General features: G+C 64.5%; 47 protein-coding genes, 2 tRNA genes and 1 riboswitch (2 of these 50 cut by a window edge). Of the genes, 26 read left to right on the forward strand and 23 right to left on the reverse strand.

Going from position 1 to position 57126, the window contains the following annotated elements:
• The 5 genes from P5W98_RS05655 to P5W98_RS05675 form a co-directional block, all read left to right on the forward strand.
• Positions 1-103, forward strand: partial view of a MerR family transcriptional regulator gene (locus P5W98_RS05655; protein WP_421043997.1) — the end only. It extends 296 nt beyond the left edge of the window; only the last 103 of its 399 coding nucleotides appear in the window; its start codon lies off the left edge, out of view; it ends in the stop codon at positions 101-103.
• A gap of 81 nt (positions 104-184) precedes the next feature.
• Positions 185-261, forward strand: a tRNA-Pro gene (locus tag P5W98_RS05660).
• 332 nt (positions 262-593) lie between these two features.
• A complete protein-coding gene (locus P5W98_RS05665) occupies positions 594-1535 on the forward strand; it encodes a DMT family transporter (protein ID WP_434718450.1) in 942 nt (313 codons plus the stop codon).
• 576 nt (positions 1536-2111) lie between these two features.
• Entirely contained in the window at positions 2112-2645 is a 534-nt protein-coding gene (locus P5W98_RS05670) for an acyloxyacyl hydrolase (RefSeq protein ID WP_434718513.1), read from the forward strand.
• A 173-nt stretch (positions 2646-2818) separates the two neighbouring features.
• Positions 2819-3679, forward strand: a complete 861-nt coding sequence (locus P5W98_RS05675) for a 3-hydroxybutyryl-CoA dehydrogenase (protein ID WP_434718451.1) — start codon at positions 2819-2821, stop codon at positions 3677-3679.
• A 167-nt stretch (positions 3680-3846) separates the two neighbouring features.
• On the opposite strand, the gene P5W98_RS05680 is transcribed toward P5W98_RS05675, so the two are convergent.
• Positions 3847-6138, reverse strand: a complete 2292-nt coding sequence (locus P5W98_RS05680) for an ATP-dependent DNA helicase (RefSeq protein WP_434718452.1) — start codon at positions 6136-6138, stop codon at positions 3847-3849.
• Positions 6135-7904: a VRR-NUC domain-containing protein gene (locus tag P5W98_RS05685; protein WP_434718453.1), complete on the reverse strand. Its 1770-nt coding sequence runs from the start codon at positions 7902-7904 to the stop codon at positions 6135-6137. The genes P5W98_RS05680 and P5W98_RS05685 overlap by 4 nt, the downstream gene beginning before the upstream one ends.
• 170 nt (positions 7905-8074) lie before the next feature.
• On the opposite strand from P5W98_RS05685, the gene P5W98_RS05690 reads away from it, so the two are divergent.
• Entirely contained in the window at positions 8075-8734 is a 660-nt protein-coding gene (locus P5W98_RS05690) for a hypothetical protein (RefSeq protein WP_434718454.1), read from the forward strand.
• 22 nt (positions 8735-8756) lie between these two features.
• On the opposite strand, the gene P5W98_RS05695 is transcribed toward P5W98_RS05690, so the two are convergent.
• Positions 8757-10091, reverse strand: coding sequence for a DUF3443 domain-containing protein (locus P5W98_RS05695; protein ID WP_434718455.1), 1335 nt, complete (start codon positions 10089-10091; stop codon positions 8757-8759).
• A 44-nt stretch (positions 10092-10135) separates the two neighbouring features.
• Positions 10136-10576, reverse strand: a complete 441-nt coding sequence (locus P5W98_RS05700; protein WP_434718456.1) for a DUF2844 domain-containing protein — start codon at positions 10574-10576, stop codon at positions 10136-10138.
• Between the two features lie 393 nt (positions 10577-10969).
• Between P5W98_RS05700 and bamC the strand changes: the two genes are divergently transcribed.
• A complete protein-coding gene (gene bamC / locus P5W98_RS05705) occupies positions 10970-12205 on the forward strand; it encodes an outer membrane protein assembly factor BamC (RefSeq protein WP_434718457.1) in 1236 nt (411 codons plus the stop codon).
• Positions 12206-12316: 111 nt separating this feature from the next.
• Here bamC and P5W98_RS05710 read toward each other — a convergent pair whose 3' ends face one another.
• The 5 genes from P5W98_RS05710 to P5W98_RS05730 form a co-directional block, all read right to left on the reverse strand.
• Positions 12317-13918: an L-lactate permease gene (locus P5W98_RS05710; RefSeq protein WP_434718458.1), complete on the reverse strand. Its 1602-nt coding sequence runs from the start codon at positions 13916-13918 to the stop codon at positions 12317-12319.
• A 237-nt stretch (positions 13919-14155) separates the two neighbouring features.
• Positions 14156-14533: a hypothetical protein gene (locus tag P5W98_RS05715; protein WP_421023662.1), complete on the reverse strand. Its 378-nt coding sequence runs from the start codon at positions 14531-14533 to the stop codon at positions 14156-14158.
• Positions 14534-14939: 406 nt separating this feature from the next.
• Entirely contained in the window at positions 14940-15161 is a 222-nt protein-coding gene (locus tag P5W98_RS05720; RefSeq protein ID WP_421023663.1) for a glycine zipper 2TM domain-containing protein, read from the reverse strand.
• A gap of 172 nt (positions 15162-15333) precedes the next feature.
• Positions 15334-17265 (reverse strand): phosphomethylpyrimidine synthase ThiC, encoded by a 1932-nt coding sequence (gene thiC / locus P5W98_RS05725; RefSeq protein WP_421023664.1) that lies wholly within the window; start codon positions 17263-17265, stop codon positions 15334-15336.
• A 96-nt stretch (positions 17266-17361) separates the two neighbouring features.
• A riboswitch (TPP riboswitch) is annotated at positions 17362-17501 on the reverse strand.
• A gap of 84 nt (positions 17502-17585) precedes the next feature.
• A complete protein-coding gene (locus tag P5W98_RS05730) occupies positions 17586-17993 on the reverse strand; it encodes a GreA/GreB family elongation factor (RefSeq protein WP_434718459.1) in 408 nt (135 codons plus the stop codon).
• A gap of 702 nt (positions 17994-18695) precedes the next feature.
• Between P5W98_RS05730 and P5W98_RS05735 the strand changes: the two genes are divergently transcribed.
• Positions 18696-19685 (forward strand): EamA family transporter, encoded by a 990-nt coding sequence (locus P5W98_RS05735; RefSeq protein WP_434718460.1) that lies wholly within the window; start codon positions 18696-18698, stop codon positions 19683-19685.
• A 106-nt stretch (positions 19686-19791) separates the two neighbouring features.
• On the opposite strand, the gene P5W98_RS05740 is transcribed toward P5W98_RS05735, so the two are convergent.
• From P5W98_RS05740 to P5W98_RS05760, 5 genes are all read right to left on the reverse strand, one after another.
• Entirely contained in the window at positions 19792-19929 is a 138-nt protein-coding gene (locus tag P5W98_RS05740) for an entericidin A/B family lipoprotein (RefSeq protein ID WP_421023667.1), read from the reverse strand.
• A gap of 119 nt (positions 19930-20048) precedes the next feature.
• Positions 20049-21251 carry an MFS transporter gene (locus P5W98_RS05745; protein ID WP_421023668.1) on the reverse strand — a complete coding sequence of 401 codons (1203 nt, stop codon included), beginning with the start codon at positions 21249-21251 and terminating at the stop codon, positions 20049-20051.
• 780 nt (positions 21252-22031) lie between these two features.
• Positions 22032-22226 (reverse strand): hypothetical protein, encoded by a 195-nt coding sequence (locus tag P5W98_RS05750; protein ID WP_434662200.1) that lies wholly within the window; start codon positions 22224-22226, stop codon positions 22032-22034.
• Between the two features lie 75 nt (positions 22227-22301).
• The gene (locus tag P5W98_RS05755; protein ID WP_421079336.1) at positions 22302-22598 is read right to left on the reverse strand and encodes a hypothetical protein; all 297 of its coding nucleotides are present in this window, start codon (positions 22596-22598) and stop codon (positions 22302-22304) included.
• 360 nt (positions 22599-22958) lie between these two features.
• On the reverse strand, positions 22959-23207 hold the full coding sequence (locus P5W98_RS05760; protein WP_035530985.1) for a hypothetical protein: 249 nt from the start codon (positions 23205-23207) through the stop codon (positions 22959-22961).
• A gap of 529 nt (positions 23208-23736) precedes the next feature.
• Between P5W98_RS05760 and P5W98_RS05765 the strand changes: the two genes are divergently transcribed.
• The 5 genes from P5W98_RS05765 to P5W98_RS05785 all read left to right on the forward strand — a co-directional run bounded on the left by P5W98_RS05765 (position 23737) and on the right by P5W98_RS05785 (position 27418).
• A complete protein-coding gene (locus P5W98_RS05765; RefSeq protein ID WP_421043979.1) occupies positions 23737-24351 on the forward strand; it encodes a glutathione S-transferase family protein in 615 nt (204 codons plus the stop codon).
• A gap of 192 nt (positions 24352-24543) precedes the next feature.
• Positions 24544-24753, forward strand: coding sequence for a hypothetical protein (locus P5W98_RS05770; RefSeq protein WP_421023672.1), 210 nt, complete (start codon positions 24544-24546; stop codon positions 24751-24753).
• A gap of 252 nt (positions 24754-25005) precedes the next feature.
• A complete protein-coding gene (locus tag P5W98_RS05775) occupies positions 25006-26430 on the forward strand; it encodes an FAD-containing oxidoreductase (protein WP_434718461.1) in 1425 nt (474 codons plus the stop codon).
• Positions 26427-26831, forward strand: a complete 405-nt coding sequence (locus P5W98_RS05780; protein WP_434718462.1) for a cupin domain-containing protein — start codon at positions 26427-26429, stop codon at positions 26829-26831. The genes P5W98_RS05775 and P5W98_RS05780 overlap by 4 nt, the downstream gene beginning before the upstream one ends.
• A gap of 98 nt (positions 26832-26929) precedes the next feature.
• A complete protein-coding gene (locus P5W98_RS05785; RefSeq protein WP_434718514.1) occupies positions 26930-27418 on the forward strand; it encodes a metallophosphoesterase family protein in 489 nt (162 codons plus the stop codon).
• 133 nt (positions 27419-27551) lie between these two features.
• Here the strand turns inward: P5W98_RS05785 and proP are convergent, their stop codons facing one another.
• The 3 genes from proP to argA form a co-directional block, all read right to left on the reverse strand.
• Positions 27552-29021, reverse strand: a complete 1470-nt coding sequence (gene proP, locus P5W98_RS05790) for a glycine betaine/L-proline transporter ProP (RefSeq protein ID WP_421079340.1) — start codon at positions 29019-29021, stop codon at positions 27552-27554.
• 606 nt (positions 29022-29627) lie between these two features.
• A complete protein-coding gene (locus P5W98_RS05795) occupies positions 29628-29903 on the reverse strand; it encodes an oxidative damage protection protein (protein WP_421023677.1) in 276 nt (91 codons plus the stop codon).
• 66 nt (positions 29904-29969) lie between these two features.
• Positions 29970-31370, reverse strand: a complete 1401-nt coding sequence (argA, locus tag P5W98_RS05800; protein ID WP_035530996.1) for an amino-acid N-acetyltransferase — start codon at positions 31368-31370, stop codon at positions 29970-29972.
• Between the two features lie 23 nt (positions 31371-31393).
• On the opposite strand from argA, the gene hrpA reads away from it, so the two are divergent.
• The 5 genes from hrpA to P5W98_RS05825 all read left to right on the forward strand — a co-directional run bounded on the left by hrpA (position 31394) and on the right by P5W98_RS05825 (position 40203).
• Complete coding sequence (gene hrpA / locus P5W98_RS05805; protein WP_434718463.1) at positions 31394-36061, forward strand: ATP-dependent RNA helicase HrpA; 4668 nt, start codon at positions 31394-31396, stop codon at positions 36059-36061.
• A 101-nt stretch (positions 36062-36162) separates the two neighbouring features.
• Positions 36163-37194: a beta-propeller fold lactonase family protein gene (locus P5W98_RS05810; RefSeq protein ID WP_421079342.1), complete on the forward strand. Its 1032-nt coding sequence runs from the start codon at positions 36163-36165 to the stop codon at positions 37192-37194.
• A 70-nt stretch (positions 37195-37264) separates the two neighbouring features.
• Positions 37265-38293: a sterol desaturase family protein gene (locus P5W98_RS05815; protein ID WP_434718464.1), complete on the forward strand. Its 1029-nt coding sequence runs from the start codon at positions 37265-37267 to the stop codon at positions 38291-38293.
• Between the two features lie 140 nt (positions 38294-38433).
• Positions 38434-39267, forward strand: a complete 834-nt coding sequence (locus P5W98_RS05820; protein WP_434718465.1) for an EI24 domain-containing protein — start codon at positions 38434-38436, stop codon at positions 39265-39267.
• Between the two features lie 99 nt (positions 39268-39366).
• A complete protein-coding gene (locus tag P5W98_RS05825) occupies positions 39367-40203 on the forward strand; it encodes a competence/damage-inducible protein A (RefSeq protein WP_434662211.1) in 837 nt (278 codons plus the stop codon).
• 179 nt (positions 40204-40382) lie between these two features.
• Here the strand turns inward: P5W98_RS05825 and P5W98_RS05830 are convergent, their stop codons facing one another.
• Positions 40383-40847 (reverse strand): rhodanese-like domain-containing protein, encoded by a 465-nt coding sequence (locus P5W98_RS05830; RefSeq protein ID WP_434662213.1) that lies wholly within the window; start codon positions 40845-40847, stop codon positions 40383-40385.
• Positions 40848-41313: 466 nt separating this feature from the next.
• On the opposite strand from P5W98_RS05830, the gene glnA reads away from it, so the two are divergent.
• The 4 genes from glnA to P5W98_RS05850 all read left to right on the forward strand — a co-directional run bounded on the left by glnA (position 41314) and on the right by P5W98_RS05850 (position 47873).
• Positions 41314-42729, forward strand: a complete 1416-nt coding sequence (glnA, locus tag P5W98_RS05835) for a type I glutamate--ammonia ligase (protein ID WP_421023684.1) — start codon at positions 41314-41316, stop codon at positions 42727-42729.
• A gap of 141 nt (positions 42730-42870) precedes the next feature.
• On the forward strand, positions 42871-44013 hold the full coding sequence (glnL, locus tag P5W98_RS05840) for a nitrogen regulation protein NR(II) (protein ID WP_421043968.1): 1143 nt from the start codon (positions 42871-42873) through the stop codon (positions 44011-44013).
• A 50-nt stretch (positions 44014-44063) separates the two neighbouring features.
• Positions 44064-45647, forward strand: a complete 1584-nt coding sequence (gene ntrC, locus P5W98_RS05845) for a nitrogen regulation protein NR(I) (RefSeq protein WP_434718466.1) — start codon at positions 44064-44066, stop codon at positions 45645-45647.
• A 132-nt stretch (positions 45648-45779) separates the two neighbouring features.
• On the forward strand, positions 45780-47873 hold the full coding sequence (locus P5W98_RS05850; protein WP_434718467.1) for a prolyl oligopeptidase family serine peptidase: 2094 nt from the start codon (positions 45780-45782) through the stop codon (positions 47871-47873).
• Positions 47874-47919: 46 nt separating this feature from the next.
• Here P5W98_RS05850 and xth read toward each other — a convergent pair whose 3' ends face one another.
• Positions 47920-48705 carry an exodeoxyribonuclease III gene (gene xth, locus P5W98_RS05855; protein ID WP_421043966.1) on the reverse strand — a complete coding sequence of 262 codons (786 nt, stop codon included), beginning with the start codon at positions 48703-48705 and terminating at the stop codon, positions 47920-47922.
• Positions 48706-49022: 317 nt separating this feature from the next.
• A complete protein-coding gene (locus P5W98_RS05860) occupies positions 49023-50009 on the reverse strand; it encodes an NAD(P)H-dependent flavin oxidoreductase (RefSeq protein WP_434718468.1) in 987 nt (328 codons plus the stop codon).
• A gap of 258 nt (positions 50010-50267) precedes the next feature.
• Here P5W98_RS05860 and P5W98_RS05865 point away from each other — a divergent pair, with 258 nt between their 5' ends.
• Both P5W98_RS05865 and P5W98_RS05870 read left to right on the forward strand, forming a co-directional pair.
• Positions 50268-50813 (forward strand): PadR family transcriptional regulator, encoded by a 546-nt coding sequence (locus P5W98_RS05865; RefSeq protein ID WP_434718469.1) that lies wholly within the window; start codon positions 50268-50270, stop codon positions 50811-50813.
• Positions 50814-50962: 149 nt separating this feature from the next.
• Positions 50963-51039 (forward strand) — tRNA-Met (locus P5W98_RS05870).
• Between the two features lie 91 nt (positions 51040-51130).
• Here the strand turns inward: P5W98_RS05870 and P5W98_RS05875 are convergent.
• On the reverse strand, positions 51131-51835 hold the full coding sequence (locus tag P5W98_RS05875) for an aspartate/glutamate racemase family protein (protein ID WP_434718470.1): 705 nt from the start codon (positions 51833-51835) through the stop codon (positions 51131-51133).
• A gap of 134 nt (positions 51836-51969) precedes the next feature.
• Here P5W98_RS05875 and dinB point away from each other — a divergent pair, with 134 nt between their 5' ends.
• Together dinB and P5W98_RS05885 are read left to right on the forward strand one after the other, a co-directional pair.
• The gene (dinB, locus tag P5W98_RS05880) at positions 51970-53127 is read left to right on the forward strand and encodes a DNA polymerase IV (protein ID WP_434718471.1); all 1158 of its coding nucleotides are present in this window, start codon (positions 51970-51972) and stop codon (positions 53125-53127) included.
• A gap of 85 nt (positions 53128-53212) precedes the next feature.
• The gene (locus P5W98_RS05885; protein WP_421079351.1) at positions 53213-54499 is read left to right on the forward strand and encodes an amidohydrolase family protein; all 1287 of its coding nucleotides are present in this window, start codon (positions 53213-53215) and stop codon (positions 54497-54499) included.
• 113 nt (positions 54500-54612) lie between these two features.
• On the opposite strand, the gene P5W98_RS05890 is transcribed toward P5W98_RS05885, so the two are convergent.
• Both P5W98_RS05890 and folD read right to left on the reverse strand, forming a co-directional pair.
• Entirely contained in the window at positions 54613-56712 is a 2100-nt protein-coding gene (locus tag P5W98_RS05890) for a M3 family metallopeptidase (protein ID WP_434718472.1), read from the reverse strand.
• A gap of 311 nt (positions 56713-57023) precedes the next feature.
• Positions 57024-57126: the end of a bifunctional methylenetetrahydrofolate dehydrogenase/methenyltetrahydrofolate cyclohydrolase FolD gene (gene folD, locus P5W98_RS05895; protein WP_434718473.1), read on the reverse strand. It continues 752 nt past the right edge of the window; only the last 103 of its 855 coding nucleotides appear in the window; its start codon lies beyond the right edge, outside the window; the stop codon is at positions 57024-57026.

Below are 57126 nucleotides of genomic sequence, written 5' to 3' on the forward strand. Positions count from 1 at the left end.
CGAGGCGGGTGAGGAGAGCGTTGCGCAGGGCAATATGGCGCTGGTCGACGTCGATCAACTGCGCAAGGAATTGCTGCATGTGATCGATCTGCTCGGTCAGTGAAGACCCTTCGGCAATCTTTGTAGCGAATTGCGATTTAGGTGGTTCTAATTAGAGAAGCGCTCTGTTATACTTTCTAGCTCTCGGGGCGTAGCGCAGCCTGGTAGCGTACCTGCATGGGGTGCAGGTGGTCGGAGGTTCAAATCCTCTCGCCCCGACCAGAAGTCAAAAAGGCCTTACGGTGAAAATCGTAAGGCCTTTTTCTTTTGCGCCAGAAATGTGGCTCGGCGCGATCACACGCGAAGCCGCCTCGTTGTGTTCCTCCGTGGGCTCTCACGCCTAAGCCCGTCTGAAACCCGGCACGGTCCGCCGGTCTACGTAAGCCCTTCAATTCAAAGCGTTGGCCGCCACCGGTCAGGAATAAGTGCGCAACAATCGGTGCTAATTTTTCTCACATATCGATGAGAATCATTCGCTATGAGGGTTGTGCCACGCCCATTACGATTAGCGCTTGACTGCCGGTGTTGTCCCTTTCGTACGCGCACTGTCGACCATGAATCCGCTCGAACTTGCTCAGCTCGTCTTTCTCGCCGCCCTGTGGGGCGGGTCATTTCTCTTTATTCGCGTCGGCGTGACCGATCTGGGCGTGGCGCCGCTGATGGCGCTGCGCGTTGGCATTGGCGCGCTGTTTCTGCTGATCGTGCTGTTTTCGCGGCGCTCGCCTCGCGAGGCGCTTGGCGCATTGCGCGAGCGCGCGTGGCCGCTCTTCGTGGTCGGCATTCTCAATTCGGCCGCGCCGTTCTGCCTCTTCGCGTGGGCTGAGCTCACGCTCTCCGCAGGCGTGACTTCGGTGATCAACGCGACTACGCCGTTGTTTGGCGCCGTGGTCGCGTATTTGTGGCTCAAGGACCGGCTGAGCGGCTTGCGCATCGCGGGCCTAGCGATTGGCTTTGCAGGGGTGCTCGCGCTGGTCTGGGATCAGATCGCCACGCGCGCCGGCGAAGGCGCGGGCACATCGGCCACCGTGCTCGCCGCCGGCGCTGCGCTTTGTGCGGCGGCGCTTTACGGCGTCGCGGCGAGTTTCACGAAGCGTCATCTGACCGGCGTCGATCCGCTCACCGTGGCTGCTGGCACCATGACGGCCGCCACCATCGTGCTGGCGCCTTTCGCACTCGCCACCCGGCCGCATGCCGCGGTTTCCTTGCATGCGTGGGGCGCGGCGCTCTGCCTGGGCGTCGCGTGCACGGGCGTTGCCTATCTGCTGTTCTTCCGCCTGATTGCCGCCATTGGCCCGGCGCGCACGATTACCGTGACGTTCGTGATCCCGGTGTTCGGCATCCTCTGGGGTGCGCTGTTTCTTGATGAGCATGTGTCGGTGGGCATGATCGAGGCCTGTGCTGCGATCCTCGTGGGCACGTCGCTTGCGACTGGCTTTATCAAGCGGCTTCCGGGCATGGGGGCGCGCAGGGAAGGCGCGGGCGCCAAACAACAGTAAGCGCTCCTGGCGGTACGTCAATTGACCTAGTTGCGTACGCAACGATAAGCCGTCGTGCGACGCGACGTCTCGCGCTGCCGTTTTTCCTCCCATTTTTTGCGCATCGCCACGCTTGATGAATGACATCAGTGCGTGGCGTTTGTGCGCCTGCGTGATTTGTCTGGATGCGGTTCTTCAGATTCACGTGATCGAACGCACGGGCGCGCTAATCCGCTTCGCTGAAAGTTCAGTGAATGCCAGCAGGTTCGCTTTAGTCCGATCGCTTCAGGTAAAAGCGATAAGGTTGATACTTTTTTGTAAAGTAAAACCTGCCGAATAATGCGTCATTCGATTTGATTGCAAGGTATTGCATATCGTAGTGAAAGCCTTGAGTCAGGGCGTTCAAGCGAGGTGCGCCTGGTTACAAGCAGAAAGTAGAGGTCGCTATTACACTGGATGCACACTGCGAGAAGAATTCGCAAATGACCGCAGATGAGCGCGCCAAAGGGGAACATCGAGCTTAAATATCGCGTCGTGAAATGTCGTTCGTTTCCAGGGATATTCATGACAGAAAAAAGATCAGAGTGGCCGCTTCGGATGGCACGTGGGGCATGCGCGGCGCTGTTGGCCTGTGGAGCGGCAGGTGCGCATGCTGACCAATTCGGCGTTCAGTTTGGAGCCGGCGTCGCGAGCTATGGAGTGAAGAAGCTCGACCTGGGCCTGGTCTGGGATCCAGGGCTTCAATGGTGGCATTTCGCGGGTTTTCATTTCACGGTGGTGGGCGAGGGGCACGTCGCGTACTGGGATCTCACCGAAGATGGCGCCTCGCATCCGAACATCTGGGAATTCGGCGTGACGCCGGTGTTTCGCATCATCAAGGACAGCGGCTGGTTCCGGCCGTTCTTCGAGGCCGGCGTAGGCGTGCGCCTGCTTTCGCACGTACAGCTCGCGGGCGACCGTACCATGTCGACGGCATTCCAGTTCGCGGACCTGGTGGGGGTGGGTGCGCAGTTCGGCGAGCACCAGAACTTTGAGGCTGGCATTCGTTTTCAACATGTCTCCAACGCGGACATCAAGACGCCTAACCCTGGTCTGAACTTCGGCCAGATCTACGTGCAGTACAACTTTTGAGCCAGACGTGTCCGGGGAGGGGGGATGGTTTAACCCCCCGACGCACCGGTTTCAGCCTGTCTTCATAAGCCTTACACTGTCGAGTCATGATGCGGTGCATCACGCGCACCGCATGGCCGGTTTTTTCCATCGGCGATGCACCGGCGTCGCAGACCAGTGAGTGAGGAGCAGGCATGGCAATCGAAACGGTTGGGATCGTGGGCGCGGGCACCATGGGCAATGGCATCGCGCAGGCGGTGGCCGTGGCGGGTCTCAAGGCAGTGATGATCGACGTGACGGAGGCGGCGCTCTCCAAAGGTGTGGCGACGCTCACGCACAGCCTCGATCGGCTCGTTTCGAAGGGCAAGCTCGATGCGGCCGTGCGCGGTGCAGCCCTCGCGCGCATCGAGTCCAGCACCGACTACCAGCGCCTTGGCAGCGCCGATCTCGTGATCGAAGCAGCCACGGAAAACGCCGAGCTCAAGACGCGCATTCTCAAGCAGATCGAAGCCGCTGCGCGTCCCGACGCGATCATCGCCTCGAACACCTCATCTATTTCGATCACGGCGCTCGCGACGACGCTTGCCGATCCAGCGCGTTTCATCGGCATGCACTTCTTCAATCCCGTGCCGATGATGCCGCTCGTCGAGGTCATTCGCGGCCTGCAGACGCGCCCGGCCGTGGTCGACGCGGTGCGCAATCTCGCACAGCGTCTGGACAAGACGCCCATCGCGGTCAAGAACGCGCCGGGTTTCGTCGTGAACCGCATTCTCGTGCCCATGATCAACGAGGCATTCTTCGTGCTCGCCGAAGGCGTTGCGAGTGCCGAAGAAATCGACGCCGGCATGAAGTTGGGCGCGAATCATCCGATTGGGCCGCTGGCGCTCGCGGACCTGATCGGCCTCGACGTGTGCCTCTCCGTGATGGATGTGTTCCTGAAGGACTTCGGCGATTCGAAGTATCGTGCGTGCCCGCTTTTGCGCGAGATGGTGGCGGCAGGGCAGCTCGGCCGCAAGACCGGTCGGGGCGTGTACCAGTACGACAAGACATCCTGAGGATTGCGGAGCATTAGGGCTCAGGCGTGCAGGCCGACCGTGTACTGCATGACCCCGCTATTCGGTTGCGACTGTGAGTTCGAGTTCACTGCGCAAAGCGTCTGGGTCATGCAAATTCACGTGGGGAGGATCGCATCCGTATGTTTCGGCCTGTTAATCAATGGCATTCAGCCAAGCTGCCACCATGCCGGCAGCAATGCACGCACGTCGGGCCGCGCGAAGCGGTCGTCGAGCAAATGCACGACGCCGTTGTCGCGTTCGGTGCGAATCACGCGGCCCGCGGCCTGTACGACCTTGCGCAATCCGGGAATCAGATAGGTGTAGTCGAACCCGGCGCCGTAGAGCGTTTCCATGCGCTCGCGCATCGCCTCGTTGACGGGATTTACCTGCGGCATGCCGAGCGTCGCAATGAAGGTGCCGATCAGGCGCGTGCCCGGCAAGTCGATGCCCTCGCCGAAAGCGCCGCCGAGCACCGCAAAGCCGATCCCGCAGCCGCCTTCCACGAAGCGCGCGACGAAAGCCTGTTGCTGGGTTTCGTCCATCGTGCGCGACTGCATCCATGTGCTCACATGTGGATGCCGCGCGACGAAGGTATCGGCGGCAAGCTGAAGATAATCGTAGCTGCTGAAGAAGCACAGGTAATTGCCGGGCCGCGCAGCATATTGCGCGGCGATCCGCGCGACCAGTATGTCGAGCGAGCGCTCCCGGTCCTTGTAGCGCGTCGAGATATCGCGTGCGATCCGCACCTCGAGTTGCTCGGTGCGAAATGGCGTGCCGATCTTGACGTTCACGGTGTTTTCCGGCAAGCCGAGCATGTCGGTGTAGTAGTGCGTGGGCGCGAGCGTGGCGGAGAAAAGCGTCACGCTGTGGGCCGCCGCCATGCGCGCGCGCAGCGCGCCCGCCGGCACGATGTTGCGGATGCAGAGCGTCGAGCGCGGACGCTTCGCTTCCCGTGCGCGCAGCGGCGTGACGTCGAAGATCGATTGCGCGTCGAAGCGCTCGGCCATGCGCACGAAGTGCAGCGCGTCGAAATAGAAGCGTTCGAGTTCGGCGTCGCGCATGAGCGCCGGTTGCGCAAGCTGGTCGCCAATCGCGGCAATCACATCGCCGAGCGCGGCGACAAAACCTTCGGGCAGTGTTTCGCTCGCGCGCCAGGCCTGGGGCTGCATGGCGGTTTGCGCGTTCCAGTGGCGCGCGAGACGCGTCAATGCGAGCTTCACCGGGGCGCTCGCGGCGCGTCGCACGGCGTCCATGCGAGTCTGCATGATCTCGGCGGAATACATCGCGCGGGCGCGTTCAGGCAGGTTGTGTGCTTCGTCGACGAGCACGCTCATGCGCCACTGATTGTGCGCACCGAGCATGAACAGCATGGCGCTCACATCGAAGTAGTAGTTGTAGTCGCCGACGATCACGTCGCTCCAGCGCGCGAGCTCCTGGCCGAGGTAGTACGGACACACCTCGTGCTCGCGCGCGACTTCGCGCAGTGTCGCGCGCTCGAGCCGCACGCGCTCGAGGGCGGCGGCGCGCGCGGCGGGCAGGCGGTCGTAGAAGCCACGCGCAAGCGGGCACGATTGTCCGTGGCAGGCGAGGTCGGGGTGCTCGCAGGCCTTCTCGCGCGCGACCAGTTCCAAAACGCGCAGCGGCAGCGCGGTCGTGCTGCTGCCCGCGCCGGCTTTGCCATCGGCCTGCGCATCGGCAAGCGTGTTGAGCGCATCGATGGCGAGTTGACGCCCCGAGCTTTTGGCGCTCAGGAACAGCACCTTGTCGATACCGGCGCGCGCGCAGGCCTTCAACTGCGGGAACAGCGTGCCGATGGTCTTGCCGATGCCGGTCGGCGCCTCCACGAGCAGGCAGCGGCCTTGCGTCGCGGCGCGCCATACGGCCTCGGCGAGATCGCGCTGGCCTTCGCGGAACGCAGCATGCGGCAGGCGCAATGCCGCGAGCGCACCGTCGCGCGCCGCGCGATGCGCGCTTTCCTGTTCCGCCCACGCGATGAAGCGCGCGCACCGCGATTCGAATTCCGCGCGTAATAGTTGTGCGCTCGCGTGCTCGACGAGCGCCGTCTCACGTCCCGAGCCAATCTCGTAGTAGACGAGCGCGAGTTCGAGCGCGTCGAGGCCGAGCTTTTCGCACATCAGCGCGCCGTAGACGCGCAACTGTGCCCAATGAAGCACACGCTGGTTCTCGCGCATCGCATCCAGATCGCCGCGATAGGTCTTGAATTCTTCGAGCCGTTGGCGTGCTGGATCGTAACCGTCGGCGCGGCCGCGCACGGTGAGCGTGCCGAATACGCTGGTGAGCGCGACTTCGGTTTCGTAGCCGGCGGGCCGGCGCGCTGCGATCGCAGCATGGCCGGCGCGGCCTTCGCTTGCATCGGGCGAGGGTGTGAAGCGCAAATCGAGATCGCCGCGTTTTGCGGTGAACTCACAGAGCGTACGGACCGCGACGGTGTAGCTCATGGCATTGACGCAGCGTTCGTGCTGGCCTGCACCGCCCAGCGCACTTGTAGCACGGTCACGGGCAGGCCGTGCGCGGCGCAATACGCGAGCCAGCGGCGCTGATTGTCCTGCAGCCGGTCGCCGGGGCCTTTCACTTCGATCAGTTCGTAGCGTCGCTCGCGGGGCCAGAAACGCACGAGGTCTGGCAGGCCCGAGCGGTTCGCGGCGGGTTCGCGCAGGAGCCGCTCGAACCATAGCCGCAGATGGGCAGCGGGAAAGCAGTCGAGCGCGAGCGTGAGGAGCGCGGCGTCGAGCGCGGGCCATGCGACGTAAGGCGACTGGATGCCGTGCTTCTCGTCAAAACGCTTTTCGATGGTCGCGCGGTACGTGCCGCTTTCGAGTTCGGCGAGGCAGGCGGCAAAGAGCCCGGCGCGCCGCTGGACGAAGTCGGCGGCGTGCAGATCGGCGGGGCCGCGCTGGAACGGATGGAAGAATGCGCCCGGCAGCGCTGCGAAAAGCGCGGGCCAGCAGAGCAGGCCAAACAGGCCGTTGATGAGCGTGTTCTCGACGTAGAAGACCGGTGCGTCCGCGCACTCGAGCGTCCGGCGCGCGGCTTCCTCCACGCGCAGGCCCGCGCAGGCGGCGGGCAGCGTGAGTTCGGCGCTGGTGAACGTCGGCGCATCGCTGGCTTCGATTACGCCAGTTGCCGCGATTTCTGCCCGCGTCGCTGCCTGTGTTGCCGCTGGTATCGGGCTCGTGCTGCGCCGCCGCGCGAGGCGCGCGAGCGTGCGTGTCGCGCGTTGTGCTTCCTCCTCGTTCGCGGGCGCGCCGGCAATCGCCTGCGCGAGCGCGAGGGCGTCGTCGCGGCGACCTAACTGCTCGAGCACGCGCACGCGCCGGTAGCGCGACTCGGGATGGCCGCAGTCGACATAGGCGCGCCAGGCGAGCGCCGGTTCGCCCAGCCGCTCTGCAGCCTGACCCGCTGCGTGGCGCACCCGGTCGTGACGCGAGCGCAGCCAGTCGTTGGACCGGGTGTGCGGCGCGAGCATGTCGAGCGTATCGAGCGCCGCGCTCACGGCGTTGACGGCGCTTGCGGCGTCGGGCGCGAGATCGAAGGTTTCGCGGCAGTCTCGCAGCGCGAGCCAGGCGTCGATGTCGGCGCGCTGCCGGAACGCGCGCGACGCGCTGTCGAGCGGGACGTACTCGTAGCGATAGACGCCCAGATCGGCGAGCACGAACTCGGACCAGTCTTGCCGCAGATTGCCGAAGAACATCAGCCTCAGTCGTTCGCACAGCGGCGCGGCGGCCAAATGGAAGACGGTATCGGCCGAGCCCGGAAACCACGCTGACCAACCGCGCGCCTCGGGCGCAGCGGCTTGCAGGGCTTCGAGCGTTTCGGCACGCGTGGCGCGCGCGCCGGGCGCAACGGCATCGGCCAGCAGGCGCGCGCTGAGCGCCTGCAATTCGGCTTTGGTGACGAGTGCCGCGAGGGCATCGAACGCAAGCACGGGCGCACTGTCCAGCCAGCCGGCATCGGCGAGGGGAGCGGCCGCGGCGCGCGGGCAGCCAATCTCGGCGTAGTCGAGTTTGCTTGCGCGAAAATTCGGGCCCTTACGCATCAGCATGCGTACGAACAGCGCGCGCGAGCCGCGCGGCAGAGCGCCGAAGCTTTGCATGAAGCGCCGCTCGGCTGTGTCGAACAAGTCGGCGCAGCGCGCATCGAGCGAGGCGAGCACGCGCTCGAAGTTCGCGAGGTAATAGAACGGATCGGGGGAGTCGGGAAGCACGCGCGGCACTGTATGAATATACAGCAGTGATGATAGCAGGCCGGCGCGGCCCGCGAGCCCCCGGTCGCGGCAGCGGCGCCAAAGTCCGGTGCGCCTCGGGTCCTTGCGGCCTGTACGCTACAATTGCCGCAGCCTGAAAACCGAACCGCGCGAGAAGCGCAACAAGAGCGATGAACAAACGGAAAGCTTGCCTCGTCGGCCTCGCCGCCGGGGCCACTCTGCTCGCGGGATGCGTCGCGCAGTACCAGAATCCCAGTGAGTGCGCGCGGGAAATGCGCACCCGGCTCGCCAGCGCTTCGCTGGGCGCACTGTCCGTCACGCATACCGCCGTGGCGTATCGCGGCAAACGCGTCGTGGTCGAGGGGCTGCTCGATCGCGGCGCATTGCCGGCATCGGGCGGGCTCAGCGCATCGGCCGCCGCCGCTCTGGCGGGCGCGCCCGTGGGTGCGGCAGCAAGCGCCTCCGATGCGAGTGCGGCGAGCGTTTCGGCCAGTTCCATGCCGACCTCGACGGCAACTTCAACGTCGACTGGCGCAGCGACTGCGCGTGGCGCGTCGGCGCCGCCGGCTGGGTCCATGGTGTCGGCGGCTTCCGGGGTCTCCGCGGCGTCCGCACCTGTTGCGGACCCACTCGCGGCTTCAGTCGCGGAGAGCAAGCCCACCACGCCGATCGCGGCGCTTGCCGTGAAGCTCGGTTTGCACAAGGCCCCGCGCCCGTCCACCGCTGCCGAGTGCACCTACGACAAGACGGGTAGCCTCACGTCGTTCCGCTGGCTTTCTCCGGGCGCGCTCGCCCGGACCACACCCGCACCGGACGTCGACGACGAGTGACCCGCGCGCTTGCGCGCGCCACTCAGAACGCGAAATACGGCCCCGTTCCCGCCGGCGTCACCTGAGCTTCGATTGCCGTATAGATGCGCCGCCCGAAGAAAAACGGCAATCCCCAGCCGAACATATTGCCGTTGTAGCCTGCAAGGTCGTTGAACGCCCAGTTGCTGCTGGCGAGGAGCGTTTGCGCGTTCGCGACCGAAACCGAGGCCGGTGCGCTGATGCCGTCCGTTCCCTTGATCGATGCGCCGATGCTTTGTGGCGTGCTCGGGCAGTACCACACGCCGCAGCGCGTGAGGGCGGAGTTCGCGAAGAAGAAGCCGTTCGATCCGCTGTCCAGATAGCTGAGCGGATAGATCGAACCGTCCGAGGTTGTGGTCGTCACGTAGCCCGTAACTGTATTCGCGCGCAGCACGGTAGCGCTGCCGAGCGCATTGTTCGGTTGCGAGCCGATGCCGAAGATCAGGGATCCGCTCACCGCGCTCTGGCCCGTATCGGGCACCGCGGGCAGATCGATCACGACGCCGTTGTTGTCGGTGGCAAACGACGCGACGGGGTTGCGCACCTGCTGCGCGAGTGGCTGCGCGCTCGCCGTGCAGTTGCCGGAAGGGCATGCGTAGTACCACGAACGATTGGGCTGATTGCCACAGGCTGCGCCACAGTCGGCATTGAACGTCCCGACGCCGAGGATGCCGTTCGAGCGCAGCGCGGTGGAGTTGATCATCGCGAACCCGAAGCCATGGCAGTAACTCGGCGTGGTTGGCACGGATGGGTCAGCGATCACCTGGATCGGCAATGAAGGGGCGAGTTCACCCGCGAGCCGCACGTCGGCGCTGCGCACCGCGCCCCACGTATAGCCGGTGCCGAAGGCCGCGCATTCACCAGCGGGTGACGAACTGGCGCCCGCATTGACGGCGGGCAGGGCGAATCCGGCGGGCAGCGCGGAGGCGAGCAGGCGCAGGCCTTGCGAGCCGGTGTCGACCTGCACGTTATCGACGGTTGCGCAGGTCGTCGTGCCCGGCACGCATACCGTCACGCTCGCCATGAGCATGTTGCGTGCGGCCTCAGGCGTGGCTGCGACACTGACCGCAAGGACATTCGGCGTGGTCGATTGCGGTACGGTGCCGGTCGTACTGGATGTGTCCGGACTGGTCGCAGACGGCGAACTCGCACTTGACGGCGCACTGGCGGCAGCGGGCGTGCTGGCGGGCGTCGTGCCGCTTATTACGCCGGTGTTGCCGCTTCCCCCGCAGGCCGAGAGCACTGCCGAGAGCACTGCGGCGAGGAGGCCTGCGAGTACGCTGGAGCGCGCGCCTGCACGCTCCCCCGTGGGCGAAACGCGTCGTGCCGGCGTGCTCATTGCAGGTCCCCTTCCGTGACGCCCGCAGGCATTGCCGCGGGCAGCTACGCACGGCCGATATAGCTGCGCATGTGGCCGCCGGATTCGACGACGACCGTGGGCGTATCGACGCGTGCAGCGTGCAGGCCGGCGCGTCCGGCGGCATGGAGCGCGGCGGCGCCGCTGTGCCAGTCGGCGGCGTAGCGGCCAAGCAGCGCATCGAGGTCCGGCGGGGTGGGGCCTTGCCACGTGTAGGCGAAGATCTGGCCGCTATGGGTGGCGATGTACGCGTTGAAGTGCGTGCCGCCCGTGTCGACGTAGCGCGTCACGCGTGCTGCGCCGCCTGCGAGCGTCAGGCCGTTAGCGGGCGCGGAGGCTGGTGGCGCCTCGGGCGGGACTGTGTCGCCGAGTGCTGCGTGGGCTGGCGCGGCACCGGCCGCGAGGCACGAGAAGAGGCAGGCGAAGGCCGCAGCGCGGCCCGCCTGCAAGCAGCTGTAAGTTTTCATCAACTCTCCGTATGTTGTTCTTCGCGCTTATCTCTTTTTCTCGGGGAAATTAACATCGGGCCGCTTCTGCAAGATAGGCGAACTTCAAATGTCGAGAGGCGCAAAACTGGCGGCCCCGCGTCTGCGTCCTTAGTGCATTGATAGAAAAAGAAATTTTCTCGATTCGCAGGTGTGGAGAGTGGCTTATGGAATGTTGATGAACGTTACATAGATCGGGTAAAAGCGGGCTGCGGGGTCCGTCATTCAGCGTCTGGAGCGCCGGTCTGACGGGCTGAGGCATGCCGGGCAGTGCCGTCGCCGCCCGGTTTTTGCACAGCGCGGCGTCTCACCGGTAAAATGGCTGGTTGATCCACGGAAACTAGCCCGTGGCCTAGCCGAAGGGATTACCCGAACATGAGTGATTTTCACCAACGTCTTGCCGCACGCGCGCTCGCGCTCCTGATGGCGGGCGGGCTGGTCGCCGGTTGCAGTTCGCCGACGCCCGGCAAGATCGATTACCGCAGCGATGCGAAGGCGAAGCAGGCGTCGCTGGCCGTGCCGCCGAACCTGCTCGACGAAACAGGCGACCAGCGCTCGCTGCCTCCGCAAGGCGGCGAAACCTCGCTGTCCGCGCTCAAGCAGGTTCAGGCCGCGGCGCCCGTGTCCGACCAGACCCAAGTGCTCCCGCAGGTGCCTGGCATGCACATTCAGCGTGACGGCACGGAAAGCTGGCTCGTCATCGACAGCCGCACGCCCGACCAGGTCTGGCCGCAGGTGCGCCGCTTCTGGCAGGAGCAGGGCTTCCTGCTGGTGGTCGACCAGCGCGACAAGGGCGTGATGGAAACCGACTGGAACGAAACCCATCCGAAGATCAACGACGGCCTCATTCGCAACACGCTGTCGTGGGCCACGGGCAATTCGTACGTCACGGCCGAGCGCAACAAGTACCGCACGCGCCTCGAAACGTCGCCCACCGGCGGCACGTACATCTTCATCAGCCAGAAGGGCCTGAGCGAGCAGCTGACCGGCACCAACAACGAAACCACCCACTGGGTGCCGAAGCCCAACGATCCGGCGCTCGAAACGGAGTACCTCAAGCGGCTCATGGTGACGCTCGCGCGCGCCAAGCCCGGCGTGCCCGACGCGCAGATCTCCGCCGAGGCCGACGCGAAAGCGAATGCCAACGGCAAGACGCCGGCCAAGGGTGCCGACGCGGCCGCTGCCGCCGTCGCGGCGCAGAACGCTGCTGTCGCGGGGCAGAGTGCGCCGTCCGATGCGTCGGCGGCGAACGCCGCAGGGGGCCAGTACACGTCGACCGAACTCACGCTCTCCGAGCCGTACGACCGCGCATGGCTGCGCGTGGGCGTCGCGCTCGACCGCTCGAACTTCACGGTGGACGACCGCGACCGCACGAAGGGCATCTACTATCTGCGCTACGTGGATCCGCAGGATCTGAGCTCGGCGGAGCAGGGCTTCTGGAGCCAGCTCTTCCACGGCCACAAGGACAAGGTCGCGAAGCAGTACAAGCTCAATGTGCGCGCCGTGACCGAGAACCAGACCCGCGTGTCGGTCGTCGACGACAACGGGCAGGTCGACTCGTCGCGGCCGGCTCGCGAGATCATGAGCCTCGTGGTCGAGCAACTGCAGTAAGCATTCTCGAATGCAGGGGGCGTCGCCCACGCCGCCCCGGGACAATCAAAAAAACCGCCTGCGAATTCCTCGATTCGCAGGCGGTTTTTTCATTCACGCTGCACGCCGTCTTCAATGCGGCGGAATCATCCACGTGAACACGTTTTGCTGCAGCCACACGAGAATGCCGAGCAGCACCGTCAGGAGGATCGAGTGCTTGAAGGTTTTCGCGAACACGTAACCTTCCTGCCCTTTGAGGTCGGTGGTTGCCACGCCCGTCGCGATATTTTGCGGCGAGATCATCTTGCCCATGACGCCGCCCGACGAATTGGTCGCCGCCATGAGCACGGGGTCCAGATTGAGCTGGTGCGCGGCCACCACCTGAAGATTGCCGAATAGCGCGTTGCCCGAGGTGTCGCTGCCCGAGAGGAACACGGCCACCCAGCCGAGGAACGCCGAGACGAGCGGGAAGAACGCGCCCACCGAGGCCACGCCGAGACCCAGCGTATAAGTCAGGCCCGAGTAGTTCATCAAAAACGCCAGCCCGACGATGGTGGCAACGGTCAGGATGGCGATGCGCGTTTGTACCCAGGTGTCGACGATCGCGGCGCCGAAGTCGGCGGGCTTGAGCCGCACGACCAGCGCCGTGATGATGGCCGCAAGCAGGATCGCGGTGCCCGTGCCGAGCGGCTGGAAGTCCCAGATCGCGCCATACGGCGTCTTGTACAGCGTGATGTAGACGGCCTTGTCGAGACCCGGCCAGTGCACCTTGAGGTCGCCGATCGCGAACACCTTGGCGATCGTCCAGAGAATCACGACCACCGCCACGATGATCCATGGATACCATCCCTGCGTGCCCGAGACGTCGCCGCGCACTTCCTTGGCGCGGTCGACCTTGATCTCGAAGCGCGCGTCGGGCGCGGGTTTCCACACGCGCAGAAACAGGATCGTGAGGATCAGCGAGACGAGCGAGGAGAGCACGTCGGTCAGGCTGTAGTTGATGTAGTTCGCCGTGACGAACTGCGTGAGCGCGAAGCTGCCACCCGAGACCAGCAGCACCGGCCAGATGCGCAGCATGCCGCCCACGCCCGCGTAGATGGCGATTACATAGAACGGCAGCGCCACCGCGAAGAACGGCAACTGGCGGCCGACCATTTGCCCGAGCGCGTCGGCGGGCAGGTGGGTGACCGCGCCGAGCACCGTGATCGGCACGCCAAGCGCACCGAACGCCACCGGCGCCGTGTTGAAGATCAGCGTGAAGGTGAGTGCTTCGAGCGCCGGGAAGCCGAGCATGATCAATAGCGAACTGGTGATCGCGACGGGGGTGCCGAAACCCGAGATGCCTTCGAACAACGCGCCGAACGAGAAGCCCACCACCACGAGCACGATGCGCCGGTCGTTGGGCAGATTGTCGAGCAGCCACATGCGAAACGCCGAGAAGCGCCCCGAGCGCACCGCAATGTTGTAAAGCAGGATGGCCGTGACGACGATCCACATGACCGGCCACAGCGCGAAAACCACGCCGTTGAGCACCGAACTGATGGCGAGATTGACCGGGAACTGCCAGCCCGCGATCGCGACGACGAGGCCCACGACGAGGCCCGCGAGCGAAGCCTGCCACGCGGGCCGGCGCGCCCAGCCCAACAGGACGAGCACCACGGCGATCGGCAGCACCGCCACGATGAACGACAGGAAGAGCGAGTTGCCGATGGGAGTCAACAGCTGATGGAACATGACGTCTCCTTTATGCTGATTGGTATCGGCGCATCGATGCGTGCGGGCGCAAAGGTGTGCCGGGCGTGGCGTCGGCAGTGCGCGCGGCGCGCGGTAGACCCGCGCGCCGCCATGAGGAGGGGAATTCAGTAAGGCCGTGCTTCAGTACCCGATACCCAATAGCAGCATAGAAAATGGTTCGGGAGCGTCAAGGGAGGGAAAGTACGGTCGTGCGGCGCGCGTGGCGCTGGCTGGCGCTTAGTGATGCCAGTGGCCGCCCCCACCGCTCCAGTAACCAAAGCCAAAGGAGATGGCGGGCGCCCCCCATCCCCACGCGGGATAGGGGTAATACGGGGGGTAAGCCGGATAAGCCGGATAAGAGGAATAGAGCGGCCAGGCCGGCACCGCGATAGCAACGGGCGGGGAGGGATACAGCGGCCCGGGGTACTGTGTATCGGGGACGGCCGCGGGTGCGGGGTTGGCAGGCAGATTCGCTTGCGGATTGGTCTGCAAGACCGCGTTTTCATGCTGCGTGCTCGAGGCGGGCACGGTGCCGTAGTAGTACGGCGAATAGCCGTATGGGTAATAGTAGTAGCAGCCGGAAAGCGCGAGCAGGACGGCCGTTGCAGCGAGCATCGAGCTCCGCCTGAGCGCGCCGCGCGCCCGCGGGCGCTCCAACGAGGATTGGCGCATCGAGGCGCTGCAAGGCGAGGCAAGGGCGGCTAAGGGGCGATTCATGGCGGACTCCTTACTCGGCCGGCAGTAAGTGCGTTGGGCACCCGGAACCTGATCGATCGAGTTTACGCTCCTCGCCGCCACCCTGTGTTGCACTTGAATCACCGCATCTTTCGCGTGCTTGCATGACTGCATGCCCAAACACACGCATGCATAGTCGCGGCCAAATGCAAACGCGGCGCATGCTCTTGCGAGACATGCGCCGCGTATCCTCTCTGAAGCCGGCATGTGCAACCCGGATTGCCGGCTAATTGCCTGTTGTTATGTCGTGAGTTTTTCGCTGTGTCAGGCAGGGCAGACGTGGCCCTTACTTGCCCACCTGATTGCCGATGATGCCGCCTACCGCAGCACCGCCGATCGTGGAGAGCGCACTGCCGCCAATGGCCGCGCCCGCGACGCCGCCGACACCTGCGCCAATTGCGGTGTCGCGGTCGCGCCTCGACATGTTGTCGCAAGCCGAGAGGCTGCCGACTACGGCAACGAGCGTTGTCACAGTGAGGAGAGTGCGTGCGCGTGCAAGTGTTTTCATTTTTCGACTCCGGTTGTATCGGGCGAGGCGCACCAGGCGGTTTAGTGCCTGATGCGCTTCCAATGCATTTATCGTAGAAGCGCCTCCCGTATCCGGGTGTATGCGCTTGTCAACGAGTTGTCGGAATCGTTAGAAATTGTTTCGCGGCGCGCAGCATACCGTCTTGCGTGCCTTACTGGCGCTGATAAATCTCCGCGCCTTGCTTGATGAACTCGACGGCCTTCACTTCCATGCCCTTTTTCAGGGCCTCGTCGTCGGTCATGCCCTGTTTTGCCGCGAAGTCGCGCACGTCCTGGGTGATCTTCATCGAGCAGAAGTGCGGACCGCACATCGAGCAGAAGTGCGCGACCTTCGCGGAATCCTTCGGCAGCGTTTCGTCGTGGAACTCGCGTGCCTTGTCCGGATCGAGGCCGATGTTGAACTGGTCTTCCCAGCGGAACTCGAAACGCGCCTTCGACAGCGCGTTGTCGCGCACTTGCGCACCCGGATGACCCTTCGCGAGATCGGCTGCGTGCGCCGCAAGCTTGTACGTGATGATGCCTTCCTTCACGTCGTCCTTGTTCGGCAAGCCGAGGTGTTCCTTCGGCGTGACGTAGCAGAGCATCGCCGTGCCGAACCAGCCGATCATCGCGGCGCCAATGCCCGAGGTGATGTGGTCGTAGCCCGGCGCGATGTCGGTGGTGAGCGGCCCGAGCGTGTAGAACGGCGCTTCCTTGCACCAGTCGAGCTGCAGATCCATGTTCTCCTTGATGAGCTGCATCGGCACGTGGCCGGGACCTTCGATCATCACCTGCACGTCGTGCTTCCACGCGATCTGCGTGAGCTCGCCGAGTGTCTTGAGCTCGCCGAGCTGCGCTTCGTCGTTGGCGTCGTAGATCGAGCCGGGACGCAGGCCATCGCCGAGCGAGAAGCTCACGTCATAGGCCTTCATGATTTCGCAGATCTCTTCGAAATGCTCATAAATGAAGGATTCCTTGTGATGCGCGAGGCACCACTTGGCCATGATCGAACCGCCGCGCGAAACAATGCCCGTCATGCGGTTGGCGGTGAGCGGCACGTACTGCAGGCGCACGCCCGCGTGAATCGTGAAGTAGTCGACGCCCTGTTCGGCCTGCTCGATCAGCGTGTCGCGGAACATTTCCCACGTGAGGTCCTCGGCCTTGCCGTTGACCTTCTCGAGCGCCTGATAGATCGGCACGGTGCCGATCGGCACCGGCGAGTTGCGGATGATCCACTCGCGTGTTTCGTGAATGTGCTTGCCGGTCGAGAGATCCATGACCGTGTCGCCGCCCCAGCGGATCGCCCACGTCATCTTGTCCACTTCCTCGCCGATCGACGACGTGACCGCCGAATTGCCGATGTTCGCGTTGATCTTCACGAGGAAGTTACGGCCGATGATCATCGGCTCGCTTTCCGGGTGATTGATGTTCGCAGGGATGATTGCGCGGCCGCGCGCGATTTCCTCGCGCACGAATTCGGGCGTGATTTCCTGCAGGGCGTTGGCGCCGAAGGCAGCCGCGCCGAATGCCTGGCCCGGGTGCTGGCGGCCCATCATCGCGGCCAGCTTCGCGCCGTTCGGGCCGCTCGTCTTGAGGCTTTCCAGATACTCGGCGCGGCGCTGGTTTTCGCGGATGGCGATGAATTCCATCTCGGGTGTGATGATGCCCTGGCGCGCATAGTGCATCTGCGTGACGTTCTTGCCGGCCTTCGCGCGGCGCGGCGTGCGGTGCAGGCCCGGGAAGCGCAGTTCGGCCGTGGCCGAATCGGCGGCGCGCTCGCGGCCGTATTCGGAGGAGAGGCCGGGCAGCGCTTCGGTGTCTCCGCGCTTTTCGATCCAGCCTTGACGCAGTGCGGGCAGGCCCGCACGGATGTCGATCTTCGCTTCGGGGTCGGTGTACGGGCCCGAAGTGTCATAGACGTAGATCGGCGGATTCTTTTCGCCGCCAAAGCCCGTGGGCGTGTCCGATTGCGTGATTTCGCGCATCGGCACGCGAATGTCGGGCTGCGAGCCGGTTACGTAAATCTTGCGGGAATTGGGCAGCGGCGCGATTGCAGCTTCGTCGACGTGCGCGTTAGCGGAAACGAATTTCGGGTTGGCGTTCATGCCTCTCTCCATGCAAAGCTATGTGGGAACAGCGGCTTAGCAGGAGATGAGACGGAACGTGGACGGACTTCGCTGTGATGAGGTGAGGCGTTTGCGTTGCGAAGTCCGGACGCTTCCCTGCGCTGGCATTATCCAGATCAGGTTCAAAGGGTATTTCTCACCCACGCAATACGCGGCTTGAACATTCGTGTGAACGATTCGAAGCGGCGCATGACGCAGGACCCCCGCGTAAGCAGGCCAAACGATACACCGTGCTGCGACGATCTGGCAAGTGCTTCGGCATGTGAAATGTGCCAGGGCCAAGCGCGGGCGCGCGTTGCTTACAGCGTGAAATCGTCTGCGGCTTCGGGCTGAAACAGGATGCGGTCGATCTTGAACGTCTCGACGGCACCGCTCGGCGGCGTGAAGCGCACGGACTCGCCGCGCTTCGCGCCCAGCAGCGCGAGGCCCGCGGGCGAAAAAACGTTCAGGCGTCCGGCGTCGAGGTTGGCGCTCGCCGGGTAGACCACGGTAAACGTGACTTCCTCACCCGTGCGTTCGTTCACGAGCGTGACCTGCGAGTTCATGGTGACGACATTGGCGGCGACCTTGCGCGAGTCGACGATCTCCGCGCGCTCGAGCAGGTCGTCGAGCATGGGTTGGCGTGCGGCGGCCGCACCGGGCTCGGCGGCGCATTTTTCGAGGCGAGCGAGATCGAGCTCGGTCAGATAGCGGATTTTCTTCGACATGGTGGTTCTCCTTACGATCCGGGATTGAAAAAGTGAGGGATCGGCCCGGAGCCCGACCGAACGGCTCCGGAAAGCGGAGGGTGGTTCAGTATGGACGCCGGGCGGCGGCGAGCGGGGCCTGGGAGCCGGGGAGGTGTCGTCGGGCGGCGGACCGCGCATCCAGAAGCGTTCCCGCGCGCGCAGACGCGCCGCGCTGGGTGCGCGGCGGCAAGGGTGCGGCGAGATGTACGGCAAGATGCGTGAACGACGGAGGCATTGGGGACGACAGAATTAACTGAAAGTTTTGTGAAAGCAGAGGGCATGTTAACACGGTCTTGTTATTCATGGACGACCTGCGTCGGCAACGCGTCCCGGGCGAAGCGTGTGGTGTCGGCGAGGGGATGGCGACGTCTTGCCGCAGAGCGACGCTATGGCCGTCGCGGCGGGCGTTCGAGCACGGTGTTTCAGTCGGGGTTGCGCGCAAGTTGTACGCCTTGCGCATAAAGGCATGCTCGCTTCGTCCGCAACCAGGTGCCTTGTTGCATAATGCGTGACGCCCGATTCGGGCTCTTCGTGTCCTTAGTTGCTCCATTGCGGCGCATCGAGGCACATCTCGCACTTTCTTTTCGCTGCTTCGATCATGCCGTTGCGCTTCATTCGTCCCGTCCCACGACCGGCGGGGTGTCCGCGGTCAGCCCCCAGTCTCTCCGCGGTGCAATGACCATGCCTCCCCGTTTGCCTTCTCGCTGGACCGGCGGCTCACTTGCCCAAGGGTTGCTACAGGCGCTGATACAGACCGGAGCGCAATGCTGGCGTCTCGCGCGCAGCGTGCGCTTGCCGCAGTCGCGCGGCGGTCGTGTGGCGCTATCGCTCGCGGTTGTCTACTTCGTTTGGGGCTCGACCTATCTCGGCGTGCACGTGGCGCTCGGCTCTTTTCCGCCGCTGCTGCTTTCGGGCCTGCGCAATCTGTTCGCGGGCATCGGGCTCTTTGTGTTCGCCGTGCGCCGGCGTCCCCCCATGCCGACGCTTGCGCAGGTGCGCAATGCAGGCGTGGTCGGCACGATGCTGGTGGGCCTGTCGAGCGGCATGCTGGCCTATGGCATGCGCACGGTCGGCACGGGCACCGCGGCCGTGATGGTCGCGACCGTGCCGCTGTTCGCCACGCTCATTGCCGCGGCAGCCGGGCGGCGCGTCGTGAAGGGCGAATGGGCGGCAGTGGCGCTGGGTCTTGTTGGCATCGCGATTCTCAGCCACGACGGCGGGGCGAGCGGCACGGCGGGCGGTAGCCTTGCGATTCTCGGCGGCGCGCTCTTCTGGGCGGTCGGTGCGCATCTCGCGGGACGGCTCGAATTGCCCTCCGATCTCTTTATCGCGACGGCGCTGCAGATCGGTCTTGGCGGTGGGATCTCGACGCTGGTGGCATGGATCACCGGCGAGCGTATGGGCGCGCTGCATGTCCTGCCGGTCGTCGCGTTCGTCTACCTGATGGTGATCGGCACGATGGCTGCGTATGTTGCCTATGGTTATTTGATCCGGCACACGAGCCCGATCGTGGCGAGCAGCTGCATGTATGTAAACCCGGTTGTCGCGGTGATCATCGGGGCGCTTACGCTCGGCGAGCCGATTACCCTCGGCACGATCATTGCCACCGTGCTGATTCTCGGCAGCGTTGGACTCTCGTTCCTGTTCGACGACAGGCGACGCGGTTCCTGAACTTGCCGCATTATTCGCAGCACGAAGTTTTTGCGCCCGCGCTAACGCGTTGGCAGCAGCGCGGTTCCGGCGCCGGCAGGTGTGCCGGCGCCGCGAATGCCGCCGGTTACTTCGCTTTCTCGGCGCTGTTCGTGATGGCGTGGCCACCCGAGGACAGATCTTCGCCCGCTCCCGCGACGGTATTGCAGGCGGCCAGCGCCGCAACCGACGCGGTGATGAGAAAGAAGGCAATCAGGCGTTTCATGAGAAGGGCCTCCGCTGAGTGAGTGAACCCTTTTTCAGCATATCCCGTGCCTGGCCGCTGTCGCGAATTCGCGATGCGGCGCGTGTACGCGCTCCACGCGGCGAACGCGTCATGTACGGTTATGTGTTTGCGTCGGACTGCGCACGCGTGGTGTAGTGAATCCACGCCGCGAGCGCGCTGAAACCCAGACCGGCTGCGCACACACCCATCCAGCCGAACGCATGCCAGGTGGCTGCGCCCACCGCCGAACCCGTTGCCCCGCCGATGAAGTAGCAGACCATGAATACGGTGTTCACGCGGCTGCGCGCTTCGGGGCGCAGCGCGTAAATGCGCGATTGATTCGAGATCTGCGCGGCCTGCACGCCCACATCGAGCACGATCACGCCGATCACGAGACCGATCAGGCTCGTGCCCGAGAACGCAAAGATCACGAACGCGAGGGCGATGAGCGCGATCGAGAGCGTGATGACGGCGCGCGGGCCGCGTTTGTCGGCGGAGCGGCCCGCCCATGGCGCGGCGAGCGCACCCGCCGCGCCGACGATGCCGAAGAGCCCGGCGACCTCGGAGCCGAGGTGGAACGGCTCGCCCGCGAGCAGCAGCGTGAGCACGGGCCAGAACAAGCTGAACGCGGCAAAAAGGCAAGCGCCGATAGCCGAGGCTTCGCGCAGGCCGCGCAATTCGACCGTGAGGTGCCAGAGCGTGGCAAGCAGCTTGCCGTAGCCGAGCGTCGAAGTCGGCTGGCTCTTCGGCAGTTTTTTCACGACCACCACGGCGAGCGCGAGCAGCGCCACGATCGAGGCGGCGAACACCATGCGCCAGCCGAGGTACTGGCCGACGAACCCGGCTGCGGTGCGCGCGAGCAGGATGCCAAGCAGGAGACCGCTCATGACGGTGCCCACGGCGTGGCCGCGCTGCTCGGGCGGCGCGAGTTCAGCCGAGAACGGCACGGCCTGCTGCGCGATGGTGGCGAGCACGCCGATGGCGAGGCTCGCGCCGATCAACACCGGCAGCGAGGGCGCGGCGGCGGCGGCGAGCAGGGCGAGACAGAGCAGCCCCGTCTGCACGAGGATGATGCGGCGTCGGTCGATGCGGTCGCCGAGCGGCGCGAGCAGGAGCATTCCCAGGGCGTAGCCGAGCTGCGTGGCGGCGGGCACCGCGCCGATCCACGCGGCTCCGGCGGGGAACGTATGGCGGAAGTCGTCGAGCAGCGGCTGGTTATAATAGATGTTCGCGACCGCGACGCCCGCGATGGTCGCGAGCAAAAGCAGCAAGCCGCGCAGCGACTGGCGTTCGCCAGCGGATGCGGAATCGGGTGTGGACATGTGCACGGTATGCGGGCGGCGCCCAGCGATATGAGATGCTGAAAAGGCTGCCCTCGTTCTTGCCGGCGAAACGCCGTCTGCATGAGTTCAGGCGTGCCGATCATACCGGAGCGTGCGCGATCGTGCCGCCCCTCGCGCAGACGCGCGCCGGGGGCGAGCTTTAAACACGTTGAGTGCGCAACATTTCGGTTGCGTGACGCGCGGGTAGCGAGTCGGATGGCATCGTTATCGGCTTGAGCCGGAATCGCTGTGCCAATGGTAGAATCGCGTCCGCTTTGCCGGCGTGATGAAATTGGTAAACATAGCGGACTTAAAACTAGATTGAGTGCCCAGCCGGAAACGGCCGGTGCAGAACCCCTCAAATTCGGAGAAACCCCTGGACTTTGCAGTGCGCAAGCGCGCATTGTGCCGAGGCAACGCCGAGCCAAGCCGGCTGGTGCATGTTCGCGCCGGCCAGGAAGGTGTAGAGACTAGACGGGGGGCGCCTAAGGCTTTGGCGCGGTATTACAGCGCCAAGAGGCTAAGGCGAAGGCATAGTCCAGCGCACGAACATCCGCGAGAGCTTCGCGGGCGGCGTCGAAAGACGTAGTGTGACGAAAATCCGCCGCCTCACGGCTTACCGGTTCGAGTCCGGTCGCCGGCACCAGGACAACCTGAAACCCGAACGGGCTTCGCAAGAAGCCCCCTGAACCCGCGATGGCGTACCGCCTCGCGGGTTTTTTGTCGCTGGGCCTAGGGGCTGCCGGGACATCGCAACGATGTCCGGGGCGCGCCGTGCGCTCAGCGGCTGCCGATCTGGCCGGTGCGCGGATTGACGAGCCGCGCAAAGCCGAAAAGCGCCGCAATTGCCAAAGGCGCCACGAGAAAAAAGGCGGTAAGCATGATACAGGCCGTAACAAAATGTTTCGTCAGTGTATCTGCAAGATGCGAATTGGGTATCAGGGACAGCGGCAACAAACCATTGCTGTTGCGCAAGGAATCGCTCAAAAAGTCGGCGTGAATCCGCAAAAGGCTTGATGGGCGGGGGTGTGCGGCATGCGGGAAGGCAATTTAGATGCAGTCGAAGATTACCTCTACTGATTGTGGAGTAACGCCGCGCAGTCCTTCGCTGTGCACGTCGACCGCGTGCATCTCTTTATTTTGCTTGTGGCAATAAGCCTGCGCTTCCTTGAAACCGGCGCTGCGCACGTGGTTCCACGAGACGATGTCCCAACGCGCCCGGCTCGTGATCGAAAAATGCCCATCCTGTCTCGCGTTCACACTGGTTACCGATGTGCATGCCGTTAGCATGCCAAGACCAAGCAACAGGATGCTGCCTCTCATAAATTCCTCCTGATCGCGCACCATTGTCGCCGCCAAACGCGGCCATTGGCAACTCGGGGGAATGTTAATTAACGTCCGTGAAATATAGAGGCATGAGTGCACGCGCACGTCATGCGCGTGCAGGGCAATAGCGCTGTGAAAGTGGTAGGACGCGTGAGGTGAACGGACATCGCCCGAAGAGGAGTGGCGCCTGGTTTTGCGTTTAATGGCGCGTGCGTCGGCCCAATCGAGCGTATATGCGTCGCCCCGGCTATGTCTGGCGAAGGCGTCAAGCCGCTATGTCACAGAACGTATCTGGCCGATCCGCACGCCGTGCGGCAGCGCCGCACGAAGAACAGAACGGTTGTTTGTCTCGCGCTGTGCGTTCGATGCGGTTCGGCCGAATCAGTCGTGAGCGACGATTTTGCCGACCTGAGCCTGTCCGGAGACGAGGCACGACGAGAGGAAATTCTCTCCCTGGCTGCGCGCGCCGATGGCGGTGAAGCCACGCGCGAGCGCGTCGAGCCGCACGAGTTCCGAGCCTTGCGCGCAAGTTACCGAGCTGGTCTCATGCGCCTGCGCGCGCGTCATCGCCCGGTTCGCGAGGAGGAGTGCGAGGATGATGACGACGCCAACATTGAATGCTTGTCTCATGATTTCGTCTCCTAGTGCAGTCAGACTATCGCAGCCTTTCGGCGTATGTATCCAGGAGTTTCCCGGCGATGCAGTGCAACACATGCGGCGCACGAAAACCCCTTGGAATGCAGGGTGAGTAATAGTTCGGCATCCTTGTGTTGCGACTTGTGCCATACCGAGCCTTGCGCGGCGTGCCAGTACGCATGGACGCGTCTTCACTATTCCCGGATAGCGGTAAGGTTGCATTGCAGCAATGACGCGTCGCATCACACACGACGACAGTTAACAAATGTAGCGCCAGGCAAATCGAATCTTTCGCGACACATCGACACGGCGTTATTTGGAGCCGTTTTAGTTGCTTGTTATCAATCGCTTGAGCGAGGCCGTTAAGCAATTTGCATCGCCGTAGCTGCGCTTCCAGGGCAGTTGCCTGGCGATAATGGGGTTCGATCATGAGCTCAGGGAACGATCCGCAAATCTTGAAATGAATGCGCCGATGCTGCACTATCGGCTGCCCAGTCCCCTTTTTCTTGTGCGAGGTGTGGCAATGCAGTTGATTGGCATGATGGATTCTCCGTATGTACGTCGTGTCGCGATTTCGCTGTACGTGCTTGGCATGCCGTTCGAGCATCGCAGCGTGTCGGTATTCCGGCATTACGACGAGTTCGCGCAGATCAATCCGGTCGTCAAGGCGCCGACGTTTATCGACGACGACGGCACGCTGTTGATCGATTCCACACTGATCCTCGATTATCTCGACCACAAGGTGCCGCCGGCGCGGCGCCTGATGCCGGAGGAGTCGCAGGAGCGCACTTTCGCGCTGCGCGTGAACGGGTTCGCGCTGGCCGCCATGGAAAAAACGGTCCAGCAGGTGTACGAGCGCCAGTTGCGGCCCGAGGAGCGTCAGCACGAACCGTGGCTGCAGCGCGTCACCGCGCAGATGCACGCCGCGTACACGGTGCTCGACAAGTTGCTGGACGGCCGCACTGGCTGGCTGTGCGCTGGGCGAATCACGCAGGCCGACATCACGGCCGCGGTGGCCTGGCGTTTCACCCAGCACATCTTGCCGGGCGCGGTGGATCCCGCGCGTTATCCGGCGCTTGCCGCACACGCTGCCCGCGCCGAGGCGTTGCCCGAGTTTGTCGCTACGCCGCTCGAATGAGCTTCGGGACCGTGCACGGGCCGGCACCGTAGGCTCGTTGATCGCGGGCCCCGCTGTTTGCACGATTGTTCGTGTTTGACGACAAGTGACTTCGCGTCCGGGCCATTTATCGGCGGACGCTCCATTCCTAGAATGACTCTCATGGAAATGACGCTACGTCAGTGAGACGCGGCGGTTTCAGTGGGAGCCGTCATGAAATCCTTTATCGAACGACAACTGTATCAACCTGCACTGGTCCTGCCGATGGTGGACCTCATGCAGTTGATGGTGTCGCTCGACTTCAACATGGGTCAGATCGGGCTGATGGTGGCGACGCGCGGTGCGCGCGCAGCGCTGCAGCGCTCGCGCGAATTCTGGTGTGCAAGCCACGAATGCGTGGCGCCTGTCGAGCGCGTCCATTGACCCTGTTTGCCTACGCTCGATAGACAGCGTACGGCTTTACGATTCTCCCCCCCGACGCGCAGCGGCATCGCCCGTTTGCTGTTGTAGCGTCACCCTCTGAGCCGCCCCATGATCCGGGGCGGCTCTTTTTTCTCGTTTTCCGATTCGAAATTCGCGGACTACCCGTGCATGGAATTTGCGGCGCCGGCGTAAGATGGCGCGGACGTGACGCGCGCACGTGAGTTCCACGATGTTTCGCACGAGGAGAACGGCATGGCACAGCGTTTCGATGCGATCGTGATCGGCACAGGGCAGAGCGGTCCGCCGCTCGCAGTGCGGCTGGGCGCCAGCGGACGCAAGACGGCGGTGATCGAGCGCGCGGCGTTCGGCGGCACGTGTGTGAATGTCGGCTGCACGCCGACCAAGGCCTATGTTGCCTGCGCGCGCGCGGCGCATGTGGCGCGCCACGCGGCGGACTTCGGCGTGCGGATCGGCAATGCCGCGCAAGACGCCGAGGTGAGCGTCGATCTGGCGTTCGTGAAGGCACGCAAGGACCGCATCATTGGCGCGTCGCGCGACGGTGTCGAACACTGGCTGCGCCATGCCTCTAACGTTACGGTGCTGCAGGGGCATGCGCGATTTAGCGCGGCGCATGTGGTCAGCGTGACGTTGGCGGGCGGCGAAACGGCGACGCTGGAAGCACCCGAGATCTTCATCAACACGGGAACGCGCGCCGCCATTCCCGACGTGCCCGGGCTCGACCATATCCGATACGAAACCAACTCGACGTTGCTCGCTTTGGAGACGTTGCCGGTGCATCTGGCGATTGTTGGTGGCAGCTATGTGGCGCTCGAATTCGCACAGATGTTTCGGCGTTTCGGCAGCCGCGTGACGGTGCTCGTGCGCGGGGACCGCGTGCTGGCGCGCGAGGACGACGACGTGGCTCGGGCGGTGCAGGACGTGCTTGCGCGCGAAGGCGTGGAGTTTCGCTTCGGCAACGCGCCACGCAGTGTCGCGCCACTCGGAGCGAGCGGCGATGCAGGCCAGCATCCGGGCGGCATACGCATCGAACTCGGCGGCGAAGCGCTCGACGTTTCGCATCTGCTATTCGCAACGGGGCGTAGTCCGAACACCGACGATCTCGGGCTCGGTGCGGCAGGCATCGAACGGGACAAGCACGGTCTCATCCCGGTCGACGGAGAACTGCGTACGCGCGTGACTGGCGTGTGGGCACTTGGCGACGTGAACGGCCGCGGAGCATTCACGCACACCTCGTACGACGATTACCAGATCGTCGCGGCAAATCTGCTCGACGGCGCGCGCCGTAGCGCCGACACGCGTATTCCCGCCTATGCCGTGTTCGTGGATCCGCCGCTTGCGCGGGTGGGGGCGAGCGAGCACGACGTCCGCACAAGCGGGCGGCCCGCGCTGATCGCGACCATGCCGATGTCGCGCGTCGGCCGCGCCCGCGAGCGCGGTGAGACGGATGGATTCATGAAGGCGCTCGTGGATGCGCAAACGCAGCGCATTCTGGGCGCGACGATCTTCGGCGCGGAGGGTGACGAGGCGATCCACACCTTCATCGACACGATGACCGCCGACGCGCCGTATACGACGCTCGAATACGCGATGCACGTTCACCCGACGGTGAGCGAACTCGTGCCGACCTTGCTTGACGGACTGAGGCCACTCGTATGAGCGTGTCAGGTGAGAACGCGGGTTTCGGGGAGCTCGCTGGAGGTCCGGCAGCGAGTCTTTCGGGCAACCTCTACGCCGGCATCGAAGCCAGTGCGCGCGATGAGCGCTTCGAACGGCTCGCCGGGCAGGCGGGAGTCCTGATCGAGCGGATCGTCTCGACGGGGCAGGCGAGTCCAGACGGGTTCTGGTACGACGATCCGCGCGACGAATGGGTCGCTTTGCTCGCGGGTGCAGCGGTGCTGGAATTCGAGGCGCGAGGCGGCGCGCGCCATCGGATGCGTCCTGGCGACTACGTGCATATTCCTGCGCACTGCCGGCATCGCGTGGCGTGGACCGATACCGCAACGCCTACGGTCTGGCTCGCCGTATATTTTGGCGCGGGTGTGGATGCACCCGAGTGAAGCCGGCGCATTGTGACGGTGTTCCTTTCCGACGCGAGGCGCGCCGCGTGTCGACGATAATCACCGGTATCCGCTTTCCGCTACGAAAACGCCATCCCATGTCACGTCCACGTCCGTTGCGCGTCGCGCTAGTTTCCGATACGCACAATCTCCTGCGGCCCGAACTGCTGCGTTTCCTGGAAGGCAGTGATGCGATCATCCACGCCGGCGATATTTGCGAGCAAGGCGTGCTCGACAGGCTGGCGCAGATTGCGCCGTTGACCGCCGTGCGCGGCAATAACGACCGTGGCTCCTGGGCTGCGGCACTGCCGGTGCAAACCGTGGTCGAAATCGGCGGCATCGCGCTTGCAGTCGTTCACGAACTGCGCGATTTGGGTGGCCTCGGCGCCGACAAGGCGGCGCAGGACATCGCAGTCGTGGTCAGCGGCCATTCACACAAGCCGGAGCACGAAATTCGCCATGGCGTGCACTTCGTGAACCCTGGCAGCGCCGGACCACGCCGCTTCAAATTGCCCATTTCCGCAGCGATGTTGACGATCGGAAACGACGGTGCGCTGCACATCGAGCACACGCGGCTGATCGACTGAGCCAACTGCGCAGACACGGGGCGACGCGAGACTTCAGGCGAAACGCAAAAAAGGCCAGCGCGAGGCTGGCCTTCGACAATTGCCGATGCGAAATCCGCGGCGCCTGAAGCGCCGTCGCTGCGTAATGACTGCGTTACACCCGAACCGCAGTGTGAGCGGCATAGCGTTCGTCGATTTCGCGGGCGACGTGCACGCCACGCATCACCGCATGGGCTTCGGCCTTGCTGCCGACGCACGGTGCGGAGCCGGGCAGCGGCTTGCGTGCCGTTTCGCGCAGCGACACCACCGAGACGATGCCGATCGCGGCCGCACCCATCAGATAGTACGCGGGCATCATCAGGTTCTGCGTGTGCTCGACGAGCCAGGCGGCGACCAGCGGCGTCGTGCCGCCGAACAGCGACACCGATACGTTGAAGCCAATGGCCAGCGCGCCATAGCGGATTGCGGTTGGAAACAGCGCCGGCAGCGCGGAAGGCATCACACCCGTGAAGCACGAGAGCAGCGTACCGAGAATCAGGAGACCGAAGAACACCGGAAACAGCTCGCCCGTCTGGATCAGCGTGAGCGAGGGAATCGACAGCACGATCAGGCCCACGCAGCCCGCGAGCATCACCGGCTTGCGGCCGATGGCGTCCGAGAGGCGGCCGAACGCGAGCGTCATCGGCATCATCAGCACCATCACGATCAGCACGAGGAAGAGACCGTGCGTTTCGTTGAAGTGCAGCGTCGCCGAGAGATAGCTCGGCAGGTACGAGAGCGCCATGTAGTCGGTCACGTTGAAGATCAGCACGAGGCCCACGCACAGCAGGAAGGGGCGCAGATGTTCAGTGACGAGCGACTTCAGCGTGAGCTTCGGACGCGCATGTTCCTGCGCTTCGCGCAGTTCGGCTTCACGCTTGAATGCTGGCGTTTCTTCGAGCTTGGTACGGATATAGAGACCCACGAGGCCGAGCGGGCCGGCGATCATGAACGGCACGCGCCAGCCCCAGTCGAGCAGTTGCTCGTGCGAGAGCATGGCGGTCAGCACGGCAACCGTGCCGGCGCCGAGCACGTAGCCGATCAGCGTGCCGAATTCGAGGAAGCTGCCCATGAAGCCGCGGCGCTTGTCGGGGGCGAACTCGGCGATGAAGGTTGCCGCGCCGCCGTATTCGCCGCCCGTCGAGAAGCCCTGGATCAGGCGTGCCACGAGCAGCAGAACGGGGGCGGCAATGCCGATCGAGTTATATGACGGGATCAGGCCGATCGCGAAAGTGCCGCAGGCCATCATGATCATGGTCATCGCGAGCACGCGCTGGCGGCCGATGCGGTCGCCGAGCGGCCCGAACACCATGCCGCCGATCGGGCGCACGAGGAACGCCGCAGCGAACGTGCCGAAAGTCGCGATCAGTTGCGCCGAGGGGTTGCTCGACGGGAAAAATACTTGACCGAGCGTGACGGCGATGTAGCTGTAGACGCCGAAGTCGAACCATTCCATGGCATTGCCGAGCGCCATGGCGCCGACGGCGCGTTTGAGGAGTTTTTTATCGACGATCGTAATTTCGTCGAGGGTAAGATCGGCCGAGGTGGCCGATGAACCGGAAGTGGAAGCGGTCAAGGTCTGCATCTCCAATGACAGCGACGGGCCTGCAATGGCTCGCCACAGTTGCCGGAGAGTGCCGTTTCGCGATAGCGGCAAGCATGTCGTGCGCGAACGCCGCACAGTGCGAGCGTTCGGTGAGCCTGCGAGGCAGGCGACGCATGAATGGCATGCTGAAGTGTCGCGAAACGACACTCGGTCGAATTGTGCGTTTGCGTTGCGCCTTGCGTGGCCGTGGTTGGGGGGCAGGACGCAGAAGGACGCTGGGCTCGCACGAGGGTGCGAAGTGAAGCGTCGCGGAAACGAAAAAGAAGGCCCGCGTGGCGGAGCATTCTTTTTGTATGAAAACAACCAGGAAGAAGGCGTTTTTGGGCGCCGGCCTGATTGAAATTGATGACTAATGAATGTCGAACAAGACGTTATGATAGCACGATAACGTAAGATCGTGCAAACCGCCCGTCCGGTGGGGTTCTTCGGGGAGCCCGGCAGGCCCTGTGTGGCGGGGGATTGGGCGATCTTGCCGGCCATAATGACGCAGCCCTGTAGCGTGTCGCGCGAGGGGCATGGATGGCCTGAAAAGCACATAAAAAAACCGCGCCCGGGCGCGGTTTTTGCAGTGCGTCGGGTGCAGCTTCAGCCTTCGGTCGGCGGCACGTAGCCCGACGCCTGATCGGCGCCTTCGCCGAAGAAGAACTTCTCCGTCTGCTTCATCAGATATTGGCGCGCGCGCGGGTCGGCCATGTTCAGCCGGTTCTCGTTGATGAGCATGGTCTGCTGCTTGAGCCAGATCTGCCATGCTTCTTTCGAGATGTTTTCGTAGATGCGCTTGCCGAGTTCGCCGGGCAGCGGGGGAAAGTCGAGTCCCTCGGCTTCCTTGCCGAGCTTCGCGCATTGGATCATACGGGCCATGCTGTGCTTCTCCTGTAGTCGTATCGGGTGGCGGCGTGTCGCTGCGTCCTCAGCAGATGGGGACGCTCACAGCTGTTTCATCAGCACGAGCGACTTGCGCTGCCAGTTGTAGAGGCGGCGGCGGTCTTCGGGCAGGTCGTCGACGGTGGCCTTTACGAAGCCGCGTTTCAAGAACCAGTGCTCGGTGCGCGTGGTAAGCACGAAAATGCGCGTGAGGCCACGTGCTCGCGCGCGCTGCTCGATGCGGCGCAGGAGCCGCTCGCCGTCGCCCGAGCCTTGCGCCTCGGGCGAGACCGTGAGGCACGCCATTTCGCCGATGCGCTCCTGCGAATACGCGTAGAGCGCCGCGCAGCCGAACAGCACGCCGTCGTGCTCGATCACCGAGAAATGGTCGATGTCGCGTTCGATCTGGTGGCGCCCGCGCCGCACGAGCGTGCCGTCGCTTTCGAGCGGTTCGATCAGCGTGAGGATGCCGCCGACGTCGTCCGGCGTGGCTTCGCGCAGGCTCTCCAGATTCTCGTACGAGATCATGGTGCCCACGCCGTCGTGCAGGAACAGCTCGAGCAGCACGCTGCCGTCGAGCGCGTAGGGCAGGATGTGCGCACGGCCCACGCCGCCGCGGCAGGCGCGGATCGAGTGCTTCAGATAGAAGCCTTCGTCGCCGAGCACGGTGCCGCTTTCCTGCAGCTTGTAGGCGTCGTCGAGCGACATTTCCCGGATCAGATCGCCTTCCTCGCTGATGAGACCCGGCGTTTCCGTGAGGAAAATGATCTTGTCGGCGCGCAGCGCGATGGCCGCCGCCGAGGCGACGTCTTCCATCGACAGATTGAACGCCTCGCCCGTGGGCGAGAAGCCGAGCGGCGAGAGCAGCACGAGCTTGCGGCTCGCGAGCGAGTGGCGGATCGAGTCCGCGTCGATCTTGCGCACCACGCCCGTGTGCTGGAAGTCGACGCCGTCCAGAATGCCGACCGGGCGCGCCGTCACGAAGTTGCCCGAGACCACGCTGATGTGCGCGTGCGCCATCGGCGTGTTCGGCAGACCCTGGCTGATCGCGGCTTCGATGTCGAGGCGCACTTCGCCGGCGGCTTCTTTCGCCGATTCCAGCGCGCGGGCATTGGTGATGCGCATGCCGTGCGAGAACTCGGACTCGACACCGTGCAGGCTCATCTGCTCTTCGACCTGCGGGCGCGAACCGTGCACGAGCACGATCTGGATGCCCATGGCCTGCAAGAGCGCGATGTCGGCGACGAGCGCGTTGAGCAGGTTCTGGTGCACGACTTCGCCGCCGAAGCCAACCACGAAGGTCTTGCCCTGGAACATGTGGATGTAGGGCGCGACCGATCGCATCCAGTCGACGAACTGCGCGTGCTGCGCGGCCTGCTGGGCAGCTTGCTCTGAAGCGGAGTCCGCGGCGGCGGAAGCCGGCGCGCTCGCGGAGGCGGGGACGAGGTCGGTTTGGGAATTCATGCCCGGGATTATAATGCGCCCCCATGTCGAATGTACCCAAAAGACCTGCCTCGGCGCAGGGCAGCAACACCCCCGGCGGGAAAGACGCGGCGCACGGCGGCGCGCAGGAAAAGCGCGCGTCGCAGAAGTACGGCGACGGACCGAAGCTGGCGTCGGCCGACCGGCTCGCCGCGCTCGTGGGCGGTGGATCGGGCAAACCGCAAAAGAGCGCGCAGACGGCGGTGCACAAGGGCAGCCAGAAGGCAGGGCAAACGCAAGCGCAGACGGCGCCGCAAACGCAGGCACGACCGCAAGCAAGGTCCCAAGCACAGACGCCTGCACAAGGCCAGTCGCAGCAGGAAAAACCACAGACATCCGCGCAACCGCAGACGCAAGCGCAAACACAAACGCGAGCCGCACCGCGCGCGGAAAATCGAAACGAGAGCAAGCCGGCCGCGCAGCCGGGCGCGTCGCGCAACGATCGGCGCGCAGCGCCGCGTGGCGAACCGCGCGATGTGCGGACGCAACCGCAGACGCCGCGCAATCCGCCCCCGCGCGCGCAACAGCCGAATCAACCAAAACAACCGAAGCATCCGAAGCATCCGGCCGCGTCTCAGCCGGCCGCGCCTGGGCCCGCCGCGCCGAAATCCGAAAACGCATCGCGTCCCGCAGGCGAAGGCGAGCGCGCGCCGCGCGTCGAGCGCCCGCCACGCGCACCGCGTGAATCGCGTGAGCCGCGGGAACCGCGCGCGCCCATCGCGCCGAATCCGATTCCGCCAATCACGTTCCCCGAAGCGCTGCCCGTCTCGGGCCGCCGCGAGGAGATCGCGCGCGCCATCGCCGAAAACCAGGTCGTGATCGTGAGCGGCGAGACCGGCTCGGGCAAGACCACGCAGCTACCGAAGATCGCGCTCTCGCTCGGGCGCGGGCGCGGCGCGGGCGGCACCGGCCTCATCGGCCATACGCAGCCGCGCCGGATTGCAGCGTCGGCCACGGGCCGCCGCATTGCCGAGGAACTCGGCACGCCGTTTGGCGAAGTGGTCGGCTACAAGGTGCGCTTCACGGACAATCTTGCGCCGGGCGCGTCGGTGAAGCTCATGACCGACGGCATTCTGCTCGCCGAGACGCAAACCGATCCTCTGCTCAAGGCCTACGACACGATCATCATCGACGAGGCGCACGAGCGCAGCCTGAACATCGACTTTCTGCTCGGCTACCTGAAAGAGATCCTGCCGCGCCGGCCGGATCTGAAGCTGATCGTGACCTCGGCGACCATCGACGCCGATCGCTTCGCGCGCCATTTCGGCAGCGAGGAGAAGCCGGCGCCCGTGATCGAGGTGAGCGGGCGGCTCTATCCCGTCGAGGTGCGCTATCGGCCCGTGCAGGAAGACAGTCCGGCGGTGAAAGCCGCACAGGGCACGACGGGGCGTGAAAAAGGCGCGAAATCACAGCGGGACACGGATCGCGACCTGATGGAAGCCATCGTCGACGCCGTGGACGAACTGTGCCGCGAGGGCTCCGGTGACGTGCTCGTGTTCCTGCCCGGCGAGCGCGAGATTCGCGACGCCGCCGAGGCGCTGCGCAAGCATCATCCGCCGCACACGGAAATTCTGCCGCTGTTCGCGCGGCTTTCCGCGCAGGAGCAAGAGCGCGTGTTCAAGCCGTCGAACGCGCGCCGCATTGTGCTGGCCACCAACGTCGCGGAAACCTCGCTCACGGTGCCGGGCATCCGCTACGTGGTCGATACGGGCCTCGCGCGCGTGAAGCGCTATTCGTACCGCAACAAGGTCGAGCAGTTGCAGATCGAATCGATTTCGCAGGCCGCCGCGAACCAGCGCGCCGGCCGCTGCGGCCGCGTCGCGGACGGCATCTGCATCCGCCTCTATGAGGAGCAGGATTTCCTTTCGCGGCCAAAATTTTCCGATCCGGAAATTTTGCGTTCGTCGCTCGCGGCGGTCATTCTGCGGATGAAATCGCTGCACCTCACGGCGATCGAGACGTTCCCGTTCATCGAGCCGCCGCCGGGCCGCGCGATCGCGGACGGCTACCAGCTGCTCAATGAACTTGGCGCCGTCGACGACGACAATGCGCTCACGGCACTGGGCCGCGAGCTCGCGCGTCTGCCGCTCGATCCGCGCGTGGGCCGCATGATTCTCGCCGCGCGCGACGAGCAGGCCATGCGCGAAGTGCTCATCATCGCGAGCGCGCTCTCGGTGCAGGACCCGCGCGACCGGCCCATCGAGGCCCAAGAGCAGGCCGACCAGGCGCATCGGCGCTTCGCCGACGAGCGCTCCGAATTCCTTCAGTGGCTCAAGATCTGGGCCTGGTTCGAGGAGGCCGTCGCCCACAAGAAGTCGAACAAGCAACTCGTCGATTTGTGCCGCGCGAACTTCCTTTCGCACCTGCGTCTGCGCGAATGGCGCGACGTCCATTCGCAACTGCTCACGGTGGTGCGCGAGCACGGCTGGCGCATCAACGAAGCGGACGCGACCTACGAGCAGATCCATCACGCACTGCTCACCGGGCTGCTCGGCAACATCGGCCTGAAAGCCGACGACGATCCCCATTACCTCGGAGCGCGCGGCATCAAGTTCCACCTGTGGCCGGGCTCGGCGCTAGTGAAGAAAGCGGGGCGCTGGGTCGTGGCCGCCGAGCTTGTGGAGACGAGCCGCCTGTACGCGCGCTGCATCGCGAGGATCGAGCCCGAATGGCTCGAAAAAGTGGGCGCGCATCTGTTGCGCAAGTCGCTTTCCGAGCCGCACTGGGAAAAGCGCGCGGCGCAGGTGAGCGCATTCGAGCGCGGCGTGCTGTATGGCCTGCCGGTGTATCAGCGCCGGCGCGTGGCATTCGGCAAGCAGGATCCGGCGCGGGCGCGCGAACTTTTCATTCGCGGCGCGCTGGTGGAAGCCGAGTTCGACACGAAGCTCGCGTTCTTCGCGCACAACCGCAAGCTGCTCGCCGATATCGAGCAGCTCGAGCACAAGTCGCGCCGCCAGGACGTGCTGGTCGACGACGAGTTGATCTTCGCGTTCTACGATCACGCGATTCCCGAGGGCATTTATTCGGGCGCATCGTTCGAACGCTGGTATCGCGACGAGGTGAAAAAAAGCGGCCAGTCCGAAGACAAGCTGCGTCTGCTCTACCTCTCTCGCGACGACCTGATGCGCCACGAGGCCGCCGGCGTGACGACCGAGCTGTTCCCGAAGCGCATGACGATGTCGGGCGTGGCGATGGCGCTCACCTATCACTTCGAGCCGGGCTCGCCGCGCGATGGCGTGACGCTCACGGTGCCGCTCTACGCGCTCAATCAGGTCGACGCGCGCCGCTGCGAATGGCTCGTGCCGGGCATGCTCAAGGAGAAGGCGCATCTGCTGCTGAAGTCGCTGCCGCAGAAGCTGCGCCGCCATTGCGTGCCGCTGCCCGAATACGCGGCGGGCTTCGCTCAGCGCGCGGGCGGTGAGCGCTTTGGCGCGGGCGGGCTCGTGGAGGCGCTCATCATCGACGTGAGAGAGCAGAAGCAGGTCGCCCTGAAGTCGTCCGATTTCAAGCTCGAATTGCTGCCGGCGCACCTTTTCATGAATTTCAAGGTGATCGACGAGCACGGTCGCCAGCTGGCGATGGGCCGCAATCTCGCGCAACTGCGCAGCGAGCTCGGCGCGCAGGCGCAGCAGCAGTTCCAGAAGCTCGCGAGCGCGACCGCGCTGGCGGCGCTGGAGGCACGTGGGGGCGGGGAGCCGCGCTCCGCTGCGCAAGATTCGCAATCTGCGCCGCAGCCCGGCGTCAACGCGCCTGCGAGCGCGCCCCGGCAGGGCAACGCGCCGCACACGCCTGCGTCCACCGACTCGGCGCCTGCCACCGCGCTCTACGAGAACCTCACGACGTGGAACTTCGGCAAGCTACCCGAGCTGCTGGAGATCCGCCGGGGCGGCCAGACGCTGTTCGGCTATCCTGCGCTGGTCGATCGTGGCACGCATTGCGACGTCGAAGTGTTCGACTCGCCCGAAGAGGCCGCGCGCATCCATCGCGCAGGCCTGCGGCGTCTGTTCGCGCTGCAGCTGCGCGAGCCGATCCGCTACATGGAGAAGAATCTGCCGGGGCTGCGCGAGATGGCCATGCAGTTCATGGCGCGGGCTACCCAGGAGGAATTGCGCGACCAGCTGATCGAACTCGCGCTCGATCGCGCCTGCCTGCAGGACCCGCTGCCCGACGACGAGGCGAGCTTCCACGCGCGCAAGGACGAAGGGCGCGGCCGTCTCTCGCTGCTCGCGCAGGAGATCGCGCGGCTGGTGGGCCAGATCCTTGCCGAATACGCGTCGCTGGCGAAGAAGCTCGTGCAGGCGAAGGCGTTCGGCGCGCCGGCGGCGGACATGCAGGCGCAGGTCGATGCGCTCATCGGCAAGCGCTTCATTCTGGAGACGCCGTACGCGCAGCTCGTGCATTTCCCGCGCTATCTCAAGGGCGTGGCGCTGCGCATCGACAAGCTGCGCGCCGACCCGTCGCGCGACGCGCGCCAGGCGAGCGAATTCCTGCCGCTCGCGCAGCAGTATCAGCGCGCGCTTTCGCAGCGCGGCGGCGTGTTCGATCCGCGCCTGGCCGAGTTCCGCTGGCTGCTCGAGGAACTGCGCATCTCGCTGTTCGCGCAGGAGTTGCGCACGCCCATGCCGGTATCGGTCAAGCGGCTGCACAAGGTCTGGGAGTCGATGCTGCGCTGAAAGTCCGGGCGCGGCGTGCTGTCGCATTTCATCGGCCCAACGTCAACCTTGCAGGAAGGTAGACGTTCTACAATCACGAACCAGTCCGGGAACCACTCTCCATGCGTAATCAATCTTTTGGCCGCGCCGCGGGCCGCCTCGTCGTGAAGGGCGCCTGCGCGGCGCTGGCCTGCGCCGCGTTCGCGGGCATTGGCGCAACCGCGGCGCGCGCCAACAACATCATCGTGCTGAATTCGGGCGAGGCCACGCTGAGCCTCATCGACGACAAGACCCACGAGGTCGTCGGCACCGTGCCCACCGGCAAAGAGCCGCACCACCTGTTCCCGACGCCGGACAACAGCTCGCTCATCGTCGCGAATTCGGTGTCGAACAACCTGCTGTTCGTCGATCCGAAGACGGGCAAGCCGCAGCGCTGGATCGAGAATATCGAGGACCCGTATCAACTCGGCTTCTCGCCCGACAACAAGTGGTTCGTGACCACGGGCTTGCGGCTCGACCGTCTCGATATTTATCACTACGGCGGCGCCGGCAATTTCACGCTCGCCAAGCGCCTGCCGCTCTCGGCCATGCCGAGCCACCTCGCGTTCACGAAGGACAACAATACCGTGTTCGTTTCGCTGCAGGTGTCGGGCGAGATCGCGGCGGTTGACCTGCCCACCCAGCGCGTGCTCTGGAAGATGAAGGTGGGCGCGGCGCCTGCGGGCCTGTGGCTCACGCCCGGCGAGAAATACCTGCTCGTCGGCATGACGGGCGCCGACTATGTCGCGGTGGTGGACTGGCGCAACCAGAAGGTCGTCAAGACGATTCAGGTGGGCAAGGCGGCGCACAACTTCCGCTCGATGGTGGATGGCCGCCACGTGCTGGTGTCGAGCCGCGTGTCGAATGTCATCAGCATCATCGACGAAGAGTCGCTCGAGAAAGTGGGCGAGATCAACGGCCTGCTGCCCGGACCCGACGACATGGAGCTCACCGCCGACAAGCGCTATCTGTGGGTGACGTTCCGCTTCGCCAAGCACATTGGCGTGATCGACATGCAGACGAAGAAGCTCATCAAGACGATCCCGGTGGGGCGCTCGCCCCATGGCATTTACTTCTATGACCGTGCGCCGGTCATGTCGCCCAATGGCGCCTGATTTACGTGGTTTCCCGGGGCGCTTCTGCCCGTGCCTCTAGCCGTGTTTCGTAGATAATTCGCCGCCGCACATGCCAGCCTTTCTGAACTCCTGCGTGCATTGGGCCGTGTCTGGCGCCGACGACCTCGTGTCGTGGCTCCAGACGCTCGCGTACGTCAAGGTCCTGCAGCCGCTGCTCTTTTACGCGGGCCTCATGGACGTGGACGAGGACACGTTCGACGCGCTTTATTGGGTGATCGTCGGCGTGCTGGAGATCGGCGCGATGTACGTGATCCTGCGGCCGCTCGAAGCGCTCGTGCCGGCGGAGCAATGGCGCGACCGCAAGAGCGTGGGCGTGGATGCCGTCTATACCTGGATCACGCGTCTGGGCATCTTCAATCTGCTGTTCTTTTTCGCGCTGCAGCCGGTTTTCGACCGCGCGCAGAGCTGGTTGCGCCTGCACGGCGTGATGAGCGTCGACATCGACAATCTTTGGCCCGGCGTGACGACCGTGCCGCTCGTCACGTTCGCGATCTATCTGATCGTTCTCGACTTCTTCGGCTACTGGTATCACCGTTTTTCGCACCGCTTCGGCATCTGGTGGGAACTGCATGCGGTCCATCACAGCCAGCGCAAGATGTCGTTCTGGTGCGATAACCGCAATCACCTGCTGGACGTGCTGGGACAGTCCTGCATGTTCGCCGCGATTGCGCTGGTCATTGGCGTGCCGCCCGCACAGTTCGTCGTGCTCGTCGCGCTCACGAACTTCGTGCAGAACGTGCAGCACGCCAATATCCGCTGGCACTTCGGCTGGCTCGGCGAGCGGCTCGTCGTGAGCCCGCGCTTTCACCGCCGCCATCACGCCATCGGCTATGGCCACGAGGGCACGACCTATGGCTGCAATTTCGGCGTGCTGTTTCCGTGGTGGGACATGACGTTCGGCAGTGCTTCGTTCAAGCGCGAAATCGAGCCCACCGGGATCCGCGATCAGCTCGAAGGCGAACGCTACGGCGAGGGTTTCTGGGCGCAGCAGGGGCTCGCGTTCCGGCGCATCGCGCGGCGGCTCGCGGCGCAGCGGCGCACCAAGGGCGATACGCGCGACGACGCCAGCGCCGCCTGATCCAACTGATCCAATCGGTACTTCGTGATACTTCACGACTTTGGACGGCCCGTCGCGCCGTGGTTTATGCTGTCGATTTGACGCACCGAACCCATGGGCCTCGTGATGCTTGCTCGTCTGACCGCTGTTTTCCTCCTCGCATGAACGATCTGTTGCGCTCGTTCGGGCGCGCACTGGTGGGCGCGTTCCATCCCTCGATGCTGTTTCTCACCTTCGTGCCGTTTCTCGTGGCGGCGGGAGTGTGGGGCGGCCTGCTCTATGCGTTCTGGCAACCGCTCGTCGATGCGTTGCGTCCAGCGCTCGAACATTGGTGGGCCACTGCGTATCTCTACCGTCTGTTCGACCTGCTCGGCTATGGCGCGTTGCGCAACATGATCGGACCATTCGTGGTGATCGTGCTGTCGGTTCCGCTCATCGTCATTACCGTGCTGCTGCTGATCGTTGCGATTTCGATGCCGCGCGTGATCCGCTATCTCTCGGCCCGGCAGTACTCGACGCTGGAGGAGCGGCGTGGCGGCAGCTGGTACGGCAGCCTGCTTCATTCGCTCTGGACCACGGTGATTTGCATCGTGCTGCTGTGCGTCTCGCTGCCGTTCTGGTTCTTTCCGCCGTTCTTCGCGCTGGTGCCGCCGCTGTTGTGGGGCTGGCTGACCTATCGCGTGATGACCTATGACGCGCTCGCGCTGCACGCCAGCGCTGAGGAGCGGCGCGAGCTCGTGCGCCGGCACCGGCTGCCGCTGCTCGCGATCGGTGTGGCGAGCGGCCTGCTCAGCTCGCTGCCCACGGCGATCTGGATCGCCTCTGCGTGGCTGCTGCTGTTTTTCCCGTTCGTGGCCATGGCGACCGTGTGGATCTATGCGTTCATTCTGGTGTTCACGGCACTCTGGTTCGGCCACTACTGCCTGCACGCGCTTCAGCGTCTGCGCGCGGCGCAAACACGGCAGACGGGGCATGATGTGACCGTCACACACTAAAACTGAATCCGCACGGGAGCCTGCTGCTCCCGACTCCCGCGCTTGCGAAGAATTACGACAAACCACGACGCACTACAACGAATCACGACGAGGTCATTCATGGCATTTGGCGTCATCATCATCGGCGACGAGATTCTCTCGGGCCGCCGCAGCGACAAGCATCTGCCGAAAATCATCGAACTGCTCGGCACGCGCGGCCTCGCGCTCGAGTGGGCCGAATATGTCGGCGACGACCCGGCGCGCATCACGGCGACGCTCGAGCGCTCGTTCGCGTCAGGTGACATCGTGTTTTCCACGGGCGGCATCGGTGCGACGCCCGACGACCATACGCGCCAGTGCGCAGCGGCTGCGCTCGGCGTGCCGCTCGCGCTGCATCCTGACGCGGAGGCCGCGATCCGCGAGCGTATCCGCGACATGCACTCGGGCGCCGATCCGGTCGACTTCGATTCGCTCGAGAACCAGCACCGCTTCCAGATGGGCACGTTCCCGCTGGGCTGCGAGATCATCCCGAACGGCTACAACAAGATCCCGGGCTTTTCGATTCGCGACCATCATTTCGTGCCGGGCTTTCCGGTGATGGCCTGGCCGATGATCGAATGGGTGCTCGATACGAAGTACGCGCATTTGCATCATCAGATGCCGCACGCAGAGAAGTCGCTGCTCGTGTTCGAGTTGCCGGAGTCGACGCTCACGCCGCTCATGGAGCGCATCGAGCATGATTTCCCGGGCGTGCGCGTGTTCAGTCTGCCGAGCGTGGGCGACACGGAGCGCGGCGGCGTTTATGCGCGCCGGCATATCGATCTGGGCGTGAAAGGGGAGCCGGAGGCCGTCGCGGCAGCGTTCGTGAAGCTGCGCGAAGGCGTGCATCTGCTGGGCGGCGACATCGTGGAGCCGCCCGAGCCGGCCAAGATCCAGAGTGCTGCGTCGCGCCACTAACCGCTAACGCCGCCACGGCGAGTTCCTGCGCGAGATTCGCATGATCCCGGGCTGGCGCTTCGGGGCGTGCGTGTCCATCATCGGCGCGTCACATGGGGCGCTCAAAGTGATCAGCCAGGTTTGTGCCAGTCAAATCCGCCCAGACCCGGTTGATTCCGGCACGGCGCGCCGCTTTGGCATCAGGCGCCCAGCCAGGGCAGGCCGCGGAAGCACCAGCCCGTGATCGTCTTGCGATGTCCTTCGCTGTTCTTGTCGCCCTCGAAGCCTTCCAGCAAGTCGTACGCATGCGTGAAGCCGGCCTTGGCGGCTTCGATGGCCGCGAGCTTCGAGCGCGCGGCGCTGCGGCAGAGGAACAGCACAGGTGCGTCGGGATCGGCGACGCTCTTGAGCTGGGCGATGAATTCGGCGTTGGGCACGCCGCCGGGATAGCGCGTCCACTCGACATGGGCATACTGGCCGTCGCCCACCACGGGGCGGCCGACCCAATCGAGTTCGGCGCGCGTGCGCACGTCGACGAGTTTCACGCGCGCATCGAGTTGCAGAAGCTCGAACGCCTCGGCGGGCGAGACCGCGCCCGCGTAGGGCAACTGGCTCTCGACGCGGCGCTTTTCGGCTTGGGCGTACAACTGTTCGAGCGTACTCATGACAGCAGATCTCCTATTTCTCGTGTTGGACCAAAGGATTATTCTAGCGCGCTGCATGGTGCAGGAAGCGGGCGTTCGTGGCGCGCCAATGAGGGCTGGCGGGGCGGCAGGGCCTTGATGCACCGGCTTCGCATGCGCGTGTCCGGTGCGTGCGATTTATTGCACCGGCAGGTTTGCATCGAATTGGTGCGTAGAGTTTTTTATGCACCATAATGGAGTGCGTTTCATGCGCCAAATCTGGGGGTGCACTGGTTTGGTGCGAGTCACCGGGTGGTTTGTGGCGCCGGCACGTTTGCGGCGCGCGCCGTTTCGCTTCCGGTGCCTGCCCGCATTGGGTTTGCGCGGGTAGGGTGCAAAACTGGCACAGAAGCTGCTTCATATGTCACGATCGATTCACAGCAGTGTGGATCAACAGAATTGGCACGGCGGCAACGTTCGCCGAAATCGTTAATCAGGAGAAAAGGTTATGAGCAAATCCGTGGCCGACGTCATGCAACTCGTCAAGGACGAAGACGTCAAGTTTGTCGACTTCCGCTTCACGGACACGCGCGGCAAGGAGCAACACGTCTCGGTCCCGCTGTCGCATTTCGACGAAGACAAGTTCGAGTCGGGCCATGCGTTTGACGGTTCGTCGATCGCCGGCTGGAAGGGCATCGAAGCCTCGGACATGCTGCTCGTTCCGGATGCGAACACCGCGTTCATCGACCCGTTCTACGAAGAGTCCACGCTGGTCCTCACCTGCGACGTGGTCGAGCCGGCAGACGGCAAGGGCTACGAGCGCGACCCGCGCTCGCTCGCCAAGCGCGCCGAAGCGTACCTGAAGAGCACGGGCCTCGGCGACACGGCCTTCTTCGGTCCGGAACCCGAGTTCTTCATTTTCGACTCGGTCCAGTGGAACACGGACATGTCGGGCACCTTCGTCAAGATCGGCTCGGATGAAGCTCCGTGGTCGTCGTCGCGCGAAATGGAAGGCGGCAACCCGGGTCACCGTCCGGGCGTGAAGGGCGGCTACTTCCCGGTCGCGCCGGTCGACACGTTCCAGGACATGCGCTCGGAAATGTGTCTGCTGCTCGAACAGATCGGCATTCCGGTCGAAGTGCACCACCACGAAGTGGCGGGCCAGGGCCAGAACGAAATCGGCACGAAGTTCTCGACGCTGGTTCAGCGCGCCGACTGGACGCAGCAGATGAAGTACATCATCCACAACGTCGCGCATACGTACGGCAAGACGGCCACGTTCATGCCGAAGCCGATCGTTGGCGACAACGGTTCGGGCATGCACGTTCACCAGTCGATCTGGAAGGATGGCCAGAACCTGTTCGCAGGCAACGGCTACGCAGGCCTCTCGGAATTCGCGCTGTTCTACATCGGCGGCATCATCAAGCACGCTCGCGCGCTGAACGCCATCACGAACCCGGGCACGAACTCGTACAAGCGTCTGGTTCCGCACTTCGAAGCGCCGGTCAAGCTCGCTTACTCGGCACGCAACCGTTCGGCATCGATCCGCATTCCGCACGTGAGCAATCCTAAGGGACGCCGTATCGAAACGCGCTTCCCGGATCCGCTGGCCAACCCGTACCTGTGCTTCTCGGCACTGATGATGGCGGGTCTGGATGGCGTGCAGAACAAGATCCACCCGGGTGAAGCTGCAGACAAGAACCTGTACGACCTGCCGCCGGAAGAGGATGCAAAGATCCCGACCGTCTGCGCGGGCCTCGACCAGGCACTCGAAGCGCTCGACAAGGATCGCGAGTTCCTGACGCGCGGTGGCGTGTTCACGGATTCGATGCTCGACGCCTACCTCGAACTGAAGGAAGGCGAGCTCCAGCGCGTGCGCATGACCACGCACCCGGTCGAGTTCGAACTGTACTACTCGCTGTAATCGACGCAACGCGCTACGCGAGCCGCAATGCAGCGTAGCGCGTTTTCGATAGCGGCGATCGATCACAAAGGGACGGTGCTGCCGTCCCTTTTTCGTTGGCCTCGAATGGACTAAAAGCCGGACTGAAAGCCGGCCTGCGACATGGTGCTAAAGAATCTGATCAAGGCAAGGAAGGGTCATGCGGAGCCGCTCTCGGACGAGACGGCGCTCGTGGAGTCGGGGCTGTTGCCCGGCTTCGAGGCGCTGCCCACCGTCGTGCTCGTGCTCGACAAGCGCACCTTGCGCGTGGCGTTCGCGAACCCCACGGCCGAGGCGATGCTCGATCTTTCGCGGCGCCAGCTCGCGCAGATGGCGTGGTCCGATCTTTTCTCCAACGCGGATGAACTGCTCGAAACGATCGCGTCGATCGCGGCGCATCGCTTTCATGCGACGCGCCTCGACGCCGCGCTCGAGCGTCCGGGCCGCGAGGCGCTGCACGTGCACGCGATCGTCGGCTTTCTCGAGAGCGCGCCTGACTACGTGCTGCTCGAGCTGTTCGAAAACGAGCGCCATCTCAAGAGCGATCGCGAGGAGCGCATTCACGACCTTGCGACCGTCAACAAGCATTTGATCCGCAATCTCGCGCACGAGATCAAGAATCCGCTCGGCGGCATTCGCGGCGCGGCGCAGTTGCTCGAATTCGAGCTCGGCACGCTCGGTCGCGACGAGCTGCGCGAGTACACGCAGGTCGTCATCAAGGAGTCGGACCGGCTGCAAACGCTCGTCGACCGGCTGCTCGAGCCGCACCGGCATCCGCATATCGTCGGCGACGTGAACGTTCACGAAGTGTGCGAGCGTGTGCGTGCCGTGATTCTCGCCGAGTTTCCGCGTGGCCTCACGATCGAGCGCGACTACGACGTGAGCGTGCCCGACCTGCGCGGCGACAAGGAGCAGCTGATCCAGGCACTGCTGAACATCGTGCGCAATGCGGCGCAGGCGTTGCGCGAGCGGATTTCGCAGGGCGACGCGCGCATCGAGCTGCGCACGCGCATCGCGCGCAAAGTCACGATTTCCAAGCGCCTGTGCAAGCTGGCACTGGACTTGCATGTCATCGATAACGGACCCGGCATTCCCGAGGAGATCCGCGACCGCATTTTTTATCCGCTCGTCTCCGGACGCGAGGATGGCAGCGGTCTCGGGCTCACGCTTGCGCAGACCTTCGTTCAGCAGCATGACGGTTTGATCGAAGTGGAAAGCCGGCCGGGCCACACGGAGTTTCAGATCCTGCTGCCGCTCGACAACTGATTCACCGCCATTACTTCCATCGCAAGCCACCAGGACTTCTGACCGACCTTATGAAGCCGATCTGGATAGTAGACGACGACCAATCGATACGCTGGGTGCTCGAAAAAGCCCTGGCGCGCGAGAATTTCGCGACCCGCAGCTTCTCGAACGTGCGCGACGCCGCGAGCGCGCTCGAACACGACAGCCCGCAGGTGCTCGTCTCCGACATTCGCATGCCGGGCGGCTCGGGCCTCGAATTGCTGCAGACCGTGCGCGAGCGCTTGCCGGGCCTGCCCGTCATCATCATGACCGCGTTCTCCGACCTCGACAGCGCGGTGGCCGCGTTCCAGGGCGGCGCGTTCGAGTATCTCGCCAAGCCCTTCGACGTGGCCAAGGCCGTCGAGCTGATCCGCCGCGCCGTGGACGAGAGCATGCGCGGCGAGCATCATTGGGACGAGCGTCCCGCCGAGGCGCCCGAGATGCTGGGCCAGGCGCCTGCGATGCAGGACATGTTTCGCGCCATTGGCCGCCTCTCGCATTCGGCGGCCACCGTGCTCATCACTGGCGAGTCCGGCACCGGAAAGGAGCTGGTCGCGCGCGCGTTGCACCGCCATAGCCCACGCGCGAACGGTCCGTTCATCGCGCTGAACACTGCCGCCATCCCCAAGGATCTTCTGGAATCCGAATTGTTCGGCCACGAGCGCGGCGCGTTCACGGGGGCGCAGGCGATGCGTCAGGGCCGCTTCGAGCAGGCCGAGAACGGCACGCTGTTTCTCGACGAAATCGGCGATATGCCGTTCGACTTGCAGACGCGCCTGTTGCGCGTGCTCTCCGATGGGCAGTTTTATCGTGTAGGCGGCCACAACCCGTTGCGCGCGAACGTGCGCGTGATCGCTGCTACGCACCAGAACCTGGAAACGCGCGTGCGCCAGGGGCTGTTCCGCGAGGACTTGTATCACCGCCTCAACGTGATTCGCCTGCGCTTGCCGGCGCTGCGCGAGCGCAGCGAGGACATTCCGCTGCTCGCGCGGCATTTTTTGCAGAAGAGTGCGCGCGAGCTCGGCGTCGAGCCCAAGCGCGTGTCCGACGAGGCGCTGGCGTATATGTCGTCGCTGGCGTTTCCAGGCAATGTGCGCCAGCTCGAAAACCTCGCGAACTGGCTCACGGTGATGGCGCCCGCGCAGACCATCGAGATCAAGGACCTGCCGCCCGATCTGGTGCCAGTGCATGCCGCGGCAACCGACGGCACGCATGCTGGCGCGTCAGGCGAAGCCACGGCGGCCACGGTTCCGGTGGGGATGCCGCTCGCGGGGGGCGAGAGCGCGCTGACCGCGCCAGCGGGTGTAGCCGGTGCCGCGGGTTTCGCCGGCATGCCGGGCGCAAGCGGCGGCATGCCGGCTGTGCATCCGGCGACCAGCAATGGCGCTGCGGCGCCACCGGTGGGCGTTTGGGAAAGCGGCTTGCGCACCGAAGTCGCGCGCCTGCTGCGCGAGAACAGTGCAGGTGTCATGGACGAACTCTCGCGGCGCTTCGAAGCCGCGGTGATTCGCGAAGCGCTCGACTATACGCGCGGCCGCAAGGTCGAGGCCGCCGAGCGCCTCGGCATCGGCCGCAACACCATCACGCGCAAGATCCAGGAACTCGACCTCGAATGAGCGCGGCATGAACCGTGCGCGGCGGCTTGCGCCGTCCCGCAGGGGCCGTCCCGCACGGGCCGCGTCCACGCGCAAGGCGCTTCGCGCGTGGTGGGGCATAATCGACGCTGGTTTTTCCGTCGATGATCGAATATGCCCGTGACTTCCCCGTGGCCCGCCGAGGCCGATCCGTTCCTCTCTCTCGAATCGCTCGACGACCCCGCCGCCATGGTCTGGGTCGAGGCCCAGAACGCGCGCACGCGCAGTGCGTGGCAAGGCGGCGAACGCTTCGAAGCATTGGAAAAGCGTCTTGCACAGGCCTATTTGCCGCGCGAGCGGCCCGTGATCCCGAGCCGCTGGCAGGAGTGGGCCTACGATCTGTGGGAAGACGAGGACAATCCGAAGGGCTTGTGGCGCCGCGCGAAGTGGGCTGACTGGCGCGCGCGCAAGCCGCAGTGGCAAACGCTAATCGACTTCGACGCACTCGGCGCGGCTGAACGCATGCCCTGGGTGTGCGCGGGCATCGACATCCTGTATCCCGACGGCGACCGCGCACTGATCCAGCTATCGGACGGCGGTGCCGATGCCGTCACCGTGCGCGAGTTCGATCTCGAAAGACGTATGTTCGTCGACGGCGGTTTTGCGATCGAGAAGGAAGGCAAGCACGTCATCTCGTGGATCGACCGCGATACGGTGTACGTCGGCTGGGACGCGGGCGGCAAGCTCGGCAAGAAGACGCTCACGCGCTCGGGTTATCCGCGCGAAGTGCGCCGCTGGACGCGCGGCACGCGCCTCGCCGATGCACCCGTGGTGTTCCGCGGCGAGTTCGACGACATCAGCGTGGAGGGCGATTACGACCCTGTCGAGAAGCGTCATGACGTGGTGCGCAGCGTCGACTTTTTCGATTCCTTGACGTACCGGCTCGACGAGCGCGAGCAGTGGCAGCTTTACGACGTGCCCTCGCACGTGGCAGTGGGCGCGTGGCATGGCTGGCTGATGCTCGAGCCGAGGCTCGACTGGTCGCTCGGCGAACACACCTGGGCGGGCGGTTCGCTGCTCGCGATCCGCGAAGACGCATTTCTTGCTGGCGAGCGCAACGTCACACCGCTTTTCACGCCCACGCCGGTGACGTCGGCGTGCGACTGGAGCACGACGAAAAACGTCCTGATCGTCTCGTGGCTCGACGACGTGCAAAGCCGCACGATGCTGTGGCAGCCGCAGCAGCAAGACGGCACATGGACGTGGCAATCACGTTTTTTCCCGGCGCGCGCGAGCTCGCAGGTGGATGTGTCGCCGATCGAGGACACGCTCAACGACGAGGTCTTCGTCGATGTGGACGACTATTTGCTGCCGCCTGAATATTGGCTTGCCGATCTCGCGCAGCAGGACCTGCAGAACTGGGAGCTGCTCGATCGCTGGCCCACGCAGTTCGATGCCGCGCCGCTTGCGGTGATCCGCTCGCATGCGCGTTCCGCGGATGGCACGATGGTGCCGTTCACCGTAGTGGGCCCGCGCGCCGCACTCGAGGGTACGGCGCGCAAGCCGCTGCCATGCCTGTTGACGGGGTATGGCGGCTTCGCTATCGCACTCACGCCCCAGTATCTGGTTGGCTCGGGCATCGGCTGGCTGGAGCAGGGCGGCATCGTCGCCATCGCCCATATTCGCGGTGGCGGCGAATATGGCACCGCCTGGCATGTGAGCGCGCAACGCGAGCATCGGCAGCGCTCGTTCGACGATTTCATCGCCGTGTCGGAGCAACTGGTCGCAGAGGGATATACGAGCGCGGCGCAACTGGGCATCAAGGGTGGCAGCAACGGCGGCTTGCTGGTCGGCGCGTGCATGGTGCAGCGTCCGGAACTGTTCGGCGCAGTCGTGTGCGAGGTGCCGCTGCTCGACATGCAGCGCTATCCGCTGCTGCATGCCGGCGCGTCCTGGGTGGATGAATACGGCGATCCTGAGGATTCCGAAGAAGGGCGGGCGCTTGCCGAATATTCGCCGTATCAGCGCGTGAAAGCCGGCGTTGCATACCCTCCCGTGCTTTTCACTACCTCGACGAGCGACGACCGCGTGCATCCCGCACATGCGCGCAAGATGGTCGCGCGCATGCAGGAGCAGGGGCACGCGAACGTCTGGTATCTGGAGAACACCGAGGGCGGCCACGGGCCAGGCAGCGACTCGCTGGAGCGCGCGCAGTACGACGCGCTTGTGTACCGCTTTTTGTGGACCACGCTCGCCGCAACGTGGTGAGCGGCGCGGGCTGAGTGCCCGCGCGCGACTGGCGCGACTGGCGCGCTCAGCCCGCGATCTTCAGATCGGCCACGACCGGCGTATGGTCCGAAGGTTGCTCCCACTTGCGCGGCACCTTGTCGATTTCGCACGACACGAGCGCGGGCGTGAGCGTGGGCGAGAGCAGGATGTGGTCGATGCGCAAGCCCGCGTTGCGGCGGAACGCGAACATGCGATAGTCCCACCACGTGAACGTCTTGTCGGGCTGCTCGAACTGGCGGTAGGCGTCGACGAAACCGAGCGCGATGAGGCGCTGGAATTGCGCGCGCTCTTCGGGCGAGACGAGATTCTGTCCCTCCCAGGCCTTGGGGTCGTGCACGTCGCGGTCTTCCGGCGCGATGTTGTAATCGCCGAGCAGCGCGAGCTGCGGATGCCGCCCCATCTCTTCGCCGAGCCAGTCGTGCATCGCGTCCAGCCAGCTCAGCTTGTAGGCGAATTTTTCGGTGCCGGGCGCCTGGCCGTTCGGGAAATACGCACTGACGATGCGCACGCCGTCCACCGTGGCGGCAATCACGCGCTGCTGCGGGTCTTCGAAACCGGGGATGTTGCGCACGATCGTGGCCTCGTCGACGGCCAGTCCATCGCGCACGAGAATGGCCACGCCGTTATAGGTCTTCTGGCCTGCGAACCAGCTGCGGTAGCCTTGAGCCTCGAGTTCGGCGCGCGGGAACTTGTCGTCGGTGAGCTTCAGCTCCTGGAGGCAGAGCACGTCCACCTGGCTCTGCCCGAGCCAGTCGATGACGTGCTGCAGGCGGACCTTCAGGGAATTCACATTCCACGTTGCGATTTTCATGAATGAATGAGCGTTGGATCGGCGAAATACCGAATCATAACGCCCGACGACACAGGGCGGGCCGCCGCCGTGCCACGCCGGAGGCGGATGGGTTCGACGCGACGCATTTGGTGCGCCGGACTTTTTTCGTCGGTGAGAAATGTTCTTCGGCAAGGACCGCTTGCGCGATGTCGAAGAGGAGACTGCACGGGTGAGGATCGTCGAGTGAATGCGAGTGTGCCAGGTGCGGCATGTGCGAAGCGCGTGTGCTTCGCGAGCGGGTGCGGGGAACGCCGGTGTTTGCACCATGCGTTCCCCTCGTCCTACGTTGCCGTGGATCAGGCTAGCGCCGCGGCTTCGGCACTCGCGCTCGCCACACCCAGGCGTTCGCGCGCGGCTTCGTATTCGCGCTTCAGGCGCGCGATCAGTTCGGCAGCGGGTACGATGCGCTTGACCGCGCCGATGCCCTGGCCTGCGCCCCAGATGTCCTTCCACGGCTTCACGCGGGTCGAGCCGAAGTTCATCGCCGACGGATCGGATCGCGGCAGCGCGTCGGGATCCAGGCCGCTCGCCACGATGCTCGAACGCAGGTAGTTGCCGTGCACGCCGGTGAAGAGATTCGAGTAGACGATATCGCTCGCGCCGCTTTCGACGATCATCTGCTTGTAGGCGTCGACCGCATTCGCCTCATCGGTGGCGATGAACGCCGAGCCGACATACGCGAGGTCCGCGCCGGCGGCTTGCGCCGCAAGAATTGCGTTGCCGTTGCCGATTGCGCCTGAGAGCAGCAACGGGCCGTCGAACCATTCGCGAATCTCGTGGATGAGCGCGAACGGCGAGAGCGTGCCCGCATGTCCGCCCGCGCCGGCAGCGACGGCGATCAGGCCGTCCGCGCCTTTCTCGATGGCTTTCTTTGCAAACGTGTTGTTGATTACGTCGTGCAAGACGATGCCGCCCCAGCCATGAATGGCCTGGTTCACGTCCTCGCGCGCGCCCAGCGACGTGATCACGATGGGCACCTTGTACTCGGCGCATACGCCCAGATCGTGCTGGAGGCGGTCATTCGACTTGTGGACGATCTGGTTCACCGCGAACGGCGCAGCGGGCTGATCGGGATGCTTCGCATTGTATTCGGCGAGCTCGGTCGTGATGCGGTCGAGCCATTCGCCCAGCACGTGCTCGGGCCGCGCGTTCAGAGCGGGGAACGAGCCGACCACGCCCGCCTTGCACTGCGCGATCACGAGATTGGGGTTCGAGATGATGAAAAGCGGCGAGCCGACGACGGGAATCGAGAGGCCGCGTCGCAGGACGGCTGGCAGGGCCATGCGTATCTCCTTGTCGATGGGAGCGGGCGGGTGTGCGCCGGACTCCATCTCATGCAAAGCTGAATGAAGGCGGCGGCCGGATTTGGGCGCCGCCGTGTTGTTCGCGTTGTGCGCCCGTGCTGGCGGGCCAACAGGATGAAACATAGCAAACCGGCGGACACTATGCAACTGGTTGCATAGTGTCCGCATTCAAGCTCGAACGGGACGAGACACGGGAAACCGGGGCGGCATCGCAGGGACCTGGTTTAGAATCGCCTGATGTCGACCCCTCACGCCATCCTGATCGCCCTGCTGGAAAAGCCGTCGTCCGGCTACGACCTCGCCCGGCGCTTCGACCGGGCGATTGGCTATTTCTGGCATGCCACGCATCAGCAGATCTACCGCGAACTCGGCCGCATGGTGGCGACCGGTTGGGTTGCCGTTCTGGAGGAGGACGACGCACACGCCGGCGCCACGCGCAGGAAGGTTTACCGCGTGCTGCCGGTAGGCCGCGAAGAAGTCGAGCGCTGGGCGCGTGAAACGCGTCTGGGCCCCGACGACCGCAACGTGTTCTTGCTGAAGCTGCGCGCCGACGCCGTGATCGGCCCACTAGGACTGGGAGAGGAAGTGCCGCGGCTCATCGAGGAAGCGCGTGCGCGCCTCAAGACGTATCGCGAGATCGAGCAGCGCGATTTCGGCGCGCCGGTGCTCACGCGCGGGCAGCAGTTGCAGTATGCGATTCTCAAGGCGGGGATACGCACGCAGGAATCGTGGCTTGAATGGGCCGAGGAGCTCAAGCCGCTTCTCAATGACGACCAGGCGTAGCGTTCAATGCAATGGTCATTGCAAATAAGTTTGGCTTCCGAATCAACCTCGATGCGCCGATATGAGCAAGGTCGCTCCCGACATGGACGACTGGAAATAAAGTGTTGACGCGAACACAGGATGTGCCTATAATTGTTTTCTCTGACGGACGCGGGGTGGAGCAGTCTGGCAGCTCGTCGGGCTCATAACCCGAAGGTCGTAGGTTCAAATCCTACCCCCGCAACCAGGAAAGATTCTCAAAGCCTGCATGATGAAAGTCATGCAGGCTTTTTCCGTTCTGGGCGCGCAATCCGTGCCCGCCTGTCATCCAGCTCGCCTCAGCGACCCTGGTTTTCCAGCGCCCAATCCACAGCCGCCTGTGCATGCAGTGCGGTCGTATCGAACACCGGTATTGCCGAGTCCTCGGGTTTGATCAGCATCGTGATTTCCGTGCAGCCGAGGATGACGGCTTGCGCGCCCCGTGCTGCGAGCGCTTCGATCACCCGCTGATACACGCCGCGCGATTCCGCTTTCACGGCGCCATGACAGAGTTCATCGTAGATGATGCGATGCACGTCCAGGCGCTCGCGCTCGTCGGGCACGAGCGCCTCGATGCCGTGCACGTTGCGCAGCCTGCCTGTATAGAAGTCCTGTTCCATCGTATAGCGCGTGCCGAGCAGACCCACGCGCGTCACGTCCGCCGCGCGCAACGCGTCGCCGGTCGGATCGGCGATATGCAGGAAGGGGATCGCAATCGCCGCTTCGATCGATGCGCACACGCGATGCATCGTGTTGGTCGCCAGCAGCACGAGATCGGCGCCGCCGCGTTCCAGTTGCGCGGCCGCCCGCGCCATCTGCACGCCCAGCGCGTCCCAGTCGCCCGAGCGCTGCAAGGCTTCGATATCGGCGAAATCAACCGTCGCCATGAGGCTGCGCGCGTTGTGATGTCCGCCGAGCCGCGCCTTCGCGTAGCGGTTCAGCAGCCGGTAATATTCCGCCGACGACTCCCAGCTCATCCCGCCAATCACACCGATCGTTTTCATCGCCACTCCCGCAATGGATTGAAATGATCGGACGAGTATAGGCATGTCCGCGTCGCTGTACAGGTACGGTCCAGCACGCGTGCCGCAGTACGGCGAGGCCAGGCTGCGCGGACAGTTTTCTTGAAAATGGCACTGTGTTTTTGTACAGTATCGGTACTTTGAACACGCTTTCTTCCGACCTCTCGCCGGCTGCCAGCTTCGCTCGCAAGATCATCCATTGCGATTGCGACTGCTTTTATGCATCGGTTGAAATGCGCGACGACCCCACGCTGCGCGGGCGCCCGCTTGCGGTGGGCGGCAGGCCGGACCAGCGGGGCGTGATCGCCACCTGCAATTACGAGGCGCGCCGCTTTGGCGTGCACTCGGCCATGTCGTCGGCGCTCGCCATGCGCAAGTGTCCCGATCTGCTGATACTGCCCACGGCGATGGAGAAGTACCGCATCGCCTCGCGGCAGATCATGGCGATTTACCGCGATTACACGGCGGACGTCGAGCCGCTCTCGCTCGACGAGGCTTATCTCGACGTGTCGCGCACCACGCGGTGCAAGGGCAGCGCCACGCTCATCGCAAATGAGATTCGCGAGCGCGTGCGCGAGACCGTGGGGGTGACGGTATCGGCAGGCGTTGCGCCCAACAAGTTCGTCGCCAAGATCGCTTCCGACTGGAACAAGCCCGATGGGCTCTTCGTCGTGCGTCCGCATGAGGTCGATGCATTCGTTGCGGCGCTGCCCGTGCGCAAGATTCACGGCGTGGGCAAGGTCACGGCGGCCAAGCTGGAGAGCCTTGGGCTGTCCACGTGCACGCAGTTGCGCACGTGGTCGCTGTTCGATCTGCATCGGCGTTTCGGCGTGTTCGGCAAGCGGCTCTACGAACTGGCGCGCGGCATCGACGAGCGGCCCGTGCGCGCGGATCAGGAGCGCAAGTCGGTAAGTGTCGAGACGACCTATGTGAACGATCTGCTCACGCTCGAAGCGTGCAGCGAGGAGCTCAAGCGTCTTGCCGTGCAACTGGACGCGCGCATCGAGCGCGCCGGCTGCGCGCACGCCGTGCGCAAGCTCTTCGTGAAGATCCGCTTCGCGAATTTTCAGCGCACCACGGTCGAATGCGTGGCCGACGCCACCGATCTGCCCACGCTGCTCGCTTTGCTCGAGAAGGGGCTGGCGCGGCGCAAGCTCGCGGTGCGCCTGCTGGGCGCGGGCGTGCGGCTCGAAGAGGACAATCCCATGCTGCGCGGCCAGTTCGCGCTGTTCGACGACGATCCCGAAGACGACGACCGCGAAGCGGGGGCGTGAATTCATGCTCCGATAGAATCAAGGCGGAACCGAAAAAAAGCGGCATCAACGCGCAGTACAAGAAAACGCCAGCAAGGAGCCATGCATGGATCTGATCATTCGCCGCGCCGTGCTCGCGCATGCGCATCCGGCCGGGCATCCCACGGTCGATATCGGTGTCGAGGCGGGGCGCATCATTGCCGTCGAGCCGCATCTCGCGGCGCAGGCGCCAGAGGAGATCGACGCGGCTGGTGCGCTCGTCAGCGCGCCGTTCGTCGACGCGCATTTCCACATGGATGCCACGCTGTCCTGGGGGCTGCCGCGCGTGAATGCGTCGGGCACGCTGCTGGAGGGCATCGCGCTGTGGGGCGAGCTCAAGCCGCAGCTCACGCAAGAGGCGCTCGTCGAGCGCGCGCTGCAGTACTGCGATTGGGCCGTCGCGCGCGGGCTGCTGGCGATCCGCTCGCACGTCGATGTTTGCGACGCGCGCCTGCTTGCCGTCGAGGCGCTGCTCGAAGTGAAGCGCCGCGTGGCGCCGTACCTCGACTTGCAACTCGTGGCGTTTCCGCAGGACGGACTGCTGCGCAGCCCCGGCGCGTTCGACAATCTCAAGCGTGCCATCGCGATGGGCGTGGACGTGGTGGGCGGCATCCCGCATTTCGAGCGCACCATGGCCGACGGTGCGGAGTCGGTGCGGCTGCTCTGCGAATTCGCGGCGGAGCAAGGCCTGCGCGTGGACATGCATTGCGACGAGTCCGACGACCCGCTCTCGCGCCACATCGAAACGCTCGCGGCGCAAGCGCATCGTCTCGGTTTGCACGGCCGCGTGACGGGCTCGCATCTCACGTCGATGCACTCGATGGACAATTACTACGTGAGCAAGCTCATCCCGCTCATGCGCGAGTCCGGCGTGGCAGCGATCGCGAATCCGCTCATCAACATTACGCTGCAGGGCCGCTCCGATACCTATCCCAAGCGCCGCGGCATGACGCGCGTGCCCGAGCTGTTGGCGGCGGGCATCAACGTCGCGTTTGGCCACGATTGCGTGATGGATCCCTGGTACAGCTTCGGCTCGGGCGACATGCTCGAGGTCGCGCAGATGGGGTTGCACGTCGCACAGATGACGGGCGTGGAGGCGTCGCGCACATGCTTCGACGCGGTCACGGTCAATCCCGCGAAGATTCTCGGTCTCGAAGGCTATGGCATTGCGCCGGGAAGCGCGGCCAATCTCGTGGTGCTCGATGCGCGCGATCCTGTCGAGGCGATTCGGCTACGTGCAGTGCGCCTTGCTGTGGTGAGCCGGGGCCGGGTGGTGAGTCGCCAGCCCGCGCAACGCGTGTCGCTTGCGCTCGAAGGACGGCCCACGAGCGTCGATTTCAGGCTGCACCGGTAAGCGACTCGCCATCAGATTCGCCAATAGATTGGCCAACGAGCGGTGGACGATGAAAAACCGCGCATGGAATGCACTTCCATGCGCGGCTTTTCGTGAAGGTGCGCGAGGCGCGTTTAGTGCTGTGCCGGCGGCTGCTCCATGCCGTTATGGCGCAGCAGCGCATCGATGTTGGGCTCGCGTCCGCGGAACGCCTTGAACGATTCCATCGCCGGGCGGCTGCCGCCCACTTCCAGAATCTCCTTGCGATAGCGCGTGCCCGTGGCCGCGTCGAGCACGCTCGACTTCGCGGCTTGCGCGGCTTCTTCGAACGCCGCGTAGGCATCGGCGGAAAGCACTTCGGCCCACTTGTAGCTGTAGTAGCCCGCCGCGTAGCCGCCCGCGAAGATATGGCTGAAGGTGTTCGGCCAGCGCGAGAACGGAGCTTGCGCAATGACGTGATAGCGCGCGTTGATCTCGCGCGCGAGATCGTTCACGGTCTTGCCCTTCGAGGCGTCGAAGTCCACGTGCAGCGCCATGTCGAACAGCGAAAACACGATCTGGCGCAGCGTGCCGAGGCCGCTCTGGAAGTTCTTCGCGGCGAGCATCTTGTCGAAGAGTTCGCGCGGCAGCGGCTTGCCCGTGTCGACGTGCGAGGTCATCTCCGTGAGAACGTCCCACTCCCAGCAGAAGTTCTCCATGAACTGCGAGGGCAGTTCGACCGCGTCCCATTCCACGCCGTTGATGCCCGAGACCGAGAGCTCGTCCACGCGCGTGAGCATGTGATGCAGGCCGTGGCCGAATTCATGGAACAGCGTGATGACTTCGTCGTGCGTGAAGCACGCGGGGCGGCCGCCCACCGGCGCGGAAAAGTTGCAGGTGAGATACGCGACCGGCGTCTGCACGCTGTCGCCCTCGAGCTTGCGGCGCGAGCGTGCATCGTCCATCCATGCGCCGCCGCGTTTGCCTTCGCGTGCGTAGAGGTCGAGATAGAACTGCGCGACCAGGGTGCCGTCCGCGTTCTCGACTCGGAAGAAGCGCACGTCCGGGTGCCAGACGGCGGCTTTGTCGTCGCGGATGCGCACGCCGAACAGTGTTTCCGTAACCTTGAAGAGGCCCTTGAGCACGAAGTCTTCGGGGAAATATTGCTTGACCTCGTTCTCCGAGAACGCGTAGCGCTTTTGACGCAGGCGTTCGGCTGCGAAGGCCATGTCCCACGGCTCGATCTGCGCGAGGCCGAGTTCGTTCGCAGCGAACTCGCGCAGTTCCTGCCAGTCTTTTTCGGCGTGCGGGCGTGCGCGCGCGGCGAGGTCTTCGAGGAAGCTCGTGACCTGCGCGGGCGACTCGGCCATCTTCGGCGCGAGCGAAACCTCGGCGAAGTTGTTGTAGCCGAGCATCTTCGCTTCTTCGGCGCGCAGCTTGAGCTGATCGTCGACGATTGCGGTGTTGTCCCAGTCGGGCTTGCCGCCGCCGTATTGAGGACCCAGCTCCGATGCGCGCGTGACGTAGGCGCGATACATCGTCTCGCGCATCGCGCGGTTTTCCGAGTATTGCAGCACCGGGAAATACGAGGGGAAGTGCAGCGTGAACTTCCAGCCTTGCTTGTCCTCGCGCTCGGCGGCTTCGCGCGCGGCAGCGATCACGTCGTCGGGCAGGCCGGCGAGCTCGCTTTCGCTCGTGGCGTAGAACGCATAGGCGTTGGTGGCGTCGAGCACATGGTCGGAGAACGCTTTCGCGAGCGACGCCTGGCGCTCCTGCAGCTCGGCGAAACGCGGCTTCTGGTCTTCGGGCAACTCCGCACCCGAGAGGCGGAAGTCGCGCAGCGAGTTATCGAGAATCTTCTTGCGCTCGGTGGAAAGCAACTGGAACGAATTGTGGTTCGCGATGGCCTTGTACTTCTCGTAGAGCGCGAGATTCTGGCCGACGCTCGACCAGAATTCGGTTACGCGCGGCAGGTTCTCGCCATACGCGGCACGCAGCTCCGGCGTGTCGGCTACGGCATTCAGGTGTCCGATCATGCCCCAGGCGCGCGAGAGCGGTTCGGTGGCGCGCTCGAGCGGTTCGACCACGTCGCTCCACTGCGAGGGCGTCATGGGTTGGGCCGCGCGCTCGACCGCGGCGTTCGCGTTCGCGAGCAGCACGTCCAGTGCGGGCGTTACGTGTTCGGGGCGGATCTCGCCAAAGCGCGGCAGACCGGTGAAATCGAGCAGCGGATTATCGGAGGGAGTAGTTGCCATGATGCGTCCTGTTCCTTCTGTCGCGGTTGATTCGCAATGAAATGGGCCGATGCGCAGCCGGGGAGGGCCGGGGCGCCGCGCGCTTTCGCACGCCCCGAAATTCCGGTTATTGGGGCGCAGTGCGCGCTTTCCAACCGGAGCACCCGTGCAAATTAACAGAAGTCGGGCCGAGGCGGCGCAATCGACGCGCCGCGCTCTGCGCATCGCCAGTGCATGCACGAAAAAAACGGCCCAAGCAGGAATGCACAGGGCCGTTTTCAGTGAAGCGTTCGCAACCGCGTGCCGGTCTGGCAAGCGGTTGCTGGGCGTGCCTAGGCGCCAGCTGCACGCTCCGCGGCTTCGATCGTGTTGACGAGCAGCATCGTAATGGTCATCGGGCCGACGCCGCCCGGCACCGGTGTGATGAAGCCGGCC

Source organism: Paraburkholderia sp. A1BS-2L (assembly GCF_051125205.1).
GTDB lineage: Bacteria > Pseudomonadota > Gammaproteobacteria > Burkholderiales > Burkholderiaceae > Paraburkholderia.

What these genes read in the sequence shown, in the direction of transcription:
- P5W98_RS05675 (WP_434718451.1), top strand. Translation starts at nt 2,819, where the DNA reads ATGGCAATCGAAACGGTTGGGATCGTGGGCGCGGGCACCATGGGCAAT.
- P5W98_RS05715 (WP_421023662.1), bottom strand. Translation starts at nt 14,533, where the DNA reads ATGCTCGCTGCAACGGCCGTCCTGCTCGCGCTTTCCGGCTGCTACTAC.
- P5W98_RS05775 (WP_434718461.1), top strand. Translation starts at nt 25,006, where the DNA reads ATGGCACAGCGTTTCGATGCGATCGTGATCGGCACAGGGCAGAGCGGT.
- P5W98_RS05780 (WP_434718462.1), top strand. Translation starts at nt 26,427, where the DNA reads ATGAGCGTGTCAGGTGAGAACGCGGGTTTCGGGGAGCTCGCTGGAGGT.
- P5W98_RS05795 (WP_421023677.1), bottom strand. Translation starts at nt 29,903, where the DNA reads ATGGCCCGTATGATCCAATGCGCGAAGCTCGGCAAGGAAGCCGAGGGA.
- P5W98_RS05865 (WP_434718469.1), top strand. Translation starts at nt 50,268, where the DNA reads ATGTCGACCCCTCACGCCATCCTGATCGCCCTGCTGGAAAAGCCGTCG.
- bamC (WP_434718457.1), top strand. Translation starts at nt 10,970, where the DNA reads ATGAGTGATTTTCACCAACGTCTTGCCGCACGCGCGCTCGCGCTCCTG.
- P5W98_RS05815 (WP_434718464.1), top strand. Translation starts at nt 37,265, where the DNA reads ATGCCAGCCTTTCTGAACTCCTGCGTGCATTGGGCCGTGTCTGGCGCC.
- P5W98_RS05810 (WP_421079342.1), top strand. Translation starts at nt 36,163, where the DNA reads ATGCGTAATCAATCTTTTGGCCGCGCCGCGGGCCGCCTCGTCGTGAAG.
- P5W98_RS05755 (WP_421079336.1), bottom strand. Translation starts at nt 22,598, where the DNA reads ATGGTGCGCGATCAGGAGGAATTTATGAGAGGCAGCATCCTGTTGCTT.
- thiC (WP_421023664.1), bottom strand. Translation starts at nt 17,265, where the DNA reads ATGAACGCCAACCCGAAATTCGTTTCCGCTAACGCGCACGTCGACGAA.
- P5W98_RS05785 (WP_434718514.1), top strand. Translation starts at nt 26,930, where the DNA reads ATGTCACGTCCACGTCCGTTGCGCGTCGCGCTAGTTTCCGATACGCAC.
- P5W98_RS05695 (WP_434718455.1), bottom strand. Translation starts at nt 10,091, where the DNA reads ATGAGCACGCCGGCACGACGCGTTTCGCCCACGGGGGAGCGTGCAGGC.
- argA (WP_035530996.1), bottom strand. Translation starts at nt 31,370, where the DNA reads ATGAATTCCCAAACCGACCTCGTCCCCGCCTCCGCGAGCGCGCCGGCT.
- P5W98_RS05825 (WP_434662211.1), top strand. Translation starts at nt 39,367, where the DNA reads ATGGCATTTGGCGTCATCATCATCGGCGACGAGATTCTCTCGGGCCGC.
- P5W98_RS05710 (WP_434718458.1), bottom strand. Translation starts at nt 13,918, where the DNA reads ATGTTCCATCAGCTGTTGACTCCCATCGGCAACTCGCTCTTCCTGTCG.
- xth (WP_421043966.1), bottom strand. Translation starts at nt 48,705, where the DNA reads ATGAAAATCGCAACGTGGAATGTGAATTCCCTGAAGGTCCGCCTGCAG.
- P5W98_RS05850 (WP_434718467.1), top strand. Translation starts at nt 45,780, where the DNA reads ATGCCCGTGACTTCCCCGTGGCCCGCCGAGGCCGATCCGTTCCTCTCT.
- glnA (WP_421023684.1), top strand. Translation starts at nt 41,314, where the DNA reads ATGAGCAAATCCGTGGCCGACGTCATGCAACTCGTCAAGGACGAAGAC.
- P5W98_RS05820 (WP_434718465.1), top strand. Translation starts at nt 38,434, where the DNA reads ATGAACGATCTGTTGCGCTCGTTCGGGCGCGCACTGGTGGGCGCGTTC.
- hrpA (WP_434718463.1), top strand. Translation starts at nt 31,394, where the DNA reads ATGTCGAATGTACCCAAAAGACCTGCCTCGGCGCAGGGCAGCAACACC.
- P5W98_RS05690 (WP_434718454.1), top strand. Translation starts at nt 8,075, where the DNA reads ATGAACAAACGGAAAGCTTGCCTCGTCGGCCTCGCCGCCGGGGCCACT.
- glnL (WP_421043968.1), top strand. Translation starts at nt 42,871, where the DNA reads ATGGTGCTAAAGAATCTGATCAAGGCAAGGAAGGGTCATGCGGAGCCG.
- P5W98_RS05720 (WP_421023663.1), bottom strand. Translation starts at nt 15,161, where the DNA reads ATGAAAACACTTGCACGCGCACGCACTCTCCTCACTGTGACAACGCTC.
- P5W98_RS05745 (WP_421023668.1), bottom strand. Translation starts at nt 21,251, where the DNA reads ATGTCCACACCCGATTCCGCATCCGCTGGCGAACGCCAGTCGCTGCGC.
- P5W98_RS05665 (WP_434718450.1), top strand. Translation starts at nt 594, where the DNA reads ATGAATCCGCTCGAACTTGCTCAGCTCGTCTTTCTCGCCGCCCTGTGG.
- P5W98_RS05670 (WP_434718513.1), top strand. Translation starts at nt 2,112, where the DNA reads ATGGCACGTGGGGCATGCGCGGCGCTGTTGGCCTGTGGAGCGGCAGGT.
- P5W98_RS05760 (WP_035530985.1), bottom strand. Translation starts at nt 23,207, where the DNA reads ATGAGACAAGCATTCAATGTTGGCGTCGTCATCATCCTCGCACTCCTC.
- P5W98_RS05680 (WP_434718452.1), bottom strand. Translation starts at nt 6,138, where the DNA reads ATGAGCTACACCGTCGCGGTCCGTACGCTCTGTGAGTTCACCGCAAAA.
- P5W98_RS05830 (WP_434662213.1), bottom strand. Translation starts at nt 40,847, where the DNA reads ATGAGTACGCTCGAACAGTTGTACGCCCAAGCCGAAAAGCGCCGCGTC.
- P5W98_RS05740 (WP_421023667.1), bottom strand. Translation starts at nt 19,929, where the DNA reads ATGAAACGCCTGATTGCCTTCTTTCTCATCACCGCGTCGGTTGCGGCG.
- P5W98_RS05890 (WP_434718472.1), bottom strand. Translation starts at nt 56,712, where the DNA reads ATGGCAACTACTCCCTCCGATAATCCGCTGCTCGATTTCACCGGTCTG.
- P5W98_RS05730 (WP_434718459.1), bottom strand. Translation starts at nt 17,993, where the DNA reads ATGTCGAAGAAAATCCGCTATCTGACCGAGCTCGATCTCGCTCGCCTC.
- P5W98_RS05875 (WP_434718470.1), bottom strand. Translation starts at nt 51,835, where the DNA reads ATGAAAACGATCGGTGTGATTGGCGGGATGAGCTGGGAGTCGTCGGCG.
- P5W98_RS05735 (WP_434718460.1), top strand. Translation starts at nt 18,696, where the DNA reads ATGCCTCCCCGTTTGCCTTCTCGCTGGACCGGCGGCTCACTTGCCCAA.
- P5W98_RS05700 (WP_434718456.1), bottom strand. Translation starts at nt 10,576, where the DNA reads ATGAAAACTTACAGCTGCTTGCAGGCGGGCCGCGCTGCGGCCTTCGCC.
- P5W98_RS05770 (WP_421023672.1), top strand. Translation starts at nt 24,544, where the DNA reads ATGAAATCCTTTATCGAACGACAACTGTATCAACCTGCACTGGTCCTG.
- proP (WP_421079340.1), bottom strand. Translation starts at nt 29,021, where the DNA reads ATGCAGACCTTGACCGCTTCCACTTCCGGTTCATCGGCCACCTCGGCC.
- P5W98_RS05885 (WP_421079351.1), top strand. Translation starts at nt 53,213, where the DNA reads ATGGATCTGATCATTCGCCGCGCCGTGCTCGCGCATGCGCATCCGGCC.
- ntrC (WP_434718466.1), top strand. Translation starts at nt 44,064, where the DNA reads ATGAAGCCGATCTGGATAGTAGACGACGACCAATCGATACGCTGGGTG.
- P5W98_RS05860 (WP_434718468.1), bottom strand. Translation starts at nt 50,009, where the DNA reads ATGGCCCTGCCAGCCGTCCTGCGACGCGGCCTCTCGATTCCCGTCGTC.
- P5W98_RS05765 (WP_421043979.1), top strand. Translation starts at nt 23,737, where the DNA reads ATGCAGTTGATTGGCATGATGGATTCTCCGTATGTACGTCGTGTCGCG.